General features: G+C 56.7%; 40 protein-coding genes (1 of these 40 running past the window's edge). 17 read left to right on the top strand and 23 right to left on the bottom strand.

The window, feature by feature from the left end:
- The 5 genes from ACR0AK_RS18285 to ACR0AK_RS18265 form a co-directional block, all read left to right on the top strand.
- Positions 1 to 1,262, top strand: partial view of a sigma-54-dependent transcriptional regulator gene (locus ACR0AK_RS18285; protein WP_480794419.1) — the 3' portion only. 79 nt of this gene lie to the left of the window's left edge; the window shows 1,262 of its 1,341 coding nt (coding positions 80–1,341); its start codon lies off the left edge, out of view; the stop codon is at positions 1,260 to 1,262.
- A 125-nt stretch (positions 1,263 to 1,387) separates the two neighbouring features.
- The gene (gene dctP / locus ACR0AK_RS18280) at positions 1,388 to 2,398 is read left to right on the top strand and encodes a TRAP transporter substrate-binding protein DctP (RefSeq protein WP_480794418.1); all 1,011 of its coding nucleotides are present in this window, start codon (positions 1,388 to 1,390) and stop codon (positions 2,396 to 2,398) included.
- 68 nt (positions 2,399 to 2,466) lie between these two features.
- Positions 2,467 to 3,099 (top strand): TRAP transporter small permease subunit, encoded by a 633-nt coding sequence (locus tag ACR0AK_RS18275; RefSeq protein WP_155148142.1) that lies wholly within the window; start codon positions 2,467 to 2,469, stop codon positions 3,097 to 3,099.
- 11 nt (positions 3,100 to 3,110) lie between these two features.
- Positions 3,111 to 4,511, top strand: coding sequence for a TRAP transporter large permease (locus ACR0AK_RS18270; RefSeq protein WP_480794417.1), 1,401 nt, complete (start codon positions 3,111 to 3,113; stop codon positions 4,509 to 4,511).
- Positions 4,512 to 5,081: 570 nt separating this feature from the next.
- Positions 5,082 to 7,160, top strand: coding sequence for an autotransporter family protein (locus ACR0AK_RS18265; protein WP_480794416.1), 2,079 nt, complete (start codon positions 5,082 to 5,084; stop codon positions 7,158 to 7,160).
- Positions 7,161 to 7,510: 350 nt separating this feature from the next.
- Here ACR0AK_RS18265 and ACR0AK_RS18260 read toward each other — a convergent pair whose 3' ends face one another.
- From ACR0AK_RS18260 to ACR0AK_RS18225, 8 genes are read right to left on the bottom strand one after another with little or no spacing between them, the layout of a single operon-like run.
- Positions 7,511 to 8,353 (bottom strand): fumarylacetoacetate hydrolase family protein, encoded by an 843-nt coding sequence (locus ACR0AK_RS18260; protein ID WP_480794415.1) that lies wholly within the window; start codon positions 8,351 to 8,353, stop codon positions 7,511 to 7,513.
- Positions 8,354 to 8,371: 18 nt separating this feature from the next.
- A complete protein-coding gene (locus ACR0AK_RS18255) occupies positions 8,372 to 9,127 on the bottom strand; it encodes an SDR family oxidoreductase (RefSeq protein ID WP_480794414.1) in 756 nt (251 codons plus the stop codon).
- Positions 9,128 to 9,135: 8 nt separating this feature from the next.
- Positions 9,136 to 10,638, bottom strand: coding sequence for an aldehyde dehydrogenase (NADP(+)) (locus ACR0AK_RS18250; protein WP_480794413.1), 1,503 nt, complete (start codon positions 10,636 to 10,638; stop codon positions 9,136 to 9,138).
- A gap of 12 nt (positions 10,639 to 10,650) precedes the next feature.
- A complete protein-coding gene (locus ACR0AK_RS18245; RefSeq protein ID WP_480794412.1) occupies positions 10,651 to 11,763 on the bottom strand; it encodes a fumarylacetoacetate hydrolase family protein in 1,113 nt (370 codons plus the stop codon).
- Between the two features lies 1 nt (position 11,764).
- A complete protein-coding gene (locus ACR0AK_RS18240; protein WP_480794411.1) occupies positions 11,765 to 12,595 on the bottom strand; it encodes an amidohydrolase family protein in 831 nt (276 codons plus the stop codon).
- Positions 12,592 to 13,020, bottom strand: coding sequence for an RbsD/FucU family protein (locus tag ACR0AK_RS18235; protein WP_480794410.1), 429 nt, complete (start codon positions 13,018 to 13,020; stop codon positions 12,592 to 12,594). Before ACR0AK_RS18235 ends, ACR0AK_RS18240 begins: the two co-directional genes overlap by 4 nt.
- Entirely contained in the window at positions 13,010 to 14,062 is a 1,053-nt protein-coding gene (locus tag ACR0AK_RS18230; RefSeq protein ID WP_480794409.1) for an aldo/keto reductase, read from the bottom strand. Before ACR0AK_RS18230 ends, ACR0AK_RS18235 begins: the two co-directional genes overlap by 11 nt.
- Positions 14,059 to 14,796, bottom strand: coding sequence for a GntR family transcriptional regulator (locus ACR0AK_RS18225; protein WP_170560623.1), 738 nt, complete (start codon positions 14,794 to 14,796; stop codon positions 14,059 to 14,061). Before ACR0AK_RS18225 ends, ACR0AK_RS18230 begins: the two co-directional genes overlap by 4 nt.
- Positions 14,797 to 14,880: 84 nt before the next feature.
- On the opposite strand from ACR0AK_RS18225, the gene ACR0AK_RS18220 reads away from it, so the two are divergent.
- From ACR0AK_RS18220 to ACR0AK_RS18205, 4 genes are read left to right on the top strand one after another with little or no spacing between them, the layout of a single operon-like run.
- Positions 14,881 to 16,434, top strand: a complete 1,554-nt coding sequence (locus tag ACR0AK_RS18220) for a UxaA family hydrolase (protein WP_480794408.1) — start codon at positions 14,881 to 14,883, stop codon at positions 16,432 to 16,434.
- A gap of 40 nt (positions 16,435 to 16,474) precedes the next feature.
- Positions 16,475 to 18,001 carry a sugar ABC transporter ATP-binding protein gene (locus tag ACR0AK_RS18215; protein ID WP_480794407.1) on the top strand — a complete coding sequence of 509 codons (1,527 nt, stop codon included), beginning with the start codon at positions 16,475 to 16,477 and terminating at the stop codon, positions 17,999 to 18,001.
- Positions 17,998 to 19,005, top strand: a complete 1,008-nt coding sequence (locus tag ACR0AK_RS18210) for an ABC transporter permease (protein ID WP_170560620.1) — start codon at positions 17,998 to 18,000, stop codon at positions 19,003 to 19,005. Before ACR0AK_RS18215 ends, ACR0AK_RS18210 begins: the two co-directional genes overlap by 4 nt.
- Positions 19,006 to 19,053: 48 nt before the next feature.
- Positions 19,054 to 19,998, top strand: coding sequence for an ABC transporter substrate-binding protein (locus tag ACR0AK_RS18205; RefSeq protein ID WP_170560619.1), 945 nt, complete (start codon positions 19,054 to 19,056; stop codon positions 19,996 to 19,998).
- 411 nt (positions 19,999 to 20,409) lie between these two features.
- Here the strand turns inward: ACR0AK_RS18205 and ACR0AK_RS18200 are convergent, their stop codons facing one another.
- Positions 20,410 to 20,841 (bottom strand): RidA family protein, encoded by a 432-nt coding sequence (locus tag ACR0AK_RS18200; RefSeq protein WP_480794406.1) that lies wholly within the window; start codon positions 20,839 to 20,841, stop codon positions 20,410 to 20,412.
- An 85-nt stretch (positions 20,842 to 20,926) separates the two neighbouring features.
- On the opposite strand from ACR0AK_RS18200, the gene ACR0AK_RS18195 reads away from it, so the two are divergent.
- Positions 20,927 to 21,646, top strand: a complete 720-nt coding sequence (locus ACR0AK_RS18195) for a helix-turn-helix transcriptional regulator (protein WP_480794405.1) — start codon at positions 20,927 to 20,929, stop codon at positions 21,644 to 21,646.
- 95 nt (positions 21,647 to 21,741) lie between these two features.
- On the opposite strand, the gene ACR0AK_RS18190 is transcribed toward ACR0AK_RS18195, so the two are convergent.
- Entirely contained in the window at positions 21,742 to 22,173 is a 432-nt protein-coding gene (locus ACR0AK_RS18190; RefSeq protein WP_480794404.1) for a helix-turn-helix domain-containing protein, read from the bottom strand.
- An 81-nt stretch (positions 22,174 to 22,254) separates the two neighbouring features.
- Between ACR0AK_RS18190 and ACR0AK_RS18185 the strand changes: the two genes are divergently transcribed.
- On the top strand, positions 22,255 to 22,746 hold the full coding sequence (locus ACR0AK_RS18185; protein ID WP_480794403.1) for a DUF2938 domain-containing protein: 492 nt from the start codon (positions 22,255 to 22,257) through the stop codon (positions 22,744 to 22,746).
- A 164-nt stretch (positions 22,747 to 22,910) separates the two neighbouring features.
- Here the strand turns inward: ACR0AK_RS18185 and ACR0AK_RS18180 are convergent, their stop codons facing one another.
- From ACR0AK_RS18180 to ACR0AK_RS18170, 3 genes are all read right to left on the bottom strand, one after another.
- Positions 22,911 to 24,938 carry an oxidoreductase gene (locus ACR0AK_RS18180; RefSeq protein WP_480794402.1) on the bottom strand — a complete coding sequence of 676 codons (2,028 nt, stop codon included), beginning with the start codon at positions 24,936 to 24,938 and terminating at the stop codon, positions 22,911 to 22,913.
- Between the two features lie 263 nt (positions 24,939 to 25,201).
- Complete coding sequence (locus ACR0AK_RS18175; RefSeq protein ID WP_480794401.1) at positions 25,202 to 26,149, bottom strand: DMT family transporter; 948 nt, start codon at positions 26,147 to 26,149, stop codon at positions 25,202 to 25,204.
- Between the two features lie 296 nt (positions 26,150 to 26,445).
- The gene (locus ACR0AK_RS18170) at positions 26,446 to 27,129 is read right to left on the bottom strand and encodes an ArsR/SmtB family transcription factor (RefSeq protein WP_480794400.1); all 684 of its coding nucleotides are present in this window, start codon (positions 27,127 to 27,129) and stop codon (positions 26,446 to 26,448) included.
- 75 nt (positions 27,130 to 27,204) lie between these two features.
- Between ACR0AK_RS18170 and ACR0AK_RS18165 the strand changes: the two genes are divergently transcribed.
- The 3 genes from ACR0AK_RS18165 (at position 27,205) to ACR0AK_RS18155 (ending at position 28,284) form a co-directional block, all read left to right on the top strand.
- Entirely contained in the window at positions 27,205 to 27,534 is a 330-nt protein-coding gene (locus ACR0AK_RS18165) for an NIPSNAP family protein (RefSeq protein WP_480794399.1), read from the top strand.
- Positions 27,531 to 27,878 carry an antibiotic biosynthesis monooxygenase family protein gene (locus ACR0AK_RS18160; RefSeq protein WP_480794398.1) on the top strand — a complete coding sequence of 116 codons (348 nt, stop codon included), beginning with the start codon at positions 27,531 to 27,533 and terminating at the stop codon, positions 27,876 to 27,878. The genes ACR0AK_RS18165 and ACR0AK_RS18160 overlap by 4 nt, the downstream gene beginning before the upstream one ends.
- Before the next feature lie 151 nt (positions 27,879 to 28,029).
- The gene (locus ACR0AK_RS18155; protein WP_480794397.1) at positions 28,030 to 28,284 is read left to right on the top strand and encodes an antibiotic biosynthesis monooxygenase family protein; all 255 of its coding nucleotides are present in this window, start codon (positions 28,030 to 28,032) and stop codon (positions 28,282 to 28,284) included.
- Positions 28,285 to 28,617: 333 nt separating this feature from the next.
- Here the strand turns inward: ACR0AK_RS18155 and ACR0AK_RS18150 are convergent, their stop codons facing one another.
- From ACR0AK_RS18150 to ACR0AK_RS18140, 3 genes are all read right to left on the bottom strand, one after another.
- Positions 28,618 to 31,122: a cation:proton antiporter gene (locus tag ACR0AK_RS18150; protein WP_170560609.1), complete on the bottom strand. Its 2,505-nt coding sequence runs from the start codon at positions 31,120 to 31,122 to the stop codon at positions 28,618 to 28,620.
- A gap of 288 nt (positions 31,123 to 31,410) precedes the next feature.
- Positions 31,411 to 34,722, bottom strand: a complete 3,312-nt coding sequence (locus ACR0AK_RS18145; RefSeq protein WP_480794396.1) for an adenylate/guanylate cyclase domain-containing protein — start codon at positions 34,720 to 34,722, stop codon at positions 31,411 to 31,413.
- Between the two features lie 373 nt (positions 34,723 to 35,095).
- Positions 35,096 to 36,322: an NADH:flavin oxidoreductase/NADH oxidase family protein gene (locus ACR0AK_RS18140; protein ID WP_480794395.1), complete on the bottom strand. Its 1,227-nt coding sequence runs from the start codon at positions 36,320 to 36,322 to the stop codon at positions 35,096 to 35,098.
- Between the two features lie 71 nt (positions 36,323 to 36,393).
- On the opposite strand from ACR0AK_RS18140, the gene ACR0AK_RS18135 reads away from it, so the two are divergent.
- A complete protein-coding gene (locus ACR0AK_RS18135; protein ID WP_480794394.1) occupies positions 36,394 to 37,293 on the top strand; it encodes a LysR family transcriptional regulator in 900 nt (299 codons plus the stop codon).
- Between the two features lie 16 nt (positions 37,294 to 37,309).
- Here ACR0AK_RS18135 and ACR0AK_RS18130 read toward each other — a convergent pair whose 3' ends face one another.
- The 4 genes from ACR0AK_RS18130 to ACR0AK_RS18115 all read right to left on the bottom strand — a co-directional run bounded on the left by ACR0AK_RS18130 (position 37,310) and on the right by ACR0AK_RS18115 (position 39,129).
- Positions 37,310 to 37,600 (bottom strand): hypothetical protein, encoded by a 291-nt coding sequence (locus ACR0AK_RS18130; RefSeq protein WP_480794393.1) that lies wholly within the window; start codon positions 37,598 to 37,600, stop codon positions 37,310 to 37,312.
- Between the two features lie 54 nt (positions 37,601 to 37,654).
- A complete protein-coding gene (locus tag ACR0AK_RS18125) occupies positions 37,655 to 37,825 on the bottom strand; it encodes a hypothetical protein (RefSeq protein WP_480794392.1) in 171 nt (56 codons plus the stop codon).
- Between the two features lie 6 nt (positions 37,826 to 37,831).
- On the bottom strand, positions 37,832 to 37,975 hold the full coding sequence (locus ACR0AK_RS18120; protein ID WP_480794391.1) for a hypothetical protein: 144 nt from the start codon (positions 37,973 to 37,975) through the stop codon (positions 37,832 to 37,834).
- Between the two features lie 326 nt (positions 37,976 to 38,301).
- Positions 38,302 to 39,129: a LysR family transcriptional regulator gene (locus ACR0AK_RS18115; RefSeq protein ID WP_480794390.1), complete on the bottom strand. Its 828-nt coding sequence runs from the start codon at positions 39,127 to 39,129 to the stop codon at positions 38,302 to 38,304.
- 80 nt (positions 39,130 to 39,209) lie between these two features.
- On the opposite strand from ACR0AK_RS18115, the gene ACR0AK_RS18110 reads away from it, so the two are divergent.
- Positions 39,210 to 40,196, top strand: coding sequence for an aldo/keto reductase (locus ACR0AK_RS18110; protein WP_480794389.1), 987 nt, complete (start codon positions 39,210 to 39,212; stop codon positions 40,194 to 40,196).
- 116 nt (positions 40,197 to 40,312) lie between these two features.
- Here ACR0AK_RS18110 and ACR0AK_RS18105 read toward each other — a convergent pair whose 3' ends face one another.
- Positions 40,313 to 41,389 (bottom strand): helix-turn-helix domain-containing protein, encoded by a 1,077-nt coding sequence (locus tag ACR0AK_RS18105; protein ID WP_480794388.1) that lies wholly within the window; start codon positions 41,387 to 41,389, stop codon positions 40,313 to 40,315.
- A 122-nt stretch (positions 41,390 to 41,511) separates the two neighbouring features.
- Here ACR0AK_RS18105 and ACR0AK_RS18100 point away from each other — a divergent pair, with 122 nt between their 5' ends.
- Positions 41,512 to 42,693 (top strand): sterol desaturase family protein, encoded by a 1,182-nt coding sequence (locus ACR0AK_RS18100; RefSeq protein WP_480794387.1) that lies wholly within the window; start codon positions 41,512 to 41,514, stop codon positions 42,691 to 42,693.
- A gap of 951 nt (positions 42,694 to 43,644) precedes the next feature.
- On the opposite strand, the gene ACR0AK_RS18095 is transcribed toward ACR0AK_RS18100, so the two are convergent.
- Positions 43,645 to 44,124, bottom strand: coding sequence for an invasion associated locus B family protein (locus ACR0AK_RS18095; protein ID WP_480794386.1), 480 nt, complete (start codon positions 44,122 to 44,124; stop codon positions 43,645 to 43,647).
- Between the two features lie 18 nt (positions 44,125 to 44,142).
- Complete coding sequence (locus ACR0AK_RS18090) at positions 44,143 to 57,333, bottom strand: hypothetical protein (RefSeq protein ID WP_480794385.1); 13,191 nt, start codon at positions 57,331 to 57,333, stop codon at positions 44,143 to 44,145.
- Between the last annotated feature and the right edge of the window lie 338 nt (positions 57,334 to 57,671).

Genomic DNA, 57,671 nt, shown 5'->3' with positions numbered 1-57,671 from the left:
AAGCCGCCGGCTGGACTGTTAGCGCCCTGTCGCGCGCAACCCACGTGACGGAACATCTGGCCAACGCCTCGCCCGATGTCATTTTGTCTGATGTGCGTATGCCCGGCATGTCGGGACTTGAATTGCTGGCCAGCCTGGACAGGCATGTGGCGCCTCCGGTGGTATTGATTTCGGCACATGGTGACATCCCGATGGCGGTTCAAGCTATACAGGACGGGGCGTATGGGTTCATCGAAAAGCCATATGAGCCACGGCGATTGCTTACGGTGCTTAGGCACGCGGCTGAACAAAACCGAATGCGAAGAAGCAATGCCCGCCTCAAAGACCGGCTGTTCAAACTGTCAGGGCTGGATCGCATCCTGCTGGGGCAAACAGACGCTATTAAAGACTTGCGACAAGAAGTACTTGACCTTGCCGATACTTCGGTTGCGGTTTTGTTGCAGGGGGATACCGGCACCGGGAAAGAGCTGGTTGCCCACGCTTTACATGATTTGGGCCGCTCGCCGGAAGCACCGTTTCTTGCGCTGAACTGCGCCGCGTTGTCGGCCGATACGTTTGAAGCGGAAATGTTCGGCGTCGCAGGTGAATCCGACGGAAGGCTTGTAGCGGCATCGGGCGGGACCTTGTTTCTGGATGAAATCTGCTCGTGCCCAACAGCGGCGCAGGCAAAGCTGCTAAGGGTCATCGAAGATCAGCAGGTGCTGCCGGTGGGGGCTGTGTCGCCCGTGCCGGTAAGCTTTAGGGTCGTGTCAGCAACCAACGAAGACGTTGTACTGGCAGCCGAGGAAGGTCGCCTGCGTCAGGACCTTTTGTTTCGACTGAACACTGTTGTCCTATCTTTACCTCCGCTACGTCAAAGACGGGATGATCTGGTTCTGTTGGCAACGCATTTCTTGAACGAATACGCGCAGGTTTATGAGATTGACGCGCCAGAACTTGATCAGGACGATTTGGCCGCTTTGCTTGCACATAGCTGGCCCGGGAATGTACGTGAATTGCGCCATGTCTGCGAACGGCGCATTTTAGCGGCCCGACGTGGAGGAGGGTCGGTGGCGCAGGCTATCCAAAGCGATCAGCACTTCGACGAAGTGCCGGATACGCTGCGCGAAGCGGTGGCCGCTTTTGAACGTGAACTCATCGGCAAAGCCATCAAGGCGCACAAAGGACGCATGGATGCCGCCGCCGAAGCACTTGGGATCGGCCGCCGGACACTCAACGAAAAGATCGTTAAACTCGGTCTCGATAAAGAGGCGTTGTTGTAGGAGAAATCACTCTGCGGATATCCGCAGGGCCTCCGAAACTCTACGCGCATTTTCCTTCATAGGCAGGCTGCTGCGCATCATGAATACTTTGCCCAAACACATTGCGTGATCTGGGAGGAGCCATTATGCGCAAACACCTTAACCGGGCGGCGATTGCTGCCCTGTCGCTGACCTTTGCATCCGAAGCACTGGCCGTCGAATGGAACGTTTCCCTGTGGGGCAAGCGTCGCGCCTTTACCGAACACGTCGAGAAACTTGCCGAATTGGTGAACGAAAAGACGGGCGGCGAGTTCACACTCAACATCAGCTATGGCGGCCTGTCGAAGAACAAAGAAAACCTCGATGGGATTTCGATCGGTGCGTTTGAAATGGCCCAGTTCTGCGCTGGCTATCATCGCGACAAAAACCCCTCGATCACGGTTCTGGAACTGCCGTTTCTGGGTGTGACTTCGCTGGACCAGGAGGTCGACCTGTCGATGGCTGTCTACCAACACCCGGCCGTTGTCGAGGATCTGGCCCGCTGGGATGCTACGCTCCTGATGCCGTCGCCGCTGCCGCAGTACAACCTTGTTGGCGTCGGTGAAGCACCTAAATCACTAACCGATTTCGAAGGTCTGAGCGTTCGGGCGACTGGCGGCATCGGTAAAGCGATGGAGACTGTTGGGGCAGTTCCGACCTCGATGTCTGCATCCGAAGTGCGTCAGGCAATGGATAGCGGCATCGTCAAAGCGGTCAGCTTTGCGCCACACGCGCATATGTCCTTTGGCACCATTGAAAATGGCACGTGGTGGACGACGAACCTCAATCCCGGCACCGTCAACTGCCCTGTCGTGGTGAACACGCTGGCACTGGAAGATCTGTCTGACGAACACCGCGAAGCTCTGCTGGGGTCTGTGGATGAGGCACTAGATCACTACGTGAGCCACTACCAGACCAAAACGATGGAAGCGTGGGGCCCTGAGCTGGATCAACGCGGCATCGAACGGGTCACTTTCAGCGATGAAGAAATCGCAGCGTTTAAAGAAGCCGCTGCCGCCCCCGCGGCCGAGGCCTGGATTGCAGAAAACACCGAGCGTGGCCTGCCAGCACAAGAGCTTTATGACCTTGTGACTGGCAAGATCGCAAACGGGAGCTAATCCACTCACTGCCCGGCGTCAGCTTGATTGGCGTCGGGTTCTTTCTTTCCTGACAGCGGAGTACAAAGATGGCCGGGTCATCCCAGGTGCTGTCCGACGACAGCCGTCTCAGCATTCTCGATCAACATCTCTACAAACTGGAAAGCTTTCTGGCCCTGATCAGCGGTCTTGCAGTTTTCTCGCTGATGGTCATGGCCGTAGTCTCCGTTGGTGGTCGGAATTTCGCCAATGCGCCACTTCCCGGTTACGTGGACTGGATCGAGCAGGCCATGCCGTTAATCGCCTTCATGGGGATTTCCTATGCGCAGCGTGATGGCGGTCATATCCGAATGGACATGGTTGTTGGAGCGCTTAGAGGCCGGACGCTCTATATCGTTGAGTTCGTCACAACTGCTGTCATTCTGGCGCTGATCGTCTTGCTGATCTGGGGGAGCTGGGCGCATTTCGCACGCAGCTTTGACTTTGGTGCGCCACTCTGGAGCCGCGACAGCTCAATCGACATAGGTATCCCGTTGTGGCCCGCAAAGCTGTTGGCTCCCGTCGCCTTTAGCGTGCTTTGTCTAAGGCTTGTTCTGCAGCTCTGGGCCTATGGTCGCGCGATCCGGCACCCTGATCAGGCACCTATTGCCGTCCCGCTAATAGCCGATGCAGCCACTCAAGCTGCAATGGAAGCCGAGCACGTCTCGGGCCACGACAACTGAGGTTAAGTCTGATGGAACCCATTGATATTGGTCTGATCGTCTCGGGCGGTATGCTTGTTCTTGTGGTGTTGGGGATGCGCGTGGCGTTTGCCGCCGCGACAGCAGGCATGGTTGGTCTAATCTGGATCTTCTGGGCCAAGTTTGGTTATGACCCGGCGCGGTTCGGCAAGGCTGTGACTGTGGCCGTCAAAACAGCGGGGCAGGTGCCGCACTCCAAGATTTCAAGCCAGGCGTTGAGCCTTATCCCGACCTTCATCCTGATTGGTTACCTCGCCTATTACGCGGGCCTGACCAAGGCGCTGTTCGAAGCCGCGAAGCGTTGGCTGGCATGGGTCCCGGGCGGGCTGGCGGTTTCGACCGTTTTCGCAACCGCTGGGTTTGCAGCGGTATCCGGGGCCTCGGTCGCCACATCCGCTGTGTTCGCCCGTATCGCCATCCCCGAGATGCTAAGGATCGGCTACGACAAGCGTTTTGCTGCAGGTGTCGTCGCTGCAGGCGGTACGCTCGCCTCGCTCATTCCGCCTTCGGCCATTCTGGTCATCTACGCGATTATTGTCGAGCAGGACGTGGGCAAACTGCTTTTGGCCGGGTTCATCCCGGGCATGTTCTCGGCGGTAATTTATGGCTTGCTGATCATTGGCATGGCCGTCGTGATCAAAGGATTTGGTCCCGCGGTCACCGGATTTACATGGAAAGACCGTTTCCTCTCATTGCCGCCCGCATTGCCCATCGTGATTGTCGTCGTCACCATCATCTTCTTTGTCTACAACCCGTTCGGCGGAGATGCCTGGGGTACGCCAACCGAAGGCGGCGCAATTGGAGCCTTCGTGGTGTTCCTGATGGCACTGTATCAGGGCATGCGCTGGGCCGAACTCAAAGACGCGCTTTTGGAAACCGCCAAGCTAAGCGTCATGATTTTCACGATCATCTGGGGCGTTTTGGTCTACGTTCGTTTTCTTGGTTTCGCCGAACTGCCAAGCGCATTCTCCGACTGGATTACCTCGCTTGATATGTCTCCGATGCTAATCCTGATCTGTATTCTTCTGGCTTACGCTGTACTGGGCATGTTCATGGATGCGATAGGTATGCTGCTCTTGACGCTGCCGGTAGTTTACCCTGCCGTCATGGCGTTGAATGGTGGTGAAGCCGTAAGTGCAGCCGATAGCACCTTCGGTATGTCTGGGCCTATGTGTGCCATTTGGTTTGGCATTTTGGTTGTCAAAATGGCTGAGTTTTGCCTGATCACCCCACCCATCGGGCTGAATTGCTTTGTCGTAGCCGGCGTTCGTGATGACCTAAGCGTTCAGGATGTTTTTAAAGGTGTAACGCCTTTCTTTCTGGCGGATGCTGCGACCATCGCGATGCTCGTTGCCTTCCCCGCTATCGTCCTATGGCTTCCTGGTCAGGTTTGAATCACATGGGATGATTTTGGAGTGCGGTATGCCGGTGCAGCTAAGGCCTGCATCAATCAACTGCACTGCAGATTACATCACACTTGTTCAATGTCCGGTTTGGGCAGCCTTTGTTGGCGCCGATAGCTTGCCACAAGTCAGATAGTGCTGTGCACCCTAGGCCTGGAATGGGCCCAAGGCAGTCAATCGTTCGACTTTTTTGAAATACTCAAAAAAGTTCGCTGCCTATCAAAAAACGGGTGTAGCCTGACTTATGGAGTTTGGGGGAGAAAGTTGATGCAAACAAAGGACCCGGCAAATTCGGTAAGATACGCTCAGCGTGTAATTGTCTCTAGTTCCGCGTTGGGAGCCCTGGCATATTTGCTACTGCCGGGCCAAGCACAAGCTCAAAGCTCGCAAGCCTGCGTAGAATTAGGTTCTCCCCGGATAGAGTATTCATCCGGATCTGAAAGCACTCGCGTTAATCAAACAATCTCAACGACGGAGCGCACGTGTCTGCCGATCCCAAACGGACCCATTACAGGACTTACAATTGGAAACTCCTCGATCACGTCCTCAGGTGAAATTGAGTTGTATGTTCCTGGCCAAAATACCGTTTCCAGCAATGCTTCAGTTTTAACTCTTCTGAATGTTGATGTCGCCGCAGGCAGCGGAGACTTTGTATCCCGGGAAGCGTTGGCAACAAACATCAACGGGAAGCTCAGAGTGAACCTCATTGAAACTTCGATTGGTTCCGGCAGATCAATGACGTTCGCTCCCTTCAACGGCGCGAATATCGACCCCACGGAAGTCTACTTCCAGTCCGACCGCCCGCTAACCTATGACAACCTTACCGTTATGGGAGCGACCGAAGTAGTTTTTGGGGCCTACTATATTCAGACTCGGGTTGCTGAGGCTTCTGATTTCACACTGACGAATAGTTCGATTTCTTCAACCAGTGATCTGGCGATAGCGGCAGGCACGACTGTTCGGCTTGATGCAGCAAGTAGTTTGAACACCGTAAACTTTGAGAATTTTGGCACGTTGGCCGGCACGGGAACCGTGAACGCATTCAACTTCACAGTTAAGAACGGGGGGGTGCTTTCGCCGGGCTTTTCAATTGGTACACTTAATAACAGTGGCGGAATCGCCTTTGAAACTGGGTCAAGGCTCTTAAGTGAAGTCGATCCAACTGCCGGGCAGAAAGCTGACTTGGTGTCATCCAGCGGGCGTGTGACAGGGATTAACAACGCCACAATCCAAGTCGAAGCCGCTCGTCCCGGTCTGACTGCGCAAGACTATGCGGCCGGCAACAATTACACGGTCCTTCAAGCCTCGAGTATTGATGGAGATTCGCCAACACTTGTTGCAGGTGGATCTCTGCCGGCTTTGTCTAATCTGACGATAGCCAATACGCCCATCGCAGATGGTCAGGTCGACATTGCATTCACTGCACAACCGGTCTCAAGCTTACCGCAGAACCCGGCGGTTACCAGTTCGCCAAACGCCAGCAACCTCGCTGGAGCGGTTGCTAATACCACAAACACATCACCGGGGAAGGGGCTCAGTAGCGGTTCAACAATTGGTGCCGCTGTCAATACGCTCACCAATTCAGGTCTGGCTGGGTTTAATCGCGTGCATGCAGAACCCTATTCCTCCAACCTGACTATTGGGCTTGAGCAACTAGACCTGATAACAAACACTGTTCTGAGCCATGCTGACTGCCGCAAATATCAAGCAGTTGGTTTCAACAATCAAAACAGACCCGTTGCATCAGGTGGCATCGACACGGTCCGCAGCCCTAGTGGCGCAATCGACTGCTCTGATCGGCGCTGGTGGATCGACACGGCCTATGTGAGCGGGGACGTTGATGGAAGTAACGGCCTCGGGACATTCGACTATTCACTCGGCACTATTTTGGTTGGTGCTGATGTCTTCAGTTCGGAAAGAGGGGTCGTTGGCGTGTACGCAGGATTTGGGACGTCCTCCATGGATGAGCACGATCAAGTCGATCAGGACTTTTCGACAGACAGTTATCACGCGGGCTTCTACGGGCGTACGACAACCGGAACGTGGGAGTTCTCCGGGCTGATCGGTTACATGTTCGGTGAAACTGACGCCAAACGGAATAACCCGTCTGTAGATGGGTTTACGGGAGGCGAGGCAAAGTCGGATTTGGACCAAAAAGGCATTCACGCCGGTATCCAAGCACGGAGGCTGTTTAACCTGGACAGTGGCGCAAGAGTTTCCACGGTTTTCGGACTAAATTACGGGCGCATCCAACAAGGCTCTGGAACAGAAACCGGAGGCGGCGATTTCAACTATTCAATTGAAAAAGCGGATGCAGAGTCTTTGGTCGCTTCTATTGGCGTCGACTATCAACGGGACTTCTTGAGTGACAATGGCGTGCTGACCCCAATTGCCTTTGCTCGCTACGAGTACGACTTTTTTGCCAACAAGGATGGTGAGCATGAAGTCACTGTTACAAGCCCAATATTTGGGACATTTACACAAGTCGGGCAAAACCGAGGTGCCAACGGCTTCGTTCTCGGGTTGGGGCTAGGGTATCAAATATCCGAGCAAGCCAGACTAACAGCAGGATACGGCTATTCGGTACGTTCAAATGGTCAAGAACATGGCTTGGGGGCAAACCTTAGTGTTCGTTTCTGATTTCGTGACACAGTTGTTTCTTTTCTTACCCCATACTCGTTAACCACAGTTGTTGGAGCATTCATCGATGAGCCCTGCTGACGGCAGCTTTGTCCGCGCTCCCGAACTTCGCTCTTAATCAACTCATGCAACTGCAGCGAATGGCGGTTCGGACAGGCCAAAGCTGACCTTCGCGGCACCTGGAAAGCGTAGTAGCCGTCGAGGTGACGCGGGCATCCAATGTCGAGATTTCGATACATCCGCTAGACTGCGAGCCGGAGCATCCTATACAGCGCCGACTCGCCGCGGTCATGGTTGTCGCTGCCGTAACCTTTGGCGACGAAATCCAGTGGGCAATGGTTAAGGCGCCACTATCCAGCGATGACATCCTGTCGCTGTACGCCCAACCCCTCAATCCCCAGCTCCATTGTGTCGCCTGGCTTCAAATAGGTCTGAGGTTCTTGCCCCATACCGACGCCAGGGGGTGTTCCTGTCGAAACCACATCTCCGGGTTGCAGCGACATAAACTGCGACAGGTGCGAAATGACGGTTGCCACGCCAAAATGCATCGTTTTGGTTGATCCATCCTGATAGCGGTGCCCGTTTACCTCAAGATACATCGGCAGGTTTTGCGGGTCTGGCACCTCGTCTCGTGTCACCAGCCAGGGGCCGATTGGACCAAAAGTATCGGCGGACTTTCCTTTGACCCATTGACCCGAGCGATGAAGCTGAAAGTCACGTTCTGACAGGTCGTTTACAACGCAGTACCCGGCGACGTGGTCCATGGCTTCGGCCTCAGAGATGTATTTGGCCTCTTTGCCGATGACGACACCCAGCTCCACCTCCCAGTCGGTTTTGACCGATCCGCGCGGGATTTCCACCGTATCATTGGGGCCGACGATGGCGGAGGTGGCCTTGAAGAAAATCACTGGCTCAGCCGGAAGTTCCATTCCGCTTTCCGCCGCGTGATCGGCATAGTTCAGACCAATGCAGATAAATTTGCCGACATTGCCAACGCATGGGCCGATGCGCGGATCTCCATCTACCACCGGCAGGCTGTCCAGATCGATGGCACGCAACTTTTCAAGAACGGCGTCGCCAAGCGTGTCGCCCGAGATTTCATCGACAAAACCGGAAAGGTCACGAACCGACCCGTCAGAAGCTAAAATACCGGGTTTTTCAGCGCCTTTGGCACCATAACGTAGCAGTTTCATTAAAAGATTCCTTCCTGCTCAGATCGTCCAGCCGCCATCAATGGCAAAAGGCTGACCCGACGTGTATTTGCTGGCATCACTGGCCAAATACAAAGCCAGTTCTGCGATCTCTTCCGCGGTGCCAATTCGGCCCATCGGCTGACGGGCAATGAAATCGGTCATTGCCTGTTCGTAGTCTCCTGTGTCGCGCAGCCTCTCATGCAGACTGGGGCTGTCGACTGTGCCGGGACAAATCGCGTTGCACCGGATGCCTTGAGTTACGAAATCGGCGGCCACGGACTTGGTCAGGCCAATGACCGCTGCTTTTGATGCGCAATAGGCAAATCGGTTGGGTACGACTTTCATGGATGATGCGACCGACGACATGTTGATGATTGACCCACCGCCTGCTTCCAGCATTGCCGGAAGGGTCAATCGGATCAATCTGAACATGGCTTTGACATTGAGGTCGAAACTGAAATCCCAGTCCTTTTCGTTGCACTCAAGGATTGAGCCTCCTGCAACATAGCCCGCACAGTTAAAAAGAACGTCCAGGCTCGGCAGGTCGGCCGCAGCAGTTGTCACAGCCTCATTGTCTGTTACGTCCAGCTTGAGTGGCTCGATACCTGCGATACCACCTAATTCTGCAAGCGAAGCATCGTTGATGTCGCTGGCGATCACGCGCGCGCCTTCGGCTGCAAACATTTCAGCGGTTGCACGGCCGATGCCTTGCCCCGCAGCTGTGATCAGGGCGGTTTTGCCCGCAAGCCGGTTGGATGGTTCGAATGTCGTCATTGGTTGCCTCACAGTTTCTCGGGCAGAAGGTCGGTTGGGATGTCCTGATAGCAAACCGGCCGCAAGAAACGGCGGATCGACAATGTGCCCACGGAGGTCGCGCCAAAGTTGGTTGAGGCGGGGTAGGGGCCGCCGTGGACCATGCTGTCGCAGACTTCGACGCCGGTTGGGAAACTGTTGGCCAGCAGACGCCCCGCCTTTCTTTCCAGCAGCGGTAGCAGCGCCTGAGCATCGGGTTTGTCGGCTGCGTCCAGATGTAGTGTGCAGGTCAGTTGCCCCTCGATGGCGCGTGCAATCTGTTGCATCTGAGCGGTGTCTTTCACGCGCACGATGATGCCCAACGGTCCGAAAACCTCTTCCTGCAGCTTGTGATCGGCCAGCCAGTCATCGCCGGAAACTGCGAACAGGTACGGCGCGGCATCGCGCGTCTCGCAACTGGTGCCCATGATCTTGGAAACTCCTGTTCCGGCGGCGACGCGGGAAACGCCGTCCCGATACGCAGCCGCAATGCCGTCGGTCAGCATTGTCTGTTCAGCTACTGCGGATAGGCCGGTTTCAGCTGCTGCTTGAAACCCCTCGGCGTCGGGTCCGTCAATGATCACGGCAATGCCAGGATTGGTACAGAACTGACCGGCGCCCATCGTCAGCGAAGCCGCCCAACCTGCGCCGATCTCAGCCCCGCGCGCGGTAGCGGCTTGCGGTAAGATAAACATGGGGTTGACCGAGCCCAGCTCGCCAAAGAACGGAATGGGTTCATCCCTTTGCGCGCACTGATCAAACAGGGCGCGGCCGCCCGCCAAGCTGCCGGTAAAACCCACCGCCCGGATCAGCGGATGCTGCACCAGACGCGTGCCCGCATCCCGTTTGCCGCCCTGAACCAGCGAAAACACTCCGGGGTGAACACCGGTCGCCTTAATGGCGGCGTCGATGGCTTGCGCAACGATCTCACCTGTTCCGGGATGGGCGGAATGACCTTTGACAACAACGGGGCATCCGGCGGCTAGTGCCGCCGCCGTGTCGCCCCCCGCGACCGAGAAGGCCAGCGGAAAGTTTGACGCGCCGAACACCGCAACAGGACCCAGCGGGCGCTGTATCATGCGCAGGTCGGGGCGGGGTAGTGGTGCGCGATCCGGCATGGCCGGGTCATGGCGCATGTCCAGATAGTCTCCCGCTTCGATGTGATCGGCAAAAAGGCGCAGCTGGCCAACGGTGCGACCGCGTTCCCCTTGCAGGCGCGCCTCGGGCAAGCCGGTTTCCTGAGTACCGATCTCGGTGATGGCATTTCCACGCGCGTCGATCTCATCAGCGATCTTGCGCAGAAGCGCGGCGCGCTCGGTGCGCGAGGACCACCCGAAAGTGGCAAAGGCCGCCTCTGCCGCTTCTACGGCGGCGTCGACCATAGCCGCCGTCCCAACAGAAAAGTCATGGCTTGGTCCATGCGCAGGTTCTGACGCAAAAGTTGCATCTGCGCCGACCCATTCGCCAGCGATCAGGTGTTTTCCAGTCAACATATTCGTTCTCACTTACAGCATGCCGCGATGGGCGAGGTTTCGCATCAGGTGTGACGCTCCGAAGGTCCATTCGGGGCATTCGGTCGACAGGCGCACGGTGTTTGTCAGCGCTCCAAGACGGGTATTGGCGATGGTGACGACGTCGCCAAGTTTGTGTGTGAATCCACCGCCTGGGGTATCCCGGTCCTGGGTGGGGGCGAAGAGAGTGCCAAGAAACAGCATCAGGCCGTCAGGATATTGATGGTGGCGTCCGATTGTCTGCTTCACAAGATCGGCAGGATCACGACTGATCTGAGACATAGATGAGCTACCGTTTAGGATAAATCCATCTGGTCCGGTGACGGTCAGCGTCAGTTCAGCCTGACGTACATCGTCCAGTGTGAACCCATCATCGAACAACCGGATCATTGGCCCGATCGCGCAGGAAGCGTTGTTGTCCTTGGCCTTGCTCAACAACAGTGCCGAACGCCCTTCAACATCGCGCAGGTTTACATCATTGCCCAGCGTTGCGCCCTTGATCTCGCCTTGCGACGTCACGGCCAGAACAACTTCGGGCTCGGGGTTGTTCCAGGTCGAAACGGGGTGCAGCCCGATATCCGCGCCGAAGCCGACTGATGAAAGGACTTGCGCCTTTGAAAACACCTCTGCATCTGGACCGATCCCGACTTCCAGATACTGGCTCCAGAGATCCTCTGTGATCAGTGCTTCTTTGACTTCTGCGGCGGCTTTTGATCCCGGTACGATGTTCGAGAGGCTGTCTCCGATCCGATCTCCGATGCGCGCCCGGATTGCGTCGGCTTTGGCAGGATCGCCTGCGGCTTGTTCTTCAATCACACGCTCCACCATGGAACCGGCAAATGTGACGCCGCAGGCCTTAATCGCCTGCAAGTCGCACGGCGCAAGCCATTTGTGTTCGGCGTCCAAGGGGCCGATATCTTCACCTTGTGCTTTGCGCACATAATCCGCTGCATCTTCGCGTTCCAGAATGTCCCGGACGGTTGGTGCTGTTTTCGATGTAATATCGACAATCCGCCCATTGCGTTGGGTTACCACGCTGGGTCCAACGCCAGGTCGTTCAAGACGGCCGAGCCACAGCCCGTTAGGTTCCAATGTAGGTATGGTCATCTCAATCCCTGAGGTTATAGGCGCGGGTGGCGTTACCACCCATGATCGCCTCGCGTTCTGCGTTGCTCAGCTGGTTCAGCAGAGTTTCTGTGGTTTCACACCAGCGTTCGTAACTGCTAGCCAAGGTGCAAACCGGCCAATCGCTGCCCCAGATCAGACGCGACGGGCCGAAGGTGTTCAGCAGGTGATCCACATAGGGGCGCAGGTCTTCGATCGTCCAGTCTGAGGCAGCCTCAGTCACAAGGCCGGACAGCTTGCACCATGCACTGGTATCTCGGGCCAATGTTGACATGTCTTCGGACCAGCCGTCCAAGATCGCGTCTTTGATCAACGGTTTCGATCCATGGTCGATGACCACACGCATATCGGGGTAGCGTTCAAGAAGTTGCCCGAGCGGGCCCAAGTGCTGGGGTAACGTCAATGCATCGAATGTCAGGTCATGCCGTTGGACAGCCTCGAAAGCCGGTGACAGGGTATCGCCAAGCATCCACAAAGGATCAGCGATGTCCTGTATCATGGGGCGAAGACCGACCAGTGCCGGATGGGCGGCCAAAGCAGAAATCTGCGCGCCAACATCATCGGCTTCAAAATCAACCCAACCGACAACACCTTTGATAAACGCATTATGGTCAGCCAGCGAGAGCATGTATTCGGTCTCTGCCACGGTGGTTGCCGCCTGGACAAGAACTGTGCCATCGATCCCGGCAGCCTTAAGCAAGGGCATGAGATCGTCCGGGGTGAAATCCCGGTAGATCGTGTCCAGATCGGGCGTCAGCCAGCCATAGTCGCCGCGCGCCAAAGCCCAGAAATGCTGATGCGCGTCGATCCTCATTCGATGACACCCTTTTTCAGAATGATGTTGCCATAGAGCCTGCGTTCGCCCGTCTGAACGATGGCAAAAGCGTTGGCTGCACGGTCGTAGAATGCAAACCGTTCCAAGCTCTGAACCTTGGTTGGGTTGTCGGCGGTCGTGTCGATGATGCGCTGAAAATCCTCAACTGCGTCAGGAACTGCCTCCGGGTTGCCAACAACCTGCATAGTCAACGCGGGATCAGGCACGAAGGTGTCCAGGGGCATCACGGACAACACAGCTTGCAACACTTCATTGGCCGAAGATCCATCCGCCCGGATGCAGTCCGGCCCGCTGCTGGAACCCGGGAAATTCGCGTCTGCAATAACGATTTCATCCCCATGGCCCATGGCCCTGAGAGTATACAGAAGCTCCGGCGACAGGATCGGGTCGATGTTACGCAGCATCTGCAGCCTCGCTTGGCTGGGGCGCGTCCGGTCGGATCAGACCTTCGGATCGCAGATCCGACCACAGCCCCGGGGGAATGTCACGCTCCATCAAGGCCACATTGGACTGGACTTCTGCTGCGTTGACGGCTCCGGGAACTACCGTTTTGACGCAGGGATGACCCAGAACAAATTGCAGCGCTGCAGCGATCAACGGAGTGTTGTGTGCCGTGCAAACGGCCTCGATCTTACGGACCCGGTCCAGAATGTCTTCCGGCGCATCTGTATAATTGTACTTGGCACCAGGAACTGCTCCGGTTGCGAGAATGCCTGAATTGTAAGGCCCTCCGAGAATAATTCCGACATCGCGCTGCTCACATAGCGGCAGGAAACTGTCGAGCGCTTCCTGCTCCAGCAGGGTATAGCGTCCAGCTAGCAGGAACCCGTCGAAATCCCCCAGCCCAAGAAGCTTTTCGCAAACCTGCCATTCGTTTACGCCAGCACCGATTGCGGCGATTTCGCCTGCATCGCGCAATTCCGTCAGCGCTTTGTATCCCCCGCCGTCAAAAAGCTCGCGCACCTTGGCGTCAGACATTTCCTGGCTGCCCTGGCTGAAGACACAGACGTCGTGCACCAAAAGAATGTCAGAGTTGGCCACACCGATCCTGTCGCGGCTGGCCTCATAAGACCGCATGACCCCGTCATAGGTATAGTCGAACACGATCCGTTTTTGCGGTACGTCGACGAAGGCTTCGGGTGTCACTTCATTCGGTTCGCAATCCAGTAGTAGGCGCCCGATCTTGGTCGAAAGCTGAATGTTCTCACGACCGAACCGGCCAATCGCCTGTCCAAACCGATGCTCTGACCTGCCAAGCCCATATTGCGGCGCGGTGTCAAAAAACCGAATGCCTGCGTCATAGGCGGCCTGAAGTGCCGCCTGTGCGTCCTCGTCCGAGACTTTGCGATACAGGTTGCCCAACGGCGCGCCGCCAAAACCCATGCGGGTCAGGGGAACAGGCCGTGTGGTACGGTTGTTCAGTAATTCTGTCTTGGAAACGGTCATCCTGCCTCGCTATTCAGCTGTGGTGTGAGGTTGAACAGATGGGGCTTTTCCTGTTCCAGCTGTTCGATGCGCGGCATCAACTGCCCAAGGTGGGTGCGCATGGCGTCCTGGGCAGCCTGTTCGTCGCGATTGCTGATTGCCTCGAAAATGGCCCTATGCTCCGCCAGTGTCTCGGCTATCCGACCTGGGGTGGGAAGCAAAAGCATGCGGGCGCGGCTAACCTGCAATGAAACGGTTTGGGCGACATCCGCAAGGCGGCGGAAGCCCGTGAATTCCATCAGCAGGCCGTGGAACTCTTCATCGGCCTGGTAAAAGCCAGGAATATCTTCATCTTCGATTAGCAGTTCCTGCAGGCGCATGTTGCGGCTCAACCGCTTGCGCTGATCGTCGGTCAGATCGCGCGCGACTTTGGCGACAGTTGCGAGTTCAAGCGCTTCGCGCAGGAAGACACCTTCGCGGATCTCGTCCATCGAAAAGTAAGACACTCGGGTACCGGATTGCGGCACTACATCCACCAACCCTTCGGAGGCCAAGCGCGCGATAGCGTCTGCAACGGGTGCACGAGAAACGCCCAATCGTTCGCACACAGGAGCCTTCCGGAGATTTGCTCCGGGCGGGAAATCAAGCGACAGAATCGCCTGCTTCAAAGAGTGGTGTACCCGTTGTGTCAGCGGCCCTTCGATAGTCGTGATCTCGGGCAGCAGCGCGGCGTCAATATCATGGTGTTTGCTCATGCTCGGCAATTTAGCATTCTAACATGTTAGTTGACAAGTGGCGATTTTGAACTTAGCAACATTGGCCAAGCAAGCGGGGAAGTGATGCAAGCACATAGCGGCATAAATGTTTTGAAAGGCGCGGCGCGTGACGTCGTGAAGCTCAACCCGCAGGACAATATTGTCATTGCGCTGCGTGACTTGGAGGCAGGAGAGCAGCCCGCGTCTGTGCCTGTGCCGCTTGCCGCATCAGTGGCGAGAGGTCACAAGATTGCCGTGGAACCAATTCCCGTCGGTGAGAATGTCATCCGGTACGGCCAGATCATCGGGCAGGCCAAATGCGACATCGCACCGGGCGAACATATCCACGTGCACAACCTCGGTATGGGTGCGCATCAGCAAGACTATGCACATGCCAGCGCGAACGCGCCACTGCCAGCTCTGAACGAAGAGCGGACATTCGATGGCTACCACCGCACCGACGGCAAAGTGGGAACCCGAAACTACATCGGAATTCTGACCACCGTGAATTGTTCGGGGTCCGTGGCGCGTTTCATTGCTGAGGCGGCGGAAAAATCCGGGCTGCTGGACAGCTTTCCGAATGTGGACGGGGTGGTTCCGATTGTGCATGGGACCGGCTGCGGAATGTCCAGCAAGGATGAGGGTTATGCCACCCTGTTCCGCACCCTGTCCGGGTACGCACAGCATCCGAATTTCGGGGGTATCCTGCTGATTGGTCTGGGGTGTGAGGTCATGCAGGTCGCAGACCTTGTTGGCGGTCGTCCAATCCGCGCTGACGGTGCCCTGCGCTACATGACCATTCAGAACGAGGGCGGAACGCGGCGTACCATTGAACGCGGGCTGGAAGAGCTGCGCGGCATCGCGGAGTTGGCTAATCAGGCTGAACGCGCCCCCGCTCCGATCAGTGCCATTACGGTCGGCATGCAATGCGGCGGCTCGGATGGGTATTCGGGGATCACTGCCAACCCCGCGCTGGGGTTTGCTTCGGATCTGCTGGTGCGCCACGGGGGCACGACGATCCTTTCGGAAACCTCGGAAATCTACGGGGCAGAGCACTTGCTGACCCGGCGGGCCGAAACGGTCGAAGTTGGCGAAAAGCTGATCGAACGCATTCACTGGTGGGAGGATTACACCGCCCGCAACGGCGGTGAGATGGATAACAACCCAAGCCCCGGCAACAAGCGCGGCGGGTTGACTACCATTCTGGAAAAATCGCTGGGTGCTGTTGCCAAAGGAGGCACCGCAACTCTGCGCGACGTCTACAAATTCGGTGAAATGGTCGAGAAGCACGGGTTCGTTTTCATGGATAGCCCCGGGTTTGATCCGTGTTCGGTGACCGGACAAGTGGCCTCGGGCGCGAACCTGATCGTGTTTACGACCGGGCGCGGATCGGTGTCCGGATATCAGCCGACGCCCTGTATCAAGCTGGCCACAAACTCCGAGATGTATGCCCGCATGGCCGACGACATGGACCTGAACTGCGGTGACATCGTGACTGACGGGATCAGCATAGAGGCAAAGGGCGAAGAGCTGTTCGAAATGCTCATCCGCGTTGCGTCGGGGCAAAAAACCAAAAGCGAGGAACTTGGCTTTGGGGGCGTTGAATTCGTCCCCTGGCAAATCGGCGCGGTGATGTAATCGCGTTGGGCCCAAGGGAGAGGGGCACATGGGAGGGAAAATGAATAAATTGGTCGAAATGACGGGGATTGATAAGTTCTTCCCTGGCGTGCACGCGCTGAAATCCGTGCAGTTCGATCTTGAACCGGGCGAAGTTCACGCGCTGATGGGTGAGAACGGGGCTGGGAAAAGCACGTTGATGAAGATCCTGTCGGGTATCTATCAGCGCGATGGTGGAACGCTGAAGATTGAAGGGCGTGAAGTCAGCCCGACAACCCCCCGTGAAGCGCAGGATCTGGGCATCGGGATCATTCATCAGGAGTTGAGCCTGATGAACGATCTGACCGTCGCTCAGAACATTTTTATTGGGCGCGAACCGCGCAAGAGCTTTGGTCGATTGGACGAGGCGGCGCTGAATACGCAGACCACCGAAATCTTTGCTTCGATGAACCTCAGCCTTGATCCCAAGGCGTTGGTTGGCAGTCTGACCATCGCAAAACAGCAAATGGTCGAGATCGCCAAGGCACTGTCGTTCCGATCCAAAGTGCTGATCATGGACGAGCCCACGGCGGCCTTGAATGACGCAGAGATTGCCGAGCTGTTCGTGATCATCCGTCGCCTCAAGGCCGAGGGCGTGGGTATCGTTTACATCAGCCACAAGATGGACGAGCTCAAGCAGATCTCAGATCGCGTGACAGTCATGCGCGATGGGGAATATGTCGGAACGGTAGGGGCTTCTGAAACCCCGATCAGCCAGATCATCGCCATGATGGTGGGCCGCGAGGTCAAGGAAGAACCGCTTGAGGTGCCCGATCTGGGCGATGCTGAGATGTCTCTGCAGGTCACCGGGTTGAGCCGGAGCAACGAAATTCAGGACGTCAGTTTCTCGGTCCAAAAGGGCGAAATTCTGGGCTTCGCCGGTCTCATGGGTGCGGGGCGCACCGAGGTCGCGCGCGCCATCTTTGGAGCTGACACCAGAGATAGCGGAGAGATCCGGGTACATGGTCAGGTGGTGTCGATCAAATCACCCACCGATGCCGTCAAAGCGGGGATCGGATACCTTTCGGAGGACCGAAAGCATTTCGGCCTCGCCACTGGTATGAACGTTCGCGACAATATTGCACTTGCCTCGATGGATCTGTTCACAGGCGCAGGCGGGGTTCTGCATGATGGCGAAATCAGCGACACCGCGAAAAGCTACATCCAGCAATTGGGCATTAGAACGCCATCGGATGTGCAAGAGGTTCGCCTTCTGTCAGGCGGCAACCAGCAGAAGGTTGTCATCGCCAAATGGCTGCTACGTGACTGCGATATTCTGATTTTCGACGAGCCCACACGCGGCATCGACGTCGGCGCGAAATCCGAGATTTACAAACTGCTGGAAGACCTAGCGGGGCAGGGCAAGACGATCATCGTGATTTCGTCTGAACTGCCCGAGATCATGCGTCTTAGCCATCGTATCGCCGTGATGTGCGAAGGGCGACTGACCGGAATTCTGCCGGGCGGCAAAGACACCACACAAGAAGACATCATGCATCTGGCCACGCAACGCGTGGCTGCGATGCAGGTAACAGGGACAGTCCAATGACCACAGCAACCGACATCGAAAAGAAAAAGCCACTATCGGGCCTTGCGGACAGCGGCGCGTATCAAAAGCTGTTGGCCTTTGCCAGTTTGATCATTCTGCTAATCGGTTTTTCCATTGCTTCACCCAACTTCATGCAGACGTCGAACATGATCGCCATTCTTCAGGCGACATCAGTTAACGGCGTTCTGGCCGTCGCCGCGACGCTGGTTATCATTACGGGTGGCATTGATCTGTCGGTTGGGACATTGATGACCTTCTGCGCAGTGATCGCCGGTGTGGTGTTGACATATCTCGGGATGCCCTTGCTGCTGGGCGTTGCTGCAGCCATAGCCGCAGGGGCCTTCTGCGGACTTTGCTCAGGCACATTCGTTGCCAAAATGAAAATCCCACCCTTTATCGCCACGCTGGGGATGATGTTGATCCTCAAAGGTCTTTCGCTGGTTATCTCGGGAACGCGGCCAATCTACTTCAACGATACGCCGGGTTTCGACCTGATTTCGCGCGGGTCACTGATCGGAGAGGTTTTTCCGTCTCTGCCCATCCCCAATGGTGTTCTGATCCTGTTCCTTGTGGCTATCGCAGCCTCATACATTCTGGGGCGCACGGTTCTGGGCCGGTACACCTTTGCGCTTGGCTCCAATGAGGAAGCAGTGCGTCTGTCCGGCGTAAACACCGACATGTGGAAGATGCGCATTTACGCGCTCGCCGGCGCGATCTGCGGCATCGCCGGCATCTTGATCGCCTCGCGTCTGAATTCCGCGCAACCGGCATTGGGACTTGGATACGAATTGGAGGCGATCGCCGCCGTGGTGATCGGAGGTACTTCTCTGTCCGGCGGGCGCGGGACGATTCTGGGTACGCTCATTGGTGCCTTGATTATGGCCGTGCTGACCAACGGTTTGCGCGTGCTGTCCGTCGCGCAGGAGTGGCAGACCGTTGTGACAGGGGCAATCATCATCCTGGCCGTCTATGCCGATATGGCACGGCGCAAGAAATCCGGATGAACAAGCAACTAAATCAATAATCAAAACGACCAACTGGAGGAGAAAAACATGTTTTCACGTCGTTTCATTCTGGGGGCGCTGAGTGCAGCCACCCTGGCAGGACCCGCCTCGATGGCGGCAGCCGAAGAAGTTTACATCCCACTGGTTTCGAAAGGTTTCCAGCACCAGTTCTGGCAGGCGGTAAAGTCTGGTGCGGAACAGGCGGCTGACGAATTTGATGTCACCATCACCTTCGAAGGCCCAGACAATGAGACCATGGTTGACCGCCAGATCGACATGCTGGCTGCCGCTTTGGCCAACAACCCCAAAGCCATTGGTTTTGCCGCTTTGGATAGCCAAGCCGCAATCCCGCTTTTGAAGCAGGCCAACGAAAAGGGCATTCCGATTATCGCTTTCGACAGCGGCGTTGACAGTGACATTCCGCTTTCAACCGCGACAACGGATAACCTGGCGGCAGCCGGGCTCGCAGCCGACAAGATGGCAGAGAAAATTGGTGGCAAAGGCAAAGTCGCTGTTGTCGCGCATGATCAGACCAGCCGCACCGGTATTGATCGCCGCGATGGCTTCGTCAATCGCATGGCTGAGAAGTACCCGGATATCGAAGTTGTCACGGTTCAGTATGGCCAGGGTGACCATCTGAAATCGACCGAAGTCACCAAGGCGATCCTGACGGCGAACCCAGATCTGAATGGCATCTTCGGCACCAACGAAGGCTCAGCTATCGGTGTTGTGAATGGCGTTCAGGAGTTGGGTACCGAAGGCCTGGTAATCATCGGCTATGACAGCGGCAAAGCGCAGAAAGACGCAATCAAAAGCGGCCTGATGGCAGGTGCGATCACGCAAAACCCGGTGGGCATCGGCTATGAGACGGTGAAGGCAGCAGTCGCAGCTTTGAACGGGGAAGAGGTTCCAGGTCTAATCGACACCGGCTTCTACTATTACGACGCCTCGAACATTGACGACCCAAAGATCTCAGCCGTTCTGTACGACTAAGTAGAACCATTCACTTTGTCCGGCCTGCCATTTGGGCGGGCCGGACAACTTCATCTGCAGATTGTCAGGCGAATTGATACCGCGGCGTGCGGGGCGGGGCATTCGGGTCGCAACGCCGGCGTGCAACTGAGCTGCCGTCGTTTTTAGTGCATCGATGACAAATTCGGGCCGATCTTCGCGTGAGGCAATTTCCGAACGAAAACATGCCCCGGTCGGTGTCGGAAACACGGGTGTTGTGTGTGAGGCGACCACGAAAGCTATGTAGTTTAAGGCATGGGTGCCAAGCTTGCTTCAATGAAAGCAGGGAGGCCATAGCAACCGATGCTGCTCAGTTTGCGCACGTCAGCTTCCACTTCTCGAGTGAGGTATCGTTTGTGATCGCGGCGGCAAGTCGCCGCCGCAATCGAGCGCTCAATCCAAATGCACGACGGCCTCGACCTCGAAGAGCATGGGGTCGATCGCGAGTTTTGGTACAGGGACCAGCGTTTGCGCGGGCAATGTATCGCCAAACATCCGCACTACATTTTCTGTCAGCACACCCAGCTTCGACATATCGTGGTCGACCACGAACACGGTTAACTTAACAACGTGCCGAGGGAGAGCGCCGAGCGCGTCGAGGACCACAGCCAGATTGGCATAGGCCTGTTCGACCTGATTGCCGAACTCGGGTGATAGGTTGCCGGTTTGATCTTGTCCGCCCTGCCCTGAAACAAAGGCCAGCCGCCCTGCAGCAGGAGAGATTACTGCCGTGCTATAGCCGTTTGGCGTGGGATCATACAGATGTGGTGGATTAACGATGATCGGCAATTTGCTGACGGGTGTATTCTGATCTCGGGACGTCATAGTCATTCTCCTTGCTGAGTGGTCCGAGATCGACTTAGAACGCTATGGTGACAAAATTTGTCACTATAAGTGTTAAGGTGAATAAATGAACATCCGTCTCCGACATGATGCCATCGTGCGCACCCTTCGCCGTAACGGAACAGCAACGGTAGATGAACTGGCCTGTCAGGTCGGTGCATCCAGACGAACCGTATTGCGCGATATCGGTGCGTTGCGCGACCAGGGTTTTGTTATCCATTCCGAATGTGGGCGTGGCGGGGGCGTGCAACTTGATCCGCAATCCGTGCAGACCACCGCCCGTCTTTCGGTCGCAGAGGTGTTTGCTCTGCTCATCAGTGTCGCAGCAATGCGTGCGGCGCGCAGCCTTCCCTTCTCGGGCCTCGCCGACGCGGGACTTGCCAAGATCGAGAAGGCCCTTCCGTCCGACAAGGTGCGGGATCTGCGCAGGTTTCTTGACTGTCTGCATGTCGGACAACTTTCGCCCAAACAGGACATCTCGGACATGGGAAGTATTGACGCTGCGCTTTTGCCTGCCTTCGAAACCGCGTTTCTGCAACGGCAAAACCTGCGCTTCGGCTACCGGGACGCAAAGGGCGCGGAAACGAGCCGCGAAGTGGAACCGCAAGCTATGCTTATTTTACCGCCGCTCTGGTATCTCGTAGCCTGGGACCCCAGTCGTGAGGACTTCCGGCATTTTCGCATGGATCGGATCAGTCGCCCCGAGATCGTCGAGGGAACATCGTTCCGGAGACGCCATGTTCCGTTTGAGGACGATGTCTGCCCCTTCAACGAATTTCCGCGCTGAACACCATGAAAGCGTGAAGCCCGGGCGGCAGTGTTCCAGTATCTTAAATCATCAATAGCCCCAAAGTGGAGGAACGGGGTCCAAACACAATTCCTTTACCTTTTGCCGAGATACATTTTGGAACGTTTCGCTTCGACCTGCTTCTTCGTCAGCGCAACACGGATGATGCGCTGAAACCGAGGGCAATCCAGATGGTTTTCGGCGGTGCAATTCATGACATGGCGAAGGCCGTCCCGTAAGGCCTTCAGTTCCTTGATTTTCACGTCAATTTCATCCGCCTTTGCTGCCAGAACCGTACGATCCAGTTCGGGCCTGCCTTCTGACCCTATCGTCTCTTTGATTTCGCCGAGTGAAAACCCGGCGGTTTGTGCCAGAGAAATGAGGGATATTCGCGTCTTCACCTCATCCTCATAGAGACGTTTCAATCCCCGTCTACCCACCGACCGGATCAGGCCAACCTCTTCATAATAGCGGAGTTTTGATGGTGAAAATCCGCTTTCGCGAGAGAGTTCGGAAATGTCGAGCATGGCCTTGACCTCAAGTGGACTTGAAGTTGCATGTTGCCCCTCCACTGCAAAACATCAACTAAAATTAAGGTCGATACCTGCATGACAACAGAAATTTTCTACAGCGCGGTTCTGATCGGCGTCGGCGCAACAGCCTTCATGGATTTGATTGCCCTTTCTCAGAAGCTGATTTTCTCTCAACAGTCACTCAACTACGCGATGGTGGGCCGTTGGCTTGGCCATGTCGCGCGGGGGCAGGTTGTTCATAGGCACATCATGGCCAGCGACCCTGTTCCAGCGGAGCGTTTGTTGGGTTGGAGTGCACATTATCTGACGGGAGTCGTGTTTGCGCTGGGCTTTCTGGTCGTAGTCGGTCGGAGCTGGCTTGAAACGCCGAGCCTGCTGCCTGCGATTACATTTGGAGTATTTACAGTGCTCGCGCCCTTTCTGATCCTTCAACCGGGCATGGGAGCTGGGTTGGCGGCACGGTTGACGCCCGACCCACGAACTGCGCGGCTCAAGAGCGTCTTTGCACATCTTAGTTTTGGAACTGGGCTTTGGGTCGCGGCAAAGTGCTTATCCAAATTTTTCTAACAATTCTCCAAGGCTACACTGAAAGCAATCTGCGACAGCAGCATTAGAACTCAACAGCAGGAAAGGGCCGCTGGATACCTGTGAAAGTGCGTGCTCTTCTGTCGCAAGCTGCGCCTGTACAGACAATCCGCGCCCATCTTTGATCGGCAGAGGAGTATGGTTTTTCAGACTGGAGCACAGACCCTTAAGGCATCGAGAATTGCGGCGTGCATATTTCGGCTTGTAACTGCGTCGCCAATTCGAGCCAAATAGAATTGACCGCTTCGATTGATGTCAACGAATGGAAACGTGCCGCCAATGAGCGCCTTGTGATCAACCTGCCCAAGGTTGCGTGAAGCTGGTTTCAGGTCGTTATAGAGTTCGGCCATTGGGGACAGACCATGTTCGACGACCACATGATCAACAAGGCGCTCAGTGACGTTACCGGTCAACGCATGACGCAGCCTTGCGCGAACACGGTTGCCTTCGCGGGCGAGAGAAGCGAGCTCCTGCAGGCAGGTGAAGGTAACTCCGTTGGCAGCCAGATCGCGCAATGCGACAGCAGAGGTTGTTGGGCCAAGGTCATGTAGAAGGGACCGGTCTGGAGTAACAAGATTAACGTTACAACCGGTGCCTGCCAGCAAGTCAGCCGTCACGGCGGCAGGGTGATCGCCGATATCGTCAAATAACAGCACCTCACCTGACACACGTGCCTCACCAGACAACACTTCCCAACTGGAAATCGCCAGTTCACCGCCAGGGATGGTTAAGGTGTCGGGCCAGCCGCCTGTCGCAATGATTACCAAGTCGGGGGCTTCGGACAACACGTCATCGGATTCGGCACAGGTATTCAAGCGGATATCGACCCCAAGCACGACCACTTCGGAAATCAACCAATCACCAACGCCCCAAACCTGCCTGCGTGTCATCCCCTTGGCGGCCAGAACCAACTGCCCGCCCAGCCGATCCGAAGCCTCGAGCAGCACGACCTCGTGACCTCGCAAGGCGCAGACCCGCGCGGCCTCTAACCCGCCGGGCCCACCGCCGACGACAACCACTTTCTTGCGAGTATCGCTACGGGTGATGACATGAGGCAAGGTCTGCTCTCGTCCCGTGGCGGCATTGTGTCCGCACACGGCAGGTTTGCCCTGATTGACCCGATCAACGCAGTAGCCCAAGCCGACACAGGGGCGGATGCGCTCTTCCTCGCCACGTGCGAGTTTTTCCACCAAATGCGGATCGGCCATCTGTGCGCGAGTCATGCCCACCAGATCAACATGGCCGCCAGAGACGGCGTGGCGGGCCGTGGCAATATCCGCAATACCACCAGCGTGCAGTATCGGCAGATCGACGGTATCACGGATGCGTCCGGCCACGGTGATATGCGGGGCTGCGGGCAGCCCCATTGGGCGCACCCAACCGGCCAAACCCAGATCATCGTAGGGCGCGCCGGCGAGGATGTTGAGCAGGTCGACTTGGCCGGAGCGTTCCAGTATCCGGGCGGCGGCAATGCATTCTTCGGCGTTCAATCCACCTTCTTTCAGTTCATCGCCGGTCATGCGCATCGATAGGATGAACTCGGGGCCGACTTCGGTACGCACCGCGTCAAGCACTTGTAGGGTCAGGCGCATGCGGTTTTCTAACGCCCCTCCATAGTCATCATCGCGCTGGTTGGTCAGAGGGGACAGGAATTGACCCAGAAGGTGCGAATGCGACAGAAGCTCGATTCCGTCGAACCCGCCCATCTGACAGCGACGCGCAGCAGCTGCGAAATCGCTAATAACGCGGTCGATGTCTTCTTGTTCCATTGCTTTTGGAATTGCGCGGTGAGCGCGTTCGCGGACACGGGACGGAGCCAATACCGGTAGCCAATGCCCATCATCCCAGGCTGTGCGGCGCCCCATATGGGTGATCTGACACATGATGGCTGCACCATGTTCGTGAACGCCATCCGTCAGTTTCCGGAACCATGGAATGATACTGTCATCGCCGGCATAGAGCTGGCCAAACACCGATGGGCTGTCAGGCGCAATATTGGTCGATCCTCCAACCATGGTCAGGGCCACACCGCCTTTGGCCTTTTCCTCGTGATACAATCTGTAACGGTCTCTGGGATGGCCTTCTTCGACAAAGTTCGGTGCATGGGATGTGCTTACGATACGGTTGCGCAATGCCAGGTGTTTCAATTGAAACGGATCAAGAAGGTTTGCCACTTCGGTATTCCTTCGGCCAAAGCTGATGTTCAAAAGCCGCCCAGGGTAGCGCCCACTGGTCAGATTCCATGCCTGATAAGTTTATTGTCGAAGGTATTTTACTTGGGAAGTAGCGAGTGTGAATTCACTGCTTCCGACATGGCTGAATGAAAAGACGACCCGAGCACGAGACACATATGTGGGAAACGCGTTGAGCACAGACGGAGGCCTGACAGGTACCGCTCGATACACCAAGGTCATTTAAGGGCCGCGCGCGTGTCGTCCTAGATTGGCGGCGCTGCGCGCTCTGTGACCAATTGTTTGGCAACGACCCTTTCGCGATGGATCATATACAGCCCTGCACTAATGATGATGGCAATACCAATCAGGCTTAGCGTGTTCGGAAAATCACCGAAGACAAGATAACCGAACAGGGCCGCTACCGGCAGCTCAAAGTACTGCAATGGGGCCAATGTGGCTGATGGTGCAAACGAAAGCGCATAGGTCATCATCATATGGCTCACGGTCGCAAAAAAACCGGCTCCCAGTAGCCACAACCACGCGATGTCTGACGGCCAAACGGGATCGAAAAGCTCAGAGCCCGTACCTTGTGCGACCACAAGGATTGGAACGCAAAACAGGCTGGCAATCAGGCCAGTGTGGAATTGCAGGGCCACAGGGTGCATCCGACGCGACAATCCCCGCGTCACAAGGATGTAGAAAGCAAAGGCAACGGCCGTGCCAAGAGGAATTATTGCAACCGCGCCGAAGGCCGCGAAACTGGGTTGGATGACGAACAATACCCCAATAAACCCCACAAGAGCCGCCCCGACACGGCGAGGACCAACATCTTCGCCAAGATAAAACTTGCCGACCAAAAGGACGATGAACGGGGCGACAAAAACGATTGCCAACGCATCGGCTAGTGGCATTACACGGATCGCCGAAATGAAGCAAAATGTCGCGAACAGCAAAAGCAAAGAACGGAATATGAGAACCAGCAATTCACTTCGCGCCACTCGCAACGACAATCCCATTACCCAGAAAAATGGCGCCATCAACGCGCATTGAAAAATAAAGCGAGCAGCTGTTATCTGCCCAACAGGAACACTGTCTGATGCTAATTTCGCAGCTACATCCAGCAAAGGAGCAGTCAGGCAAAATCCAAGCATCAGCGAAACGCCTGCAAGGATGCGATCCGTTGATTGAGACGCGGAATCAGATGAGGTCATCCCATCATGTAGAATTGTTGCCAACTGCGTGTCTATTCTCAATGCGACGCTAGGCAAAAGTCCAAAAAACTCGACAGATACGGCTCGTATAGGAATGTGTTTCCGCAGCGAAGGGCAGGTTTGGCGCGTCGCGCAGCAGGCATAAACGCCGGAATTTCTGTGCGCGTATCAAGGTTTTCTGCGGAGCGACGAAGGTTCCCGCGATGGACTAGCGTGCCGCAGATATTAATGATGAATTCACGCTGTCGATCCTAATTGATCGCTGCACCGTCCAATTTTGAAAAGCGAACCGGTTTTCAGTCCAGACCAAAGAGCTTGTTGAACGCTTCAGCTCCATTGCGCGAAAACGTTACGACGCGGGTCTTTTGATCTCGTTTCGCCCAGGATAGTTCCTCGAAACGGCTTAGAAATGCCCGTCCGAGGCTACCGGCCAGATGCGACCTGCGTTCGCTCCAGTCCAGACATTCCAGACAGACCGGCGCTCGCGCTTTGCACAAAGCCTCAATGTCGATTTCGAAATCTCTGGCAAAGGTGGTGCCCGTTTTGGTGAGCTCTAGCTCTTCGCCATTCAAATTGAGATGTCCCTGCGCCACTAGCCTGTCGAACATCTGTGTGCCCATATCTCCGGCCAGGTGATTGTAGCAAACACGCGCTTTACGCAACTCTGCGTCTTTGGGCCCTGTCCGCTTACGCAAATAGCCGGACCCCGCCGCAAGTCCCATCAGACCCTCCAGCACTTGCGCCACCTCGTCATTGGCGAGTTCGAAATACTTGTGCCGCCCTTGCTTACGGGGCCGCAGCAAGCCGCCTCCATCAAGTTTGGACAAATGTGAACTGGCCGTCTGGATGGTCACTCCGGCTTCTTCTGCCAATTCGCTGACCGTGAGGGCTTTGCCGCTCATAAGTGCAGTCAGCATGTTGGCCCGGGCGGGATCGCCAATCAAGGCGGCGATGTGGGCAATGTCGGGGCCTTCTTTCATAGTTCGACCATAATCGAAGCATTCTTGTGAGGCAAATGTTTAGAACACGAGAAAGCACACGAAAAGGAAACTGTCATGCTGACCTGTGTTATCCGTTACCATATTGACCCTACAAAGAAGGCACTATTCGAGGAATACGCTCGCAATTGGGGGCAGGCGATCCCGCGATGCGGCGCCGATCTGATCGGTTATTACGCACCACACGAGGGGTCTTCTACTCTTGCCTACGGTATATATAACGTTAAGAGCCTTGCCGGTTACGAGGAATACCGCGCCCGTCTGGCGGATGATCCGCTCGGACGCGAAAACTACGAATTCGCCCAAAAGGAGAAATTCCTGCTTCGCGAAGACCGGACCTTCTTGAAGCTTGTTTCGCCACCTCACGGGATGGGACAGCAACAATGATCGCGGTAATTTTCGAAGTTAAACCAGAGGACGCCAGTAAAGGTGACTACCTCAAAATCGCGGCCGAGATGCGCCCGATGCTCGAAGAGATTGATGGCTTTATCTCGGTAGAGCGGTTTCAGAGCCTGACTGATCCGCGCAAGATTCTGTCTTTGTCCTTCTTCGAGGATGAGGATGCAATCACACGCTGGCGCAACCTTGCCGCCCATAGAGGGGCGCAGACGAAAGGGCGTGACGGAGTCTTCGATGATTATCGCCTGCGTGTCGCCAGTGTGATCCGAGATTATGGTATGTTCGACCGGGCGCAGGCTCCTGCGGATAGCCAGACTGCGCACAGCAAGTGATTTCGGCGAATATACTTACTTAACTGCCCCGTGAACTGCCCATGGGGAAGGGCGCGGGTAGCTGTAGTCAAAACTTCGATCCGCACCGAAACAACCAGCCTGAAATTTCGATAGTAATCACCGTGCAACAATGCTGAAAAGGGCAGAGCTTATGATTGTTATGTTATTCGAGTTCAACGTTGAAGCGGGTGAAATTGACGACTACACGGAAACATCCTCTGAACTTCGAAATCACCAGAAGGGCATAGGAGGCTTTATTTCAATCGAACGTTTTGAAAGCCCCAGCACGCCTGGAAGATATGAGGCCATTGGCTATTTCGAAGACGAAAATGCCGTGACCGAATGGCGGAACCTTCCCGAACATCGCCGTGCGCAGGCTCCTGGTCGTTCGCGACTACACCCATGATTTGAGACGGAAATCTGCTCCTGACGACAGCAACAAAGCCAATTGCGGCACTGGAGCAAACTAAACTGTTCGATTTGGAAGTCTAAACGCCTAACCCACTGGGCCCTCTTTCAAATACGGGCCGGATTTAGGGCGATGCCAGTGACAGGGTCGAACGGCGGTGAAGCTTGGATGCCCGCTATGGGCCGGATCTGTCACAGAACGCGTACCCATAATTTTCATACAGCCGCACTAAAGCAGAACCCGATTGGGGCCTATGAGACAGCACTAGTGTTTTCGCGGCTCCTTTCCAATTGACGATTTCTCAAGAAATGGCCCCTGCTTCAGAGGATTCTACGGCTCATCCAGATCCAACACTGCAGGGTCGATCATGCGTTTATCAGCGCTCATCTTGACAGAGTTTCGCATGGCTTTGCTTCGCAGCAGCAAGCGCCGGAAACTTGTCTCGTCGAGCATAAGCAGCGTCGACGGTGCCAACGCCCGCACGTTAACGCGACGGGGCCGTTTCAATAACATAGCCAATTGCCCGAACATTTCGCCACGACCCAGCCGCGTGGTGTGCCTGCCGAGTTCCACTTCCACCGCCCCCGAAGCAATGAAGTATACACTCTGGGCGAGTTCGTCTTTGGAGATGATGGTATCACCCGAGTTGACATATCGGGCACGCAACGCCCGGCTGAGTTTCCTGAGTGAAGACTTGTCGAGATCGGAAAATAGTGGGAACTGCCGGACCAAATCCCGTCCTTTAAGAGTAATGTCCAGTACTGGACGCCCTTCAGATAAAGCACGTCGTGCTGCCACTTCCTGCATCAACACTGAATAGAGTTCTTCGCCCACCAGGCCGTCCTCGCGCATGACCGCGTATTCACGCTCTTCCAGTCGCAACGCCGTTCGTCGGATGAACCGCCGCTCCAACTTTTCGGCATAGCCAGGAAATTGCAGTCGCAGACCGTCCAGCGCTGTCTCAACCGCCTCGGATCTGCGCGCCAACAAGTCATCAAGCAATTCCGCAACCCGGCGGCCGTGGATCCGGCGGATGCGGCCACGGACGAATCCGTCGAGGTCCTGCAGGATCAGGCGTTGCATGAGCAATCTTTCGAACCGATCCGTCGTAATACGCGTGAGTAGGAACGAAATGCGAAGCCGGTTGTGCAGAAACACGGCGATCCGAAAAGATCTGCCGTAATCGACCGACCGATTTGATGCGCGCTGATAACCGATCCGCCCGCCGGTCCGCGCGCCTTCTATAAGCCGATCCGCGTCGGACAAAATCTTCTCACTCAGCACCGATGACATCGTGCGTTCCCGCATCCGGGCCAAGACGGAATCCCGCTCTGCACCCGCCAGCGCAATAAGGCCAAGAGTGACCCGGTCACGATCAAGGATCTGCGCGCTGTCCTCGGCGGCCTTTACTGCCTCGTCCAGGCGTTCGCTAAACTGTTTGGCTTCGTTTCTGACGATATCGTGGGTCAGGTTATAGTTTTCTGCTGTGCGGGACACGTCCTCGCGTACGGATTGCAAGGCGACCGCGACCACCTGCCGCGAAAGGGCGGTATCAAGCGGAGAGAGCTTGTCGAGCCCCAGTTTTGTTATCACCGTGCGCAAGGTTGTTCCCTGAACAATCAGTGTAAACAACGTAAAGCCAGTCGCCAGAATGCCGACCAGACGCTTGGTCTCAAGTGGGATATGCGTGCTTTCGGTGACTGCCAGCGCAAGCGCCAGGGTTACGGCACCCCGCAGCCCACCCCACAGCATCGCGGTGCGATAGGGGCGCTCAACAACTGGCGACAGACCTATTGTCGTGAGCAATGGCAACAACCCGAACAGAAGCGCTGCCCGTGCAAATGTTGCGGCAAGAACCACTACAGCCAACAGGCCAAAATCAGACGGCCGCACCCCCTCTAACAATCTCGGGATCAGTAGTGCTGCAAGAATAAAGATCAGCGCTCCGGCCCAATGTGCCAGAAGGTCCCAAACTTCTTGAAGATTTGTCCAGGCGGCCGGTGACAGACGACCGGGGCCTGTGAGGTTGAGCGTAAGACCTGCAGCCACCACCGCGATGACACCCGAAGCCCCGACGCTTTGTTCTGCAACGATATAGGCGAGGTACGGCAGAGACACGGATATTGAAATCTGCGCCATTTCCCAGCGGCCTACGAAAACCATCAGCCAAACCGCCATGCGCGCCATGAGCCAACCGGTGAGAACTCCACCTGCGATTAACAGCGGAAATTGCCCCACGGCTTCACTTAGCAGTGGATTGGGTCTCCCGAGCATGACAAAGCTCATGAACAGTCCGAAAAGAGCAATCGCAGCAGCATCGTTAAGAAGGCTTTCGCCCTCGATTATTCGCGACAACCTGCGCGGTGCCGAGATCGACCGAAAAATACTGACAACCGCTGAGGGATCAGTTGTCGATACAATAGCACCAATCAACAGACAGGCGGCTAGCGGCAGCGTACTTACCCAACTAAGCGCATAGCCAATGGAAAGTGTCGCCACAATCACTGCCACAACGGCCATCATCAGGATGGGCATCCAGTCATCCAGCATCCTGCGCAGGTTCATGCCGAGGGTCGCTTGAAAAAGCAACGTTGGCAGGAAAACGTAGAGGAAGACGTCAGACCGGATCGGCAGATCTATGATCGCCTGCGCCCCTGGGTTCAGCGCATCCGTCAGATCAGTGTCGAGAAAGAAGGTCGCACCAAGCCCGATCACTATCCCCAGGACGGCGAGGATAACACTGTAAGGCAGGCGCAATCGTGCGGCTAGTGGTTCCGCCACGCCGATTACAACAAAAAGAGAAGTGATGATGGTCGTAATGACGACGATATCCATCAATACCTATTACCTGAGAAGTTGAACTAGTGGAATCTACTTTTAATTCCCGATCGACCACGTGGAACCATTGTGTGAACTTACACGCGTCCAGAATACGCGGTTGCAGTGAATGTCATAAATGACGGGCTGCAGTGCGACACCGGCGCGATAAGGGAATGGCTGGTTTGGCCCGTCCTTATCTTCGTGATCCGGATCTGCCGACAAGATGCCGCGCTTGCTGCAAGGTCAGGAGTGAGCCCGAAGCGGACCCTACGAGCGGTGCATCAGCGGGTTTGCAACTGCATGCTAATACTCATTCAACGCTTGATCGATAGTTGGTAACGATGACTTTAGACCAAATTCCACGGCATCATTGCGAATTGCTTGCAGAACGTCGCGGGTCTCCGCACTTCTATGGTCGGAATGCCATGCTGCAAGAGCACGCGCTCTAGCTACGTAAAATTCCGACCACGGCAGGTCTTCTTGCGCAAAATAAGCCTCGAGAGATTCAGCATGTCGTTGGGCCTGCGCCCATTCTTTGCGTTGCAACATAACTTCAATAACGTCGCGGTAGAAAAATGGTTGATTGTGCCCCACACAGCCGTTGGCGATTATTTCTTCCGCTTCCGATATCGCTTGGTCTTGCTCTGTTTTGTCCTGAGTGACGCGAGCCAAGTGACCAAGCATTCGTGGCCCACCGAAAGACATCCCCAGTTTTCTAGCTCCAGCTATTGCCTGATTGATCGATTCAAGCGCTTCCTGGTGCCGCCCGATTGCGTTCAAGTGGATGCTATTGAACGACAATGCCTCGTGGACGAGTCTGGCTGCTCCGAGATTTTCGCCTAAAGTCCTCACGTGCTCACATAGCGTAACCACCGATGACCAGTCGCTGAGTTCAACAGCTGCAAAGAGCGCTGCCGCAGCAGCGTTCATTTCAGCACGATCGTGTCCGACGCGGCGAGCTGCATCCATTGCCTTGTGAGATTGTTCGAGCACTTCATGGAGCTCGAGCATATAGACCTTTGTGTGACAGACCTGTGCCGCGTTCGCCACTTCGGTCCGCCCGAAACCATTGGCTCTACTTATTTCTACACAGCGTGACAGCATGTCATGAGATGTGCGCATGCGCCCGGCCATGTAGGCTGCGTCACCCAAACCGCCGAGCCCTTTTGCTTCGCCCTCAGTCGAACCAATCTGTCTTGCGTATTCGATGCTTTGCCGATGCCCTGCTTCACATCCAGTGATATCGCCCTTCGGGAACAGCAAGTTTCCACGTAAATGATGCAGTCGCATCAAAGCTTCGGGCAAATCATTGGCTTCAGCAATGGGTTGTGCTTGGGCCACTAGGTCGAGTGCTTCGTCGGTGTGGTCGATTATGCGCATGCCTTCAGCAATGCCCAGCAATGCAACGCATTTTTCCGTATTGTTCGAATGACGAGAAAGAGATTCCCGATATGCTTCAATCGACTTTTCAGGCTCACTCAGTTCCAGCAGCAATTCGCCCAGAAGGCAATACAAAGCAAAGGACATCTCTGTCTTGTCCGCAACGGCAAGGCCGCGCTCAGTCAGCCGCAGTGCACTTTCAAACCGTAGTGCTTTCTGTTGCGCTTCTGCGGCGTGAAGGTATGCCTGCGCCGCTTCCTTGTGCCCGGCGCGGTCCAGATGTTCGGCATGCAGTGGAAGATCTTTGTCTGCAAACCAGTCCGACGCTGCGAGGTGGAATTCATTTCGGCGCGCTCGAAGCAGTGAGCCATAAACACCATCTCTGACCAGCGCATGGGCAAACAGGTATCCGTCACCCTGCTCGCGGATAAGTTGATGGTTTACCAATTTGGCACTGTCATACGAGTCATTGCGGATCAAGTGACGCAACGAAGCGAGCGTAAACCTTTGTCCCAGAACTGAAGCAGCTTGAATGGCCGATTTGTCAATCGCTGGTAGACGGTCAAGCCTTGCTTGTACAATGCTCTGAACTGATCCCGGAACTTGAACGTCGTTTGCCTCATGCGCGCTTCTGAGTAGCTGCTCTAGGAACAATGGATTTCCCGCTGCCCGCTCTACGCAAGAACGAGCAAATTTATTGGCTATGTCGACAATGTTGGCAGCCATTCCCATGGCGTCGGCCTCGCTAAGAGGGCCCAGATCCAAGGCTATGAAGGGTGCGCCAGCCAGGGCGCCGCGCCAAGCCGGATCAATTGGGTCGCCTTCAATCCTGGAAGTCAGAACAATCATGACAGGCGCGTCAATTGAACCTAGTCCCAAACAGGCAATTTGTTTAAGGACAAGCTTGTCTGCCCAGTGGATATCTTCGAACACGATTAGTCTTGGAAGCTTCCTACTGAGCGCCCGGACAAGCGCAACAACTGTATCTACTTTACCGGTGTTACGCGTCAGATTGTCCATAGCGTCGTAAAGCGCCTGGTCCTCTGGCGATCGCGGCAGGTTCAGGAGGTCGTTGAGATGGATCGCATTTTCTGCGGTCACAAACCCGTTCGCAATCGCGCCCTTGGCCGCCGCACGCCGATCATCAAAATCAGCTTCTGTAGGTAATTCGAGCAGACTACAGACCAATGAACGGATCGGATCCTGTCCGATACCAACACCGAAATCAAGGATTAGGGCGCGATGACACGAATATCCGTTTTCAGCGGCCAAACGGCAGTATTCATCTGTTAGACGGGTCTTTCCGATTCCGGGATCGCCCCGAATTTGGATCAGCTGCCCTCTTTCGGCTTCCTTACAGACCTTCAGGGCACTTTTGAATTGCTGGATTTCAGCTACACGGCCAAGAAACGGACTTGCGGGCTCCGTTTTGGGAGAGACACCGCTGCCTCGCACTGAATGCACTCGCACAGGCTCCAAAAGGCCTTTGACGGAAACGTCCCCCACCTCTTTAGCGCCAATTTTCTCTTCTATGGACTGACGGACCAGCTCTGATATCAGGATTTCCCCGGCGGAAGCCTCATCCGTTAGTCTGGCGGCTAAATTCACCGACTCTCCGATAACTGTATAATGGCTGTCAGGACCAACGCCGCTTGCTACGACCTCGCCACAAGCAATACCAATGTGAGTTTCCAGCGGCCGACCAGCCTGTTTTGAGACACTTGGCATCGCATCTTGGATCGCTATAGCTGCGCGGACAGCCCTTTCGGCGTCATTCCCATGTGAAATCGGCGCTCCGAACACAGCCATAACGCTGTCGCCCACGTGCTTATCAACCGTTCCTCCGAAGCTATTGACTATGCCGTCGGCAACTTCAAAGTACGCGGCCAAAAGATTGTGAACCGCTTCGGAATCAATCGAAGAAGACAACTTTGTGAATCCACAGATATCCGCAAACAAAACAGTTACTTGCCTTCGTTCACCGGATCGTTGAGTGTCAGGCTTTGCCGCGACATTCTCCTGCACGTTCGCCACGTTTTCGTTTGCAGGTTCGTCGATTTTCGCAATCGCCTCTAGCAATTTCCGCCTGTGGCCGACGGCAGTCACACCGATATCTTTTATGTCTTCTACTGTTAGGTGCGCAAGAACGTGCCCATCGACAAAGTTCTCCGCGAAGGCATCGGCATATTCGCCGAGCCCGAGATCTTCGAGCCAGGTGCGTACATCAATTTCCATGCAGGCTCAGTTTATTGTTTCGGGAGCAAAATAGCATGAAATGTGTCAAACGGTCTATCGATGACCCCCGAAGAGATGCGCGACACAGCCTAATGGCCACCTAAGAACCGAGTTTGATGTATTGCGGACCAGAGTTGATCACCTCTTTTGAAGGTATTTAAACTGAGGGTCTTGTTTCAAATCCAAGGGCGACTTAGTCCAGCGTAGTGTCGGTCCGAGCAGTCTCTAGTTTTGCTCATGCAGTGGATCTCGGCAGTCCGGATTGTGGGCGTAGCAACTTCAAGCCTTCTCGAATGATCGCAATGGGCCTTTTCGCTGCAGATTGGATCAATGACCGACTTGGGAAATACTCCACTTTCAGGGCTGGAACACCCTAGGGAACAGAAAATCTCTTCTTCCACTGAGCAACACGCAACTCATCGCGCTTCTCGTACTCTTTAATAGCTTCACCGATGTCCCGGTGTACTTGATCCTCTCGATCTTCTCCGAGATCGGTCATGCGCATGGTGAACCAAGCAGTCATTCCGCCGGCAGGCAAGGTGGCAAAGCGAGGGAAAGAAGGATCACTTTTGCCTGCCTGCCATTTTGCAGGTAGGGAGGGATCAAGGACAATACCCCGTGCCATTCCCACGACATCCGCATCCCCAGATCGGACTGCAGCTTCAGCCTCCTCTTTGCGTTTGAAACCGCCGGTGACCATAAGTGGGGCCGATATCAGTCGACGCGCAGCGCGCGCAAATTCGACAAAGTATGGACCGTTCGTCACGCGTTCCGAACTGGAGGGTGCCCCGGGGAAATAGGTCCCACCACTGACATCCAAAAGGTCGACGCCCTTGCCTTCAAGTCCGGCAACGACTTCGAGTGCGTCGCCTTCCGTAAGCCCACCGTCGAGTTGATCGGTTGCATTCAGCTTTACTGCTACCACAAAATCTGATGGGACGGACGCACGAACGGCTTCAACCGTTTCTATGAGTAACCGCATCCGCGCCTGTATTGAACCGCCATAAGCATCGGATCGACGATTGAATAGTGGCGACAGAAACTGGCTCAGGAGAAAGCCGTGTGCTGCATGGATTTGCACGCCGCCAATTCCCAATTCCGCCGCACGCAGCGCGGTGCGGGCGAAGCAATCTGGGACATCCTTTATCTCCGCGATCGACATGGCTTTGCTGCGGAAATCAGGAAAGTCGATGGCGCTTGGCCCTCTGGGTTTGCTGATCGGAAGGTGAGCCATTGCCCCGGCATGCCCAAGCTGCAGCCACAATTGGGCCCCGTTAGCCGAGCCGCGCTGAGCAAGATTGCGAAACGCGGTCTCGTCGGCTGTATCATCCAGAACCAGATTGCCCGGTTTCTCGGGATACCTCGGATCACCCTGCACCTCGCCGACGATCGATGCTGCAAGCCCCCCTTCGGCCCAGCGTTCATAAAGCCGCATCTGAGAAGGAGTTGGGTTTCCCTCGCCATCCCCCAACGAATCCGACATCGCCGATTTGATGATCCGGTTCTTCAATACACGCCCGTTCGGCAAAGTGAGTGGTGAGAAAAGGGAGGCTCTCGAAGTTGTGTGCAAAGCGGTTTTCCCTGGAGTTTTTACCTCCACTTGAGATACTTTGGATCACTTTTTATGATAAGTTGGCTATTTGGATCATCTCTTGATAGATTTTGGAACAAATGGCGCAAAAGACAGAAATAGAAATCCTACTGGCCGTTGTTGATCACGGCAGTTTCTCAGCCGCCGCCAGAATGTTGGGATACACGCCGTCCGCTGTGGGGAAACGAGTGCATCAGTTGGAACAGCGGTTGAAGGTGCCGCTTCTTGTCCGCTCGACCCGGCGCATGGCCCTGACCGATGCAGGGCAAAGATATGTGGAAGAAGCGCGGGGTCTTCTGGCTCGCCTCACAGCGCTGGAAGAGGATATTGCCGATGATGGCGACAGGCTGCACGGCACAATCCGCGTGACAAGCGCCGCAGCGCTTGGCCGCCTGCATATAGTTCCCTTTACGATCGAATTCATGGAACGATATCCGGAGGTTGAGATCGAATTGTTGTTGACCGACAAATTGGTCGATTTGGTCGGAGAGGGTTTTGACCTTGCGATCCGCAGTGGTGTCTTACGCGATTCATCCCTGGTCTCGCGAAAACTGATGACCAACCGACGGGTGCCATGTGCCGCACTCGCCTATCTCAAACGGCATGGCACGCCTAAGCAACCGGAAGAGCTGACCATACATAAATGTCTGCGTTTGGGCCACGAGAGACACCTTACGGATTGGGGGATTGCCCGAGCACCTCACGGGCATGCACGGCTGGGCCCCGGCTTTATTTGCAACAGCCTGGAAGCTCTCCATGCAGCGTGCCGCGCGGGGCGCGGCATTGCTTGGCTGCCAGAGTTTCTCATCTCCCAAGACTTGCAAAACGGTCATTTGGTGCCAGTGCTAACTGATTGCTCTGAACAAGACGCCGGCGGCGGGATCTACATTCTACGCCCGGAAACAACCTTTTTGCCGCGGCGGGTGCGGGTTCTAATCGACTTCCTCGTTGACCACTTCCCTGGCATTCGAACCAACTGAACCGAGGGAACCCGATTCAGCCGCTGTTGAAAACCGAAAGGGCCATTCGGCGGACGTAGCCGGGAAATACCGTGTCGTAGTTTTTCCAACCCGAGTACTTGGGCATTTCGATCTCATCGGGGATCATAAAGAGTAGTTCAACGGGTGCCGACGCATCTCTGTTTGCAAAGGCCTCCTGAAAACGGGCCTCTACCTCCGCTTGCCGCTCATTCAAAAACTCTGCGTTTTCTTTGAGTGCTTCGACGCTGTTACCGTTTGAATGCCAGTTGATTGCATAGGCCGGATCCCAATCTACCAGCGTGTTCAAAACAATGCGTGATGAGACGAAGTTGGTATCTTCCTTGAACTCGTGCGGAGAGAGTTACTGCGGCATATACATGTCCACGGAAAACACGACATCGCTGTCGGCGACACGTGCAACCGTGGTCGCAACACCATCTGCCACAGCAAGGTGATGTAACTCGACGGTTTGACCGCCAAGATCCAAAGAACAGATGTCATCAAAAGACGCCGTGACCGTCGGCGTGGGCATCAACGGTTACAGCTTTAGTATGTCGAGGCCGTTCTCCTGCATGATGATCTCGGTCCCGTCAAACACTTCGGTTCCGCCAATGCGGTCAAAATGCTCGTGGCTAAACGGAAAAGAAGTGGACGAAGAACGGGAAGCCCAGATATTTGACATGGTTCCCGCGTTCCTGCTGGGGTTGCAGTCACAACACTGACCCGAAACGCCGCTTGCCACGCGACCGGTATGTCCACGGTCAGGAGCGCTTAAGGCGTCGTGTCGCTATTCCGTTGTCAACGCGTTCTAAAGGGTCGTTGGTGTGCTGTATGGATAAGAACCGAAGCGCTACCTTGCAGCCGACGTTCGAGCAACCGCAACGAATGTCTCCTCTTCGAAGGGGCGCACCGTAGCGACGGCACTCGTCGTCCAAGGGCAGTTAAGGGTCGAAACGAAGTAAAACGAAAACATAGACTTGATGTGATGCCACCCCTTCGGGCGTATGTTCATCCCTTTGCACAGGCTTCCGACAATATCGCGTAAGTGCGATCGATGATGTGTCGTACCTCTGGCAGAAATCGGTCTTCGTGGTGGGACACAAGCCACTGATCATGTTCCAGATCTTCTATCAGAGGCGATACTCGCTGTAGCATGCTCTGAGCGTTACCGATGAACGTTGGTAAGACCACCCGAACCATTCCCGCATGTGCAAGATCAAGAGCGTTCTGAGGAGCGGTCACTTCAATGGCATCGTCATCTTGCGAATTTTCGCTTACCCAATTTGCAGAAGGTGTTTTGGACACGACCCGCGCCCAGGTCGAAACACTCTCGTCTACTGCGTAGACAGCAAACCGAACGCGCCCGATTTTGCGGCCCGCCAGACCGATCTCTTCAGGCCGATGATTTCGAATGCCAATCGCCGCCTCCCGGTGCCCAATTTTCAGCACGTGTTCCGAGGAAATGAACCGCAGCCGTACCGGTGCTGATCCGTAGAGTTTTCCAACGGCGCCCATCAACACTTTGGTAACCCAAGTCCCAGCCGAAATCTTTACCAATGGTGGCGCAGTCGCGAGGCGGTTTTCAGTGATCGGCAGGACACGGGTCTCAATGCTTGCGACTTTTTCAAACAACAGTTGACCATCTTCAGTCAGGTCATAGCCTCGCGGTTTGCGCCGAAACAATTCCATCCCGAGACTGCGCTCAAGCTCGATCATACGCCGACCCAGCGTCGGTGCGCTTTTACCGGTCTGTTCTGCAGCCGGCCCAAGCCCACCTGTTCTGGCAACGGCAAGGAAAAGCCGCAGGTTATCCCAGTCAACGCCACGTTCATTCATGAAACGATGCTTACATTTTGTGTTGTTGATGAAAAGATTGAGATGGCGTTTTTCTAAGGGGGCACATAGGAGGCCCGTAGATGAAGTTTCTCGAAAATGAAATCTCGCCACTTGGAATGGGATGCTGGCCAATCGGCGGCAAAATGTACTGGGGCGAACAATCCCTGGGCTACACTCGTTCAGATGACGACGTTTCCATTCGGACGATCCATGCTGCCTTGGATGGTGGGATCAATCTGTTCGACACCGCTGCGGCTTACGGGGCAGGGCATTCAGAACGGCTGTTGGGTAAGGCGTTGAAGGGTCGACCCGATGCTTTGGTCGTTACAAAGATCGGTGTCGGGATTGATGAGGCAAGCAGGCAGATCTCATTCGAACCCTTCACTTCCGATCAAGTAGGTCCTGCCGTTGAAGGGTGCTTGTCTCGGCTGGGCCGGGATCGGATCGATCTTTTGCTGCTGCACGTGAACGACATGCCCATTGCCAATGCTGAAACCGTGTTTGATGAACTGGACCGCTTGAGAGATTCCGGAAAACTGCGCGCCTTCGGCTGGAGTACCGACTATTCCAAAAGCGTGTCAGCCGTTTCAGCGCGTCATAACTTCAAGGCAGTCGAGTATGTGTTGAACGTGTTTTTTGATGCGCCCCGAATGCAGAAAGTGGTGCAAGACAACGGGCTGTTGTCCCTTATCCGTTCACCACTCGCGATGGGTCTGCTTTCCGGTAAGTACGATCAGAACACTGTCATGGCATCGGATGACGTGCGTGCATCCGGCGAAGATTGGATGGAATACTTCAAGGAAGGAGGCGCAAACCCTGATTTCCTCCGGAAACTCGATGCGGTTCGCGATTTGCTGACCTCGGATGGGCGAACACTCGTACAGGGGGCTCTCGGGTGGATATGGGGCCAATCTGAAAACTACGTTCCAATCCCGGGTGCGCGTACAGTAGACCAAATCGAAGGTATTGCAGGAGCGCTGATCTTCGGTGCTTTACCGGCTGCAACAATGAACGAAATAGAAACCCTGCTTCCGCGCCTTCCTCATGAACCAGACCGCCCGCGATAACCTAAAGCGTCGGCCATCGAAAGTGGGCTGCAAGTGTGCACGAGGTAGTTTTCTTGGGCTGTGCCCGCAGCCCCCGAATGAGGTTTCGAGAGCCTAGCCTGCGTTGTTAGCTTCGGTCACTCCTCTCGTAACAATGCTTCATTTCGGTATTCTGTCGGGGTTTTACCCGTTTGCGTGCGAAAGGCTCGATTGAATGGCCCGAGCGAAGAGAAGCCAACGTCAAAGGCAATGCTAAGAACAGTGCGTTCGGCCATTTCCGGCTTCTCCAGCAATGCTTGCGCTTCCCGAACGCGGAATGCGTTGACGAAGCTGGTGAAATTTCGGTGCCCCATTCCCTGATTGATCGCAGACCTTAGCCGATGTTCTTGTGTACCTAGTTTGGCCGCCATTTGTGCCACGGTCAGCCCTTCCTCCCTCCAAAGCCCTGCGGCCATCGCTTTATCAATGCGTTTGATCAATGCCACTTGCGCGGGATTCAGGTTCATGTCGCGCTGCGAAGTGCCGGGGTGTTCGATCCAGATATCGGGTGCAACTCGCACCGACCAGACAAGGAACGCACTTGCGGACACCAAAATTGCTGCGGCCTGCAGCAGGAATACCCAATAGGGAAGCACTCGATCCAAATGGGTGATTTCAATCACCGTGATGATTATGCCCAGGGTCAACAACCACACCAGAAACCAACGACGAAATCGGCGGCGATCGGCAATCAAATCTTCGACTTCTCCAGACAAAACGATATTCAGCATATGCAAGAAAAAGATCAGCACGCATGCGCCACGAACCGCACCCAGCGGAAACTGCAGCTGGGTCAACCAGCTTGTCACAACGATCAATGCCGCGACCACGATCTGCCATGGGTGAATGACCACGTCATCCTGAAACAACTCAATTGCGGCCCAATAGATCAGTGCCGGAATCACGCCTGAGATCATCACAAGAACAAACCGGAAAGGCCCCTCGCTCAGATCGATACTCGGAGAGGATACGACTACGTACGGGCCAAGGCTTAGGCACAGCAGCACAACAGCCAAGCTTTTTCTGGTCCGGGGCCCGTTCGTCAAAAAAATCAAAGCGCAGAGATAGAGCACGCCAACGGCGCTGCCACGCAGGAAAGTATCGATGATCGCCATGTCCAACATCACACCCATAAGCGAAGTTCGAATTGGTTTGGCGGTCAATGGCCAGGCCATGTCGAAACTGAAAAATCCTCGCCGAAAGCTCAAAATACCCATTGGTTTTTGAATTCAGAGAGCATCTGCACTCCATGCGCGTCAGGTCGTTGTGCACATCCTTTCCCTACTTGGAGAAGTTAATGACACATCTCACCACGCTCTTGTCCGTCTATACAAATGTCTTTGGCGGAGACTTCATGCGCTATGTTATCGGGGCAGGGGGGACATATATTTTGATCAATGTCCTTTTGGCACACCGGCTTACCGCACAAAAAATCCGCCCATCGGATCCACCCAGGGGCCAGATACGTCGTGAGATTCTGGCAAGTTTGCGGACTGTCCTGATCTTTACCGCCGCTGGGACATCAATTGTGCTGGGTGCAAATGCCGGGGTCATCACGATATACCAACAGGTCGCGACATTTGGTTGGACCTATTTCGTGTTCAGCGTTGTGGCGCTGATCGTCCTTCATGATGCGTGGTTCTATTGGACACACCGCGCGCTGCACTGCCCACCGCTGTTCCGGCGGTTCCACCGGTTGCACCATAGATCACATCAACCCACACCCTTCACCTCTTACAGCTTTGATGTCGGTGAGGCTGTGGTAAACGCTCTCTACCTGCCTTTAGTGTTGATCATTCTCCCGACGCATCCATTGGCGCTGTTCGTCTTTGTGACCCATATGATGTTACGCAATGCAGTGGGTCACTGCGGGATCGAGATCTTTCCAGCCGACAAGAAAGGGCAACCAATTTTTGGATGGCTGACAAGCGTCACTCATCACGACCTGCATCACGCCCATGCCGGTTACAACCTCGGCCTGTATTTCTCTTGGTGGGATCGGCTGATGAAGACGGAGCATCCTCAATACCTCACCGAGTTTGCCCGCGTTGCGCCGCGCATCCCGACTGTCAGCCTGAAAGCAGTAATTCTGTTGGTGGCAATTGTTGGAGGTCTGACGGCCAGCCGAGGCGATGCCTTCGAACTGAAGGGTCGCTACGCGTCGCCTGGCCTCGGCATCATAGTCGCGTTCGAGGATTGTGGCCCTAAGAGCGCAACCAAATGCGGGCGGTTGATTTGGATGTGGGAGGGGCAGACGCCCCATGCGAAAATCGGCGATTTGATCCTAACGGATCTGAAGTTCAATGGGTCTGCTTGGGAGGGAGTGTTGCGAGACCCGGAATCCGGGCGAACCTATCGTGGTTCGATCCGGCAACCGAGCCAACACCGGCTTTACCTCAAAGGCTGCGCCGGGATCATCTGTGCGAGCCAAACATGGCACTCTACAATCTACCTTCGAACAGTACTTTCTGAACACTGAGGTTATTCGACAGGAGTGAGATCCTAACAGTTGTGCGGTCAAACGCACCGCCACAACAATTGGTAGCCGAGGAAGTCGTGAGGATCGTTAAAGGACACGACCGAGACTTTGGAGGGCGTTTTGCGTATCCCGAATGGGTACTCTGACGGCTTCAGAAAGGTACTTTCAAGGGATGGGCTTATAGAGCCTCCCGCCTCCGGACCTCTTCGTTGGGTCTTCGCCTCGCTGTCTTCGGGCGCAATGCCCGCCAGATCCAGCACGACGCCATTCTGATCGACCGCTCGCCAAAGCCATTACTTTCGACCTGAAATGTTCACCCCGATTTCATCCAGATGCCAGACATCGCGTGGAAGTCTCTTCCGTAAATCAGGGTGACCCGTGTAGTGGGCTCCGAGAACCTGGAGATTGTTCTTCTTCAAACCCACATTGGCACATTGAGGCGAGCAGGGACGTCTACACCCTTGGAACCAATTAGGAGAAATAGCATCAATCATAGTTTTGCACCGTTGTTCTCAGTCGGCTGGAACGGTTTCAGCGTACAGTGACCTTAATGCTCTGCAGCTCAGTTTCGGCTGATCGCAGCCATTCAGAAATCTGAGAAGGATGAATAGGGTCCAGGGAATTTACAACATATTCCCCCAGTACAGCATTTGACTGTGATTACTGTAGATCACTAAGTGATACCTCACGGTATTCGTCGCGCATTGCTTCAACGATCTTAAGAACCTGCGCAAGTTGGATTGATCCATCTTTCAATACTCGAGCCCAGAAATCGTACTCAGTGCCATACTCTGCCTGGGCTGCGTGGACTTAGGCGTCTTCGATGTCCCGAATAGCCGTTTCCAGAGGAACTTTTTGCTGTTTTGAAAGCGCATTCGCCAATACAAGCAGGTTCCGCACGGTGACTTATCCAACAGGCCGAACTTAGGCCCTCAAGCACAAAAATCGTCGTTACGGCAAAATATCGGAAACCGCGCTGAACCCCGTCAGATCAAAGCCGAATGAGATCGGGTCTCCGGCGGTGTTTTTGCTTTCTATCGTCAACTGATCACCTGCCCGCATGGCATTCATCCACTCGGAAGACACAGGTGAACGCGCAAAACAGCCCTGAGCTTCGCAAGTCAGAAACTCCAGACGCGCGACTTCGACGTTATCGACTTTTGCGATCACCCCTTCGGAAAACAGCAGACCAAATGGCAGGGTCAGCACTGTTTCGGTCTCATCTTTTCCCGAAGGCTTCACGAACGCAATAGACGTAAGCCTTTGATTGTTTTCGGTTAGAACAATACTCTGGGTCATTTCACAGACCAACTCGGTTCCATTGCCCGGATTTCCACAATTCACCGACCACGGAGGGGGGGCGTCCTCTTGTGCAGCCAGAGACTGCGCTAAACCCACCGAAACTCCCAATGCACCAAGCCAAACTTTCATACTGCCGTCCCTCATTGCTTAGAATTGTAGTCCGAGGCCCAGTCCGACCTGGAGAGCCTTGGTTGAGTCACCGAACATATGATCGAGACTCAGATTAATAAAGCTGCTGTCGTCCAGTGCGAACAGCCCCAGTCGCGCCGAGACCACCCCATGGGCGTCTCCAACAAAGCTGGTATTCGTAAACCCGCCATCGGCAGCACTGGCACCTGCGAACCCGGCGCTTACTGATACCTTGTCATTTGATGAGATGATGGCACCGGCCCGGAAACTTGCGCGCAGTTTTTGGGAAGCGCTGAGTATTTGTTCAGTCCCGATCTCAAGCGACGGCGTCAGCGAATAGATCAATTCACTATCGTCCTGCAGGACAATCCCCGAAAGGGTTGCGTCACCGTTGCTTTCCGTTGCCAGACGGGTTGCGTCAACAGCGATTTCGGGTCGCAGATAAGAGTTGCCACCGGCAAACCTGTGGTCATATGCAAAACTCAGCCGCAGGTTCTGGTGGTTCATCTTATGCTTGATCGAGCTGACGCCAACCGTATCAACCACGGTTCCGTTGGGCAGCACGCCGCTGATCCCGCCAGACCGAACTGTATCATAGTCCGACCATCCGGCTGAAAGCATGGCAGCGAACTCCCAAGGTCCGGTGTATTTGGTCAGCGACGCGCCCAGATTGAACCGGTCGCCGGTCGCATTGTACTGTGAACCGTTCCGCAAGCTGATCTGGTCGTGACCCACTGCGAAACCGGCATAGAGCTCGTCCCCAACAGGCAAACGGACGCCGCCAGACAGGTTGGTGTTGTTGATGTCCAACTCATCGTAGATACCGGTCTGGTCGCGGTCGTAGAAGGACCTTCCCCCGGAGAACCAGACGCAATTGCGCGGATCATCTCCTGCCTGATAATTGGTAAACCGCTCGCAATTGTGCAGTGCGTCTGCGAATACCCGCGTACCGTAGTAGGCATCAACCGCGTCCGCTGCGTAGTCGGCCACAGTGAAAGCGCCGATCGCTGCGATGACGTCCGCTTCTGACGTCATATTCCCGATCAGGGCGAACAGCTCGCCTTGTGCAGCAGAACCCTGTCCATTCAGAACATCATTGATGTAGTCACCAACGGCCGCTTCGTTCGCGTTCATATTGGCGGTCGAATAGTCCGGTGTGATCACCAGATCAATCGAACTGCCGTCTGAAGTCGAGCCGTTCAATCCGATTGAGTAATCCAACACTACGGTGTCCTGAATCGTCGTTCCTGCATCCGCCGCCGTACCGCCGGGATTGACAATGACAAGGGGCAACGCCCGTTGAAGGGTATTGAGCTGCGGCGTCAATGTACCGCCCATCGTGGCATCACCACTGACATTGATCAGATCACTGTTGCCGCCAGATGCGCCACTGGTCAGGAAGTACACATCGAAGGTCGAGGATGCCGTCGCACCCAGGGCCAGACTTCCGGTCAGGTTCGTAGTCTGGCTGACATTCCCGGTAAAGACAAAGTCACCCGACTGAACGTTTGGTGTCATGTCTGTATTCAGGCCCCAGTTCGCCCCTAAGACAAAGTCGCCATTCACCTGCATCAATCCGTTATTGCCCAGATTGATCGTATCCAGCGCATAAAACGCACCTTCTTCCTCGACCGTCAGGACGTTGGTACCGGTTCCAAGATCCAGATTGCCAAGCGCTTTACCCGCCAACGAAATTTGCTCGTTCCCGTCACCGCCGTTGATTAGCTGGTTATTCCCGGCAAGCAGCATGGTGTCCTTGGACAAAGTCAGCGCGTTGTTCGCACCACCTTCCACGACGATTGATGCAACAGCGTCCGTCTGGCCAGTGCCGCCCATGACGACACCGTTGAACCCAAGCGTGATTGGACCGGCCCCGTCGCGTCCTTGAGATTGGGCCAGAACACCAATGCCGCCTTCGCTGACGGATAGGATATTGCCGTCCAGCGCCATATCAATCGCGCCGCCGGCACCGGCACCACCTGCGGACCCACGGAAGACTGAGTCCACCATGCCACCGCCGCCGCCTAGCGATTGTGCAACGACACCAATCGCGTTTTCGCCGGTGGTGACGATGTTGCCGGATTGTGTAAATCCGATGTCGCCACCATTGCCGCCATTGTCGGATGAAAGGTCCACGGCGATCTTGCTGGCTTCCATGTCTGTCGACACAAGGCCACCACCGCCACCGATGCTTTGAATGACGAACCCGTGTGATCCGTTGCCGCTGGTGGTCATGTCGCCAGTATTGGCAAAGTCGACGTCACCGCCATCACCGGTCGATCCATCCTGCGCACCAAGCGTCACATCGGCCTGTCCCAAACCCGCGATGACAACTTCACCACCGCCTGCGCCGATACTCTGGACGCTTTGACCAAATGAACGGTCGCCGCTGGTGAATACATCTCCGTCCAATGACAGCGCGATATCACCGCCATCATTGTTGAAGCTGGGATCAGAGCCCAGGATCAGCGAAGCTGCTTTGTTTGCATCCACTGTGCCGGTACTGTTCAGAACAAGTTTGCCGCCGCCGCCGCCGATGGATTGCGTTGTTCCTGCCGTCGAAAACGCGCCGTCGGTTCCCACATCGCCCGTCCTGCTGCCACTCACGTTGCCACCGCTGGCATCATCCGTGTTGATCGCACCCAGGCGTCCGGTGATATCGATACCGTCACCGTCCTGAACACCGATATTGTTCGCAGAAGTGCCGCCGCCACCGCCAACGCTTTGCAACATCAAACCAGTCGAGCGGTCGCTTGTCGTCGCGATGTTGCCAATGTGCGACTGCGTGATCTGGTTGCCTGCGGTATCCGAGACTTCGTCGCCACCCAGAGAGATATCGCTGATATAGACAGTCCCAGTGCCGTCGGCGCTGGCAGTTTCGGTTGTGAAATCAACCGAGGATTCCACATTGCCGCCGCCGCCATTCACTGATTGTGCAAAGATGGCCTCGCTCCCGGATCCATTCACAAGAATGTCGCCGGTCGAATTCACGGTAACGGTTCCCACCGACCCAGTGGTCCCTTCGCGTGCACCAAGCAATTGCGAGACCGTGTAATCCAGCGCTGAAACCAACGGAGACGATACCGAATATCCGGCGTTGCCGCCGCCGCCGCCGACAGATTGTGCGAAGATGCCGAATCCGTTGTCCGCATTCACGACAATCGCTCCGGTATGGTTCACCGTCACGTCTCCGCCATCTGAGCCATCCCCGCCCGATCCGCCAATAGCGATCTTCGAATAGGATTTTCCTGTCATGGTGTTCTTGAGGTCGTTGACATCCATCGCAACGGCCAGACCGCCATTGCCGCCGCCACCGCCAACGGATTGTGCCATGATGCCGTATGCACCCGTGCCATCAACTCGGATATTACCGCTGTTCGTAACAACCACGTTGCCTGCGACATTACCGCTGCCGCCCGAGCCACCGATGTTCAGCTGTGCCGTCGGAGAGCTGTTGTCCCCGGTTTTCAACCGCAGCGTCCCGGTCATCGAGCTGCCACCATTGCCGCCACCGCCACCGACGGACTGCGCGAAGATACCATGCGCACCATCACCGGTCGTCAAGATCGTCCCGGCATTCGTAACCGAGACGTCGCCACCAGTTCCGCCGGTGCCGCCCGATCCGCCCAGCCCGAATTGCAAGGCTCGCCGTGTGGACGCCTCAGCCCCGCCATAGCGCCCGTCGACCGAGATCGTGGAACCACCGTTGCCGCCGCCACCGCCAACGGATTGCGCAAAGATACCGTGGCTTTCCTTGCCAGTGGTAAGGATATTGGCATCCACTTCATTGACGACAGTCACCGTGCTGCCAGAGCCGCCGGTACCACCCGAGCCACCGATCAGAATGGCGTTTGTGGTCGCCCCGTCCGAGGACCGTCCCAGAATGATGTTGCGCACCTGCTGCGCGTCACCGCCGCCACCGCCGACAGACTGCGCGTAAATGCCGATGGATTTGTCGCCCTCCGTTGCGATTATATTTCGGTTGGTGACCGAAACTGCTGCAGACATCGCGCCGGTGCCGCCATTGCCGCCAATGGAAATTGTCGCCGTGTTGCCGATCTCTTTGCGAAGGTTGATGATACGGTTTTCTACCAGACCACCCATGCCGCCGCCGCCGCCCACGGATTGCGCATAGATACCATGCGCCATCATGCCGGCAGTCGTGACTATGCCATCATTCACAACTGTTACCGTGTCCGAAGTCATACCGTCTCCGCCGGTGCCCCCGATATTGATCGAAGCTGCCGTCCCAACGGTTGATGGGCTGATGAAGGATTTGATCGTATCCAGATTACTCTGACCCGCCTGCACCATACCACCGGTGCCGCCTGCGCCGCCCACCGATTGCGCCAGCAGGCCGATCGAGCGCTCGCCCGACGTTGAAATTCGCGCAGAGCTCGTCACATCGACTTTGCCGCCAACGCCTCCGGTGCCTCCGGTGCCGCCGATGGAAAGTGATGCTGAAATCCCGCCACCGGCCGAGTTGCTGGCCTTGCCGCCGTTGCCGCCTCCGCCGCCAACGGATTGGGCGAACACTGCATGGGCGTCGTCACCCTGAGTGACCACGGTCCCGGCAATAACGGAAGTTACATCACCTGCCGCTCCGCCAGTGCCGCCGGCCAAACCGACCGACACGCTGGCCTTGTTGCCTTTGCTGTCGCCGGTCTTTGGCGTACCGATGCTGGCTGAGATCGAGGACGAATTGCCGCCGCCGTTGCCAATGGATTGGGCAAAGAACCCGTAAGACCGGTCGCCTGCGGTGCTGACGATGCCGTCCGAGCTGGCATAAACATCACCGCCGCTGCCACCGGTACCTCCGGTCCGACCGATCTGGATATTGACGTTGCCGCCATCCACAGAAGTCGAGGCAGAGTTATACCCCGCGTTGCCGCCTCCGCCGCCAACGGATTGGGCGAACAGGCCATGTGAATCCGCGCCGAGCGTAGAGATATCGCCGGTGTTTCGCACATCGACTGCGCCGCCGATGCCGCCCTCACCGGTGCCGCCGCCTACAGCAAGACCAAAACCTTTGTTGGATTGGTTCGATGACAGTTCGTAGGCGAATGCCAGGTTCAGTGCTGCGTTTCCGCCGCCGCCGCCAATGGATTGGCCGAATACACCATGACTGCCGTCCTGTTTCGTGAGGATATCGCCGTAATTGTCAATATCGACTGTGCCGCCATCCCCTGCAGTTCCGGCATCACCACCGATGGCAACAACAGCCGACATGCCAGATTTGTTGCCAGAAGAATCCGCCGGATTCACCTTGCCTTCAAGCTCATCTAGCACGTTGTTGTAATTGGCAATTACCGAGTCATCTACGCCCGTGTTGGTCGGTGTTTTGCGGTCGGATGAATCGCCGGTGCCGCCGTTGCTCTGACTGCCGTTGGTCTTGCTGATGCCCACAACCGCGTTGATGCCGGCATCTCCGCCACCACCGCCAATGCTAGAGGCTTCGATGCCATGCGAACCAACACCGTCAGTTGTGATGGTCCCTGCCGCCAAAGCAGTGGTGCCCCGCGCCACAGTGACATCGCCTGCGTCTCCGCCACCGCCGCCAAAGCCGCCGATGCCCATGGCAATCGGTGAGCTGTCTTTGGTGCCAACGAACGTCGCATTGATCCCACCGGTTCCTCCGCCGCCGCCGATGCTTTGCGCAAAGACACCGCGCGCGTGATACCCGTTTGTCGAGATAGCGCCGGATTGCGTGACCTGGACATCACCGGCATCCGCGCCGGTTCCGCCGTGGCCGCCCAAACCACCCACGATGCTCAAATCGGTTTTGCCGTCTGAGTTGTTGGAGTCGCCATAGTTCAGTTGTCCGGTCACGTTGAGCGCGCCGTTGCCGCCGCCGCCAGCGATGGACTGGGCCAAAACGCCGTGTTTCCAGTTGCCCGCCACGGACACAGCACCGGTATGATCAACGGTCACATCACCGGAAACATTACCGTCGCCACCAAATCCGCCAACACCGAAGGTGACCGATGGGATCTTGCCATCCTTGCTTAGCGCAATGCCGCCCGAAACGTTCAGACCGCCATTGCCGCCACCGCCGCCGATGGACTGCGCCAACAAACCGGCCGAGCCATCAGTGTCAGGCTTTTCTTCGTTGAAGACGCCCATATCGATAAACAGGCGTTCGAGACCAAAGTCCGACACCATCTCTTCTGTATCGTCGACAATCGTGTCGCCGAGGAAATCGCGTAGCTTGTCTTCAAACGTGGTTGTATCGGGGACCGAGATGTCATCCGGGTTCGTTGTGACCGTGATGTCCGCTTGGGATGTAACCGTCACATCACCAGCCTTGCCACCGTCACCCGCAAATCCGCCAACACCAACAATCAGAGAGCTGTCGGACACGATCCCGCCCGACACATTCAGACCGCCATTGCCGCCACCGCCGCCAACGGATTGCGCCAACAGGCCGGATTGCCCGGTGCCATGAGCTTTGATTGTGCTTCCGGCACCAATATTTACATCTACGTTTCCGGCATCACCGCCGCCACCGCCAAAGCCACCAACGCCAACGACGACCGCGTAAGACTTGCTGCTATCCGTTTGGCCGGCACCGGGCTTGCCGCTGATCGCGATACCGCCGGACACATTGGTGCCGCCATTACCGCCACCGCCACCCAGCGATTGCGCAATGATACCGCTGGCACCCTTGCTCTGATCGACCGCAAAGGTGCCGTCGGATTGTTTGACCATCGGAACTGCCTGAATGTTCCCCGTGTAGTCCAGATCAACATCGCTGGCATCACCGCCCGATCCACCAAACCCGCCGACGCCAGCCGCGACCGAGAAAATAGTGTCCGACCCCGAGGGTTTTGTCAGCGCAAGAGAGCCAGAGATATTCACACCTCCAGTGCCGCCACCGCCGCCGAGGCTCTGTGCGAAAATGCCATGCGACCCGTCACCAGCGGTTACAACATCGCTTTCAACATCCAGTGTTACAGCTCCGGCATCACCGCCGCCGCCGCCAAAGCCGCCGAGGCCCAAAGCCACCGCCGCACCAGATTTCCCAGTCAGGTTCACGGCACCCGAGACGTTGAGACCGCCGTTACCGCCGCCGCCTCCGACGGATTGCGCCATGACACCGATACTGTCAGCACCGGTTGTAACAACCGAAGTTGTTCCGCTGCCATCCGTACGGGACCGCAATGTGCTGATCACTGCGCCAGCATTGCCGGCGCCGCCACCGAACCCACCAACGCCCAGGCTGACGGATCCGCCATTTTCCTGGCTGATACCCAGTGAGGCTGAGATATTCGTTCCGCCATTGCCGCCACCGCCGCCAAGGTTTTGTGTCAGAATCCCGGTGCTGCGATCGCCGCTGGTCGAGACGCCGCCGGTGATGGTCGATTGCACAAGCGCACCGGCATCTGCACCGCCACCGCCAAAGCCGCCAACACCAATGGCCACGGCCGCGTTGGCGGACCGGGACAAGGACAGGGCGGATGAAATGCTGGTGCCACCATTGCCGCCGCCACCACCAAGGCTTTGCGTCAGAATGCCAACTGAGTCATCCCCTGTCGTTGCGACATCGCCTGTGACTTGCTGCGTGACATTGTCGGCTGCACCACCGTCGCCACCAAAACCACCAACACCGATCCCAAGACCGCCAGAGTAGTTGCTGGCGACCGAAATCGCGCCGGAAATATTCGTGGCACCGTTACCGCCGCCACCGCCGAGGCTCTGCGCGATGATCCCGGCCGAACGCGTTCCGGATGTGCTGACATTGCCCGAGAACGTATTGCTGACCGCACCGCTCGTGCCGCCGCTGCCGCCAAAGCCGCCGACCCCGATACCTGCCGCGCCGGATCCCGTGCGCGCAATGCTGAGAGCACCCGAAATGTTGACGCCGCCATTGCCACCGCCGCCGCCCACAGACTGAACCAGAACACCGGTAGAGTTGTCGCCGCCTGTGGTTACGTCCCCGGTAACCGAGCCGGTGGCCGTACTTGCATTCCCGCCGTCACCGCCGGACCCACCGATGCCAACGCCAATTGCGCCGCCGCCCGTGCCCGAGATGTTTACGGCGGCCGAAACATTCAGCCCTCCGTTGCCACCGCCGCCCGCGGCGGACTGAACCAAAACACCACCTGAATTGTCACCTGCGGTGGTTACGTTACCCACGACCGTCCCGTTAGCCGTGTTCGCGTTGCCACCGCTGCCGCCGCTTCCGCCTAGCCCGACCGACGCACCACCGCTGCCGGTTCCGGCAACTGTGACAGTGGCGGACACGTTCATACCGCCATTGCCACCGCCGCCGCCAAGGCTTTGAACGATAAAGCCGCTGGACTCATCCTCTCGGGTCGAGACGTTGCCGTTCAGTGTGGCCTCAGCCGTGCCACCGTCGCCGCCCGTTCCGGATGCGCCCCCCAGACCAACGGATGCGCCGCCCGATCCAGTGCCAGCTGCCGCAACCGCGACCGAGATATTCATTCCACCGTTACCGCCGCCGCCGCCGACGGACTGCGCCAGCAAACCGGTCGCGGTTTCGCCCAACGTCACAAGGTTTCCGGTCACGTTTGCGGTTACCGCTGAGGCATCGCCTCCGCCGGTTCCCCGGCCACCTAGACCCACAGCAGCTGCGCCAGAACCGGTGCCCGCGCCACCGACGGATGCCGATACGTTGAAACCACCGTTGCCGCCGCCTCCACCGATGGACTGGGCAACAACCGCGCTCGATTGCGCGCCTTCGGTTTGCACACTATTCGCGACGGTCAGACCAACAACACCGCCGGTGCCACCGCTACCACCAGACCCGCCCAGACCGACGCTGATCGCGCCTGACCCGGTGCCCGCACCAGCCAATGCAGGCGAAATATTAAAGCCCCCATTGCCGCCGCCACCGCCAACGGACTGTGCCAGAATACCAACTGAAGCATCGCCTTTGGTCACAACGTTGGCTGTTGTGCTCGCGGTCACTAGACTGCCGTCGCCTCCGCCGCCGCCTGAACCGCCCAGCCCAACCGAAACTGAACCCGCACCGACGCCTGCACCAGACAGGGTCGGCGAAACGTTAAAGCCGCCGTTACCACCGCCACCGCCAAGGGATTGCGCCACAAAACCGCCAGAGGCAAAGCCGTCAGTCAGAATGGTGCCGTTTGACGTCAGTGTCACGTTTCCGCCATCACCGCCCGTATCACCGGATCCGCCCAATCCGACGCTGACCGCGCCACTACCCGTTCCTGCACCCGACAGAACCGGAGAAACATTGAATCCGCCATTACCGCCGCCGCCGCCGATGGATTGCGCCACTACGCCCGAGGACTGATCACCACGGGTTTCAACCGAATTGTTGGACGTCGCGATGACGGTGTTACCGTCTCCCCCGCCTGCGCCATCGCCACCAAGGCCAACCGAGACTCCGCCCCCGCCAACGCCAGATCCCTGGACCGAAGCGCTCACGTTGAATCCGCCGTTACCGCCGCCGCCACCGATAGATTGGGCTAGAAATGCCGTCGACGAGTCGCCCTGCGTCAGGATGGTTCCGCCTGAGGTCAGCGTAACCGCGCCGCCATCGCCGCCTCCAGCTCCGTTGCCGCCAAGTCCCACGCTAACTGCGCCGGATCCAACACCGGCGCCGGCGCCAGTGCCCGAGACGTTGAAGCCGCCATTGCCGCCGCCGCCGCCAATGGACTGAGCGACTACGCCGGACGACCTGTCCCCAGCCGTTACGATTGCATCCGTTGTTGTCAGATTTACCGTGCCACCAGTTGCACCTGTGCCGCCGCTGCCGCCCAGCCCAACTGAAACGGCACCGCTGCCCACACCCGCGCCCGCGAGTGAGGCGCTGACATTAAAGCCTCCATTACCGCCGCCGCCGCCGACGGATTGCGCCAGAACCGCCGTCGAATCCGCACCAGTCGTGCTGAGTGTCCCGGTAACCCGACCAGTCACTGAACGACCGATCCCACCGCCGGACGCGTCGCCGCCCAAGCCAACCGTAACCGCGCCGCCGCCAGCGCCTGCACCGGCTACCCCGGCGGTTACGTTGAAACCGCCATTGCCGCCACCGCCGCCGATAGATTGGAATACGACACCGCTGGAATTGTCGGAAAGCGTGGTCACGTTGCCCACGACCTGTCCTTCAACAATGCCGCCATTGCCGCCTGTTGCACCGCCGCCGCCAAGTCCGACACCAATCGAACCAGCGCCTGCGCCACCAGCGGCCACACCAGCCGTCACATTGAAACCGCCGTTGCCACCGCCACCGCCGATGGACTGGATCACAACACCGGTCGAGCGCAGTCCCTCGGTGCGGACATCACCGTTGACGAGAACACCGGTCACGCTGCCGCCGATACCGCCGCTGCCGCCTTCGCCGCCAAGCCCGACACCAACGGTTCCTGCACCGGCTCCGCCTGCGGCCAGACCCGCGGCGACACTGAAGCCGCCATTGCCGCCACCGCCGCCGATGGACTGAACTACAACAGCACCAGAGTCATCGCCCCGCGTTGTGACGTTTGCGTCAACCTGTGCGGTTACTGCGCCGCCGTCACCGCCACCGCCGGCTTTGCCGCCAAGGCCCACACTGACAGACCCAGCAGCCGCCCCGCCAATATCGGCGCTCGCGCCGACGCTGTAGCCGCCATTGCCGCCGCCGCCACCCACGGACTGTGCGACAACACCGCTGGAAAACGCTCCGCTGGTTTCGATGTTTGTCCCGCCTGCAATCAGGGTGACGTCGCCGCCGATCCCAGCACCGCCGCCATCTCCGCCAACACCCACGTTGATCCCAATTGCCGCCACGCCGCTTGCGCTGACACCGGCTGCGATGCTGCCACCGCCATTGCCGCCGCCACCGCCGACGGATTGCGCGATCAAAGCGCTCGAACTGGTTCCCGTCGTCGTGATGTCAGCCTTGGTATAGACCTGCACATCGCCGCCGTCGCCGCCACTGCCAGCCTCACCGCCGACACCAACAGAGACATTGCCGGAAAACAGCGCCGACGCACCGCCGGTTGCCGCCACAGCCAAGCCGCCATTACCACCACCGCCGCCAACGGATTGAAACAGCATACCGGTCGAGCGGTTCCCGGTTGTGACAACTGTTCCTTCAAACCCGGCAGCCGTCGGAGAGCCACTGCCGTCAAACTGGCCGACCGTGACCGTGCCGCCTTTGCCACCCGTGCTACCATCGCCGCCGACGCCAACCGCCAAAGAGCCCGAAACCGGGCCGCCAGACACCGCAACAGAAACCGCATATCCGCCATTGCCGCCACCGCCGCCAACGGATTGCAGCATGACGCCAATTGCATCGTCACCGCCCGTCTGCACCGAGGCAGACCCGCTGCCGCTGATCGATACGTCGCCGCCATCGCCGCCACTGCCGGCCGATCCGCCGACCGAGACCGAAGCCGCGCCAAAGGCCCCAACCGCGACTGATACAGCGCCGCCGCCATTGCCGCCGCCGCCGCCGACGGATTGTGCGAACACACCAGTGGAGCGATCGCCTGAGGTTTGAATTGCAGATGGCTGGCTGCTGTCAGTGTTCGACAACGTGACGTTCACGTTGCCGCCTTTGCCTCCGGACCCGCCATCGCCGCCGATGGCAACGCCAACGAATGCGCCGACCGCTCCGGAAGAACCGCCATTGCCGCCACCACCGCCGATGGACTGGGCCAGAATGCCCATCGCATCGTCTCCGGTCGTGGTAATGATCCCGTCATTGACGATGGTCACAGTTGATCCAGCGCCACCGCCGCTGCCGTTTCCGCCAACGGATACCATTCCGGCGGACGAGCCACCGTCGCCGCCACCGCCGCCAATCGACTGGGCGATGATTCCGCGTGCGCCGTCGCCCCCGGTCTGGATTTGTCCGTAGTTACTGACGCTTACTGCAGCTCCTGTGCCTCCTCTTGACCCGGTGCCACCGATTGCGACCAACCCGTATGAGTTCGCACCCGTGCCACCACTGCCGCCAATAGATTGCGCCATGACCCCATCGGCACCTTTGCCTGAGGTCAGAATGCTGCCGCTGCCCTGAACCGTCACGCTAACGGCGCTGCCGCTGCCACCATTCGATCCGACCCCGCCCAGAGACAGCGAAACCAAGCCACCTCCTGTTCCGCCAGACCCACCGCCGCCGCCAATGGACTGCGCCACAATCCCGCGCGAAAAGTCGCCCTGTGTCTCAATGGCGCCAGCATGGGAAACCGTGACCGTCCCGCCGTTACCGCCGTTGTCGGCACCGCCGATTAAGGACACCAATAGGTTGCCGCTGGTCCCTGCGGACCCACCCGAACCCCCAATCGACTGTGCATAAATCCCGTTCGCATAGTCGCCGGTTGTCAGAATGCTGCCGGTCGATGTGGTATTGACTGTCACAGCTCCGCCGCTGCCGCCATAGCCGCCGTCACCTGAAGATCCTACCAGGCCCCACTGCGCGCCACCATTGCCACCATTGTTCGAAACGCTCAGTGCATAGATACCATCTGCGGAATCTCCGGACGTCGAAATCTCACCTCTCTGCGTGACGGTCACGTTGCCGCCATCCGCTGAATGCCCGCCAGTACCACCGCCGGGGGCGGCGAACCCGCTGCCGCCATTCCCAGCCTCGCCACTTCGACTGAATGCGAAAATGCCGTAATTTCCACTGCCCGAGGTTTGGATTGTGCTGCTGCTGGACTGTGTTGCGTTGACGGTGCCGCCCTTGCCGCCATCGCCGCCATCGCGTCCGTCCCAGAAGCTCAGGTAGGAGTCACCACCGTTGCCGCCATCGCCGCCGACGCTGCCGACCTGCCACCCTATGTTGCTGGTGGCGTTGACATCACTGCTCAGGGTCTTTGTTTGCGTCGGTCCAGTTGCGCCATTACCGCCCGAGCTGGGCGGAACAACCAACGCACCGTCTCGGCCGTTGCTGCCGTCCCGACCGTAGACAACTTGGCTTACGCCGTTTGGCCCCGAAACGTCCTCGGGTGGCGTTACAGCGCCGGGGGTGCCGGAACTATTGAAGTTGCTATTGTATTGAGACGTTGTCAGCTGAGTAGATAAACTTGCCGTTCCGGTTGCCTCTGAATTGCTGATCTGAGCGGTTGTTCCGGAAATGGAGACAATCTCGAAGGCAAGCGGCGGATTGTCGGAATTGTAGATTGTATCGCCTACATCTTTGACCAGAAAAACATAGCCATCCGCCGTCTCTACAAATGCTGTTGTACCGGCTGTAGGCGTTGAAGCCGGGTCAACTATCAGAGTGCTCACGGTGGTGTCCATACCTGTCACCGGGTTTGACACCGTGTCGCCTACTTTTGAATCCGCTGTGGGCGCTGCAGCCAAAGGCGTTGAAATCAATGCTAAAAAAGAGACCGCCAAAAACAAATTTGATTTCTTGGACACTCGTACACCCCATATTCGACATAGTCACGACACGTGGGGGTAAGCCGTGTTCGCGCAGAACGGCAGCCTACTAAACGGATTCCCCCATCTCAACTCGAAGTAAAATAGACACAAGAATAAGGAGATATTTGGATTTAAATTCGCCCTATTGGAGTTCCCCTTAACTTATTGCAAAAATGCAACGGATAACTCTCAAAATGACA

The sequence above is a fragment of the Ruegeria sp. BI12 genome, assembly GCF_056537985.1.
Note: the sequence above shows the minus strand (reverse complement) of the source record. Positions and strands in the feature narration are given on the sequence as shown.

Excerpts from the sequence above, each read along its gene's own strand:
- dctP (WP_480794418.1), top strand. The coding sequence starts at position 1,388 with ATGCGCAAACACCTTAACCGGGCGGCGATTGCTGCCCTGTCGCTGACC.
- ACR0AK_RS18275 (WP_155148142.1), top strand. The coding sequence starts at position 2,467 with ATGGCCGGGTCATCCCAGGTGCTGTCCGACGACAGCCGTCTCAGCATT.
- ACR0AK_RS18270 (WP_480794417.1), top strand. The coding sequence starts at position 3,111 with ATGGAACCCATTGATATTGGTCTGATCGTCTCGGGCGGTATGCTTGTT.
- ACR0AK_RS18260 (WP_480794415.1), bottom strand. The coding sequence starts at position 8,353 with ATGAAACTGCTACGTTATGGTGCCAAAGGCGCTGAAAAACCCGGTATT.
- ACR0AK_RS18255 (WP_480794414.1), bottom strand. The coding sequence starts at position 9,127 with ATGACGACATTCGAACCATCCAACCGGCTTGCGGGCAAAACCGCCCTG.
- ACR0AK_RS18250 (WP_480794413.1), bottom strand. The coding sequence starts at position 10,638 with ATGTTGACTGGAAAACACCTGATCGCTGGCGAATGGGTCGGCGCAGAT.
- ACR0AK_RS18245 (WP_480794412.1), bottom strand. The coding sequence starts at position 11,763 with ATGACCATACCTACATTGGAACCTAACGGGCTGTGGCTCGGCCGTCTT.
- ACR0AK_RS18240 (WP_480794411.1), bottom strand. The coding sequence starts at position 12,595 with ATGAGGATCGACGCGCATCAGCATTTCTGGGCTTTGGCGCGCGGCGAC.
- ACR0AK_RS18235 (WP_480794410.1), bottom strand. The coding sequence starts at position 13,020 with ATGCTGCGTAACATCGACCCGATCCTGTCGCCGGAGCTTCTGTATACT.
- ACR0AK_RS18230 (WP_480794409.1), bottom strand. The coding sequence starts at position 14,062 with ATGACCGTTTCCAAGACAGAATTACTGAACAACCGTACCACACGGCCT.
- ACR0AK_RS18225 (WP_170560623.1), bottom strand. The coding sequence starts at position 14,796 with ATGAGCAAACACCATGATATTGACGCCGCGCTGCTGCCCGAGATCACG.
- ACR0AK_RS18220 (WP_480794408.1), top strand. The coding sequence starts at position 14,881 with ATGCAAGCACATAGCGGCATAAATGTTTTGAAAGGCGCGGCGCGTGAC.
- ACR0AK_RS18215 (WP_480794407.1), top strand. The coding sequence starts at position 16,475 with ATGAATAAATTGGTCGAAATGACGGGGATTGATAAGTTCTTCCCTGGC.
- ACR0AK_RS18210 (WP_170560620.1), top strand. The coding sequence starts at position 17,998 with ATGACCACAGCAACCGACATCGAAAAGAAAAAGCCACTATCGGGCCTT.
- ACR0AK_RS18205 (WP_170560619.1), top strand. The coding sequence starts at position 19,054 with ATGTTTTCACGTCGTTTCATTCTGGGGGCGCTGAGTGCAGCCACCCTG.
- ACR0AK_RS18200 (WP_480794406.1), bottom strand. The coding sequence starts at position 20,841 with ATGACGTCCCGAGATCAGAATACACCCGTCAGCAAATTGCCGATCATC.
- ACR0AK_RS18195 (WP_480794405.1), top strand. The coding sequence starts at position 20,927 with ATGAACATCCGTCTCCGACATGATGCCATCGTGCGCACCCTTCGCCGT.
- ACR0AK_RS18190 (WP_480794404.1), bottom strand. The coding sequence starts at position 22,173 with ATGCTCGACATTTCCGAACTCTCTCGCGAAAGCGGATTTTCACCATCA.
- ACR0AK_RS18185 (WP_480794403.1), top strand. The coding sequence starts at position 22,255 with ATGACAACAGAAATTTTCTACAGCGCGGTTCTGATCGGCGTCGGCGCA.
- ACR0AK_RS18175 (WP_480794401.1), bottom strand. The coding sequence starts at position 26,149 with ATGACCTCATCTGATTCCGCGTCTCAATCAACGGATCGCATCCTTGCA.
- ACR0AK_RS18170 (WP_480794400.1), bottom strand. The coding sequence starts at position 27,129 with ATGAAAGAAGGCCCCGACATTGCCCACATCGCCGCCTTGATTGGCGAT.
- ACR0AK_RS18165 (WP_480794399.1), top strand. The coding sequence starts at position 27,205 with ATGCTGACCTGTGTTATCCGTTACCATATTGACCCTACAAAGAAGGCA.
- ACR0AK_RS18160 (WP_480794398.1), top strand. The coding sequence starts at position 27,531 with ATGATCGCGGTAATTTTCGAAGTTAAACCAGAGGACGCCAGTAAAGGT.
- ACR0AK_RS18155 (WP_480794397.1), top strand. The coding sequence starts at position 28,030 with ATGATTGTTATGTTATTCGAGTTCAACGTTGAAGCGGGTGAAATTGAC.
- ACR0AK_RS18150 (WP_170560609.1), bottom strand. The coding sequence starts at position 31,122 with ATGGATATCGTCGTCATTACGACCATCATCACTTCTCTTTTTGTTGTA.
- ACR0AK_RS18145 (WP_480794396.1), bottom strand. The coding sequence starts at position 34,722 with ATGGAAATTGATGTACGCACCTGGCTCGAAGATCTCGGGCTCGGCGAA.
- ACR0AK_RS18135 (WP_480794394.1), top strand. The coding sequence starts at position 36,394 with ATGGCGCAAAAGACAGAAATAGAAATCCTACTGGCCGTTGTTGATCAC.
- ACR0AK_RS18125 (WP_480794392.1), bottom strand. The coding sequence starts at position 37,825 with ATGCCCACGCCGACGGTCACGGCGTCTTTTGATGACATCTGTTCTTTG.
- ACR0AK_RS18120 (WP_480794391.1), bottom strand. The coding sequence starts at position 37,975 with ATGTCAAATATCTGGGCTTCCCGTTCTTCGTCCACTTCTTTTCCGTTT.
- ACR0AK_RS18115 (WP_480794390.1), bottom strand. The coding sequence starts at position 39,129 with ATGAATGAACGTGGCGTTGACTGGGATAACCTGCGGCTTTTCCTTGCC.
- ACR0AK_RS18110 (WP_480794389.1), top strand. The coding sequence starts at position 39,210 with ATGAAGTTTCTCGAAAATGAAATCTCGCCACTTGGAATGGGATGCTGG.
- ACR0AK_RS18105 (WP_480794388.1), bottom strand. The coding sequence starts at position 41,389 with ATGGCCTGGCCATTGACCGCCAAACCAATTCGAACTTCGCTTATGGGT.
- ACR0AK_RS18100 (WP_480794387.1), top strand. The coding sequence starts at position 41,512 with ATGACACATCTCACCACGCTCTTGTCCGTCTATACAAATGTCTTTGGC.
- ACR0AK_RS18095 (WP_480794386.1), bottom strand. The coding sequence starts at position 44,124 with ATGAAAGTTTGGCTTGGTGCATTGGGAGTTTCGGTGGGTTTAGCGCAG.